The organism is Streptococcus sp. oral taxon 061 (genome assembly GCF_964211575.1).
GTDB lineage: Bacteria > Bacillota > Bacilli > Lactobacillales > Streptococcaceae > Streptococcus.
The window spans coordinates 173,015-230,685 of sequence record NZ_CAXOQQ010000003.1 but is presented as its reverse complement, the minus strand read 5'-3'; the positions used below and the strand labels follow the sequence as shown (position 1 = coordinate 230,685).

The window sequence follows — 57,671 nt, the reverse complement described above, 5'->3', positions numbered from 1 at the left end:
GATTCAGGATAGGTTTCTGAAGCGTTAACGTGGATACCCAGGTGGGCACCATATTTCTTAGCTTTTTCAATAAGAGCTTTAAAGTCTTTCGTACCACCGATACGTTTACCGATATCCGCGTAGTTTAAGTGACCTGAGTCATGTCCTTCACTACCGTAACCTTTAAGGAGGACACCCTGTCCAAGACCATCTGTGTGGAGGTTAATCTTCTTGATACCATCCAAGGTCATCAGGAATGGGTTTTGTGCCTGTGAACCAAAGTTCATGGCGATACGGTAGGCAGTGATATTTTTTACTTTTTCCCAACCTTGAGGGTTGTTCATGATGCTACGGTATGCAATCGCACCATCTTGCCAGTCTACTTTATTATCAGCATTGGCATCTTCTGTGATGACAACTTTAGCACTTGGAAGTTCCTTAGTATAAGCTGGGAAGACAATACCATTGTGTGCTTTTTCCCACTGCCATTCAGAACTATGGATTTCAACGTAGTTAGCATTACCAATAGTGTTCTTGTAGGCTGTCAAACGTGTCCAGTCATAAGAACCACCACCGTAACTATTTTGAGAATTACTCCATACACCAGCAGCTAGTTTATCTGTTGAAACAAATCCATACATGTAACCTTTGGCCAATTCTTTCATTGGATTGGTTACTTCGATATGGTCATCCCCACTTACGTGAGTATTGTTTGACATGGTTGCCCCATCAAACTTAGCTCCAGGTTGGTCACTTGAAACAGATACCAAGGCATTGCCTAGGAAGCTGATAGAAGAAAGTAATTTACGTTCATCATCAATCTTCTGTCCTGGTGTTACTTGGTTATGGTTGACAATCTTAGTCACATCAAAGTGAAGTTGATTGCCCACTACTTGTAAACGAACAGTCATATCTGCATTGATGAGATTTTCCTCATCACGGAGTTTCATTTCATACTCAGCAGTTGTTGCGTTTACTTTTTTATAGGTAACTTCAGGAGTTACGGCATGCTTATTGATAACAACTTGATTAATTGGTTGAAGTTGACCTGGAAGCTTGTTGCCGTTAAGGACATATTCTTTAATACGAGGGAAGGCTTGGTCAATAACTGCTTTCAAAACAGTAGACTCAATTGTGTCGTATTTCACGTTACGATCATCGACCTCATCGCCTTTTTCTTTTTCAGCAACTTCTTGGTCTGCTTTAACGCCTTCTTGGTCATCTGTTTTAATGTTTACAATTGTTCTTTCGCTACTATTGTATGTTCCAGCTTTAAGAACAATCTTCTTCTCATCTTTTAATTTGTCATTAACTGCAGAAGGTAAGGTAAGAGTATCGAATAACTTGACATCATTGTTGGTTGCGTTCAGTTGTCCGTCCGATTTGAGACTGATCGTCAAATGGTTAACAGAACCATTTACTGGTGCTGCGACACGTCCGCCTTGATACCAAAGTCCGCTACCATTTGTCTTGTATTCCCAGAACCATCCGCCTTGGTCATACCCTACAAAAACGTTATTATCCGTGTCTTTAAATTTCATGAAAACACCAAAGCGAGACTTGCCTGTTTCAGACTCTTCTTTGAAGGTCAAATCAACTGTAGCATTGCCGTTAGCGTCAACTGTCAAACCTTCTTTTTCGAACAAAGCTGGATTTTTTCCGTTATCATTTTGAGCTGTTGAAGCTAGTTGATTGTATCGAACACCTTTTTCTTCACGAATTGCTACTGTTCCTTGTTGTTCCTTCTTTTCAACAGTTTTCCATTCTGGTTTAACTTCTTTTCTTTCAGCCGGTTTGTTTTCCGCTGGTTTATTCTCAGCTGGTTTGTTCTCAGCTGGTTTGTTTTCAACTGGTTTTTCTTCCTGAGGTTTGTCCTCTTTTGGTTTTTCTTCTTTATCTTCAACTTGTTTATCAAGTGCATCTAGACCCGCTGGTTTCGTTGTTTCAATACCTTTGATATAGTTTTGAATCCATTCTAACTGTGCAGGTGAGAAGAGGATACCACCACTACGTTTACCAGATACACCGTTTTGGTGAATACCAATTAATTTTCCATTTTCATCAAAGATTCCGCCACCACTGGCACCAGGTTCACTTCCTTGGTAGCTAATGCCACGAACGCCTTCGCCATGATTGTTAATAGCTTCGACAGTGGTATTAAGGATTGGATCGAGCTTTCCTTTTGGATAGCCAAAGACGTGTACCTTATCTCCTACCTTAATGGTAGATGGTTTATCTAAAACTTCAACTGGAGCATTTGCAAGAGGTTTGCGAAGTTTGACAATGGCTAAGTCATTTTTATAACCTTTTAGAAAACCTTCACGATCCCAGTGTTTTACATCATTTTTACTAAACTTAACGTCTGGTGCACCTTCATAAGAAACTGTATACACATCCTTATCACTTTCGATGTTGTCTGCTACCTTACGATTGTTGCCATCTGGAACATCCTTGATAAAGTTATGAGATACGGATAAAACAAGATTTTCTCCGATAACAATCCCACTACCAGTCCCAGCATCGCTCTTAATTTCAACAGTTGCACCGTAATTCAATTCACCGTTTTTTGTTTTAGCGACATCTTCTGGAACTAAACTTTTATCTTCTTTTGCTAAGTCTTCTTTCGAAGCAGTATGGCCACTATCTTCAGCCTTATCAAGTTTTTCACGCAAATCTTTTGGAAGTTCATTTTCAGTTGTTGCAGCTTCTTTTTCTTTCGCTAGTAATTCTTCCTCAGTTTTTGGTCCTTCGGTAACTTCAGGAGAACCATGATCTTCTCCAGGTTTTGGTGCTTCAAAATCATGTCCATTATCATCTTTTGCATTTGCCAGAGCAGCTGCTAAATCGGCTGGCATATTTGCAGTAGAACCAGTTTGGGCTGTATCTGCCAAAACAGTACTTGTTCCAAAGAATGTAGCACCAATGACAACAGAAGCAACACCTAATGAAAATTTCCGAATACTATATTTACAACGTTTTTCAAATAATCTTTTATCCATTATTTTTTTATTCCTTTCCGCTTAAAAAGTAAGCGTTTGCATTTTGTCTTAAAAAAATAACCCCCTTCATTATTTTCGCTTATTTTTTAAACATATAAATATTTCTTATACCATTTTAATATATCAAAAACCGGTTTAAAAATCAATACTATATTAGTTAAAATTAGTAAAAGTAAAATCTAAATTCCGAACCAGACTGAAAGTCTTTTTACTACAAGAACACCTATAATCATAGGCATAAAAAAAGAAATCACCTTCGAAAAATTAGAGTAGATTATCCCCATTTTCGAAAGGTAATTTCTTGAATTTTTATTCTATTTTCAAACAATTATTGTTGTAAGACTTTTCGAGGTTTTGTCCCTTCAGCAGGACCAATAACTCCAGCCATCTCTAATTCTTCCATCAATCGAGTAGCTCGGTTAAAACCAACCGATAGACGGCGCTGAATCATGGATGCACTTGCTTTTTGTGTCTCGATGACAAGAGCCTTTGCTTCTTCAAAGAGAGGATCTCCAGCATCATCGCTAGAACCAAACTCACCTTCTGACTCAGATACTTCTCCTGGGTCAAAGCTTTCATCATAATCCGCATCAGCTTGAGCCTTAATGAAGTTTACGATGCGTTCCACATCATCATCTGAGATAAAGGATCCTTGGAGACGGACAGGATGGTTTTCATCAATTGGCTTAAAGAGCATATCCCCTCGGCCGAGTAATTTCTCAGCACCATTTTCATCCAAAATCGTGCGTGAATCTGTTCCTGAAGAAACTGCAAAAGCCACACGAGACGGCACATTTGCCTTAATCAAACCAGAAATAACATCCACTGAAGGACGCTGGGTTGCAAGAATCATGTGAATACCAGCTGCACGCGCCTTCTGTCCAAGTCGGATAATGGCATCTTCTACTTCCTTGCTAGCAACCATCATGAGGTCAGCCAACTCATCCACAATCACAACGATTAAAGGTAGAGGTACTTGTTTGTACTCTGATTGAGCGTTGAATTCCTCAACTTTAGCATTGAAACCAGCAATATTTCGAACTCCGACTTTGGCGAAAAGTTCATAGCGGTTTTCCATCTCGTCAACGACTTTTTGAAGGGCCTTGCTGGCCTTACGAGGGTTGGTCACAACTGGAATCAAGAGATGAGGGATATCGTTGTATACTGAAAGCTCAACCATCTTAGGGTCCACCATCATAAACTTAACCTGGTCAGGGCGGGCCTTCATCAAAATACTTGCGATGATTCCGTTAACTGCAACGGATTTACCAGAACCTGTAGAACCGGCCACTAGCAAGTGAGGCATTTTTGCCAAATCAAAACTACGAGCCGTACCATTGACTGCTTTCCCAAGAGGAATTTCTAGAAGGTTTTCAGGCTTAGTTTGAGATTGTTCCCAAAGCTCACGGAAGGATACAGTTGCAATTTCCGAGTTAGGAACTTCGATACCTACCAAGGATTTCCCAGGAATCGGTGCTTCGATACGGACATCTTTAGCAGCCAAGGCGAGAGCCAAGTCATCTGCTAGGTTTGAAATACGGTTGACACGGACACCAACTGCAGGTTTAACTTCATACTTGGTCACCGACGGACCGATTTCAGCACGCTCAACCGTTACCTTGATACCGAAACTTGCAAAGGTTTCTTCCAAAATTTTAATATTTTCTCGAACGATTTTCTTTTCTTTTGACTGATCTTTTGGTTTGTCTGGCGCAAAGAGTTGCAAGCTTGGAAGCTTATACTCCAAGGCCTTTTTAGCAGAAAAATCTACTTCAACCTCTTCGTCATCATCATCTTCTTCAGAGAAAACTTCTTCCTCTGGATAGTCTCCTTCTTCAGGGTAATCAAAATCAGCTTGCGGGAGAATAATCTCAGGTTCTACCCATTCCTCCTCTGGAAGTGGAGGAAATTCTTGCAGTGGTTGGTCTGATAAGATTTCTCCAGTTTCCATATTTACAGGCTGCATGTCAAGCAAAACCTGCTCTTCTCTTTCTTTTTCAAGTCTCGCTTGCTCTTCTGCTTCTCTTCGTACCTTTTCTTCTTCACGCTTGATAAAGCGCTCTTGCTTTTTCTGTTCACGGCGTTCCATCCAGATAGCAAATCGAGCTGAAAGAAAATCAGCAATATCATAGATAGACCATGGACTCATTAAAAGAGCTCCGATTAGGATTAAGATTGCCCCGATGAAATAGGTACCGATGTTTGAGAACAAAAAGGCTACCGGAATGTAGAGCCCTACCCCTAACAAGCCTCCCCCTGCAAAACCGCTTACTTGAAAACTGGTTAAATCTTTAAAGATTTGTCCAATTGTTCCTTGAAAAATAGCATTTGCCATACTAAGCTTCCAGACAAGATAAGCTTGAAAGATGAGGAGTAAGCCTGCAAAAATAAAGAAGAAACCTGCTAGCAAGCCTTCTTGTTTATGAATCCATTTAAAGAAGAATAGATAAATCAAGAGAGAGAAAATAGCTAAGTATGCTAAACTCCCTACGAGTAAGCGAATCAGGTTATAAACAGTGATTCCGACAGCTCCCCATTTGAGGGCTGCAAAAATTAAACAGATAGCCAAAGCTAAGGAAATCAACATTCGTTGAATCGCTTGTTTTCTTTCCAATTCTGCTTTAGACGGTCTGCGTCTTGTTTTAGTTGTATTCTTGTTTGCCATGCTTCTATTATATCATATTTCACCGCCATTTCTAAAAAGATCAATATCCTCCTTGAGTAGTTATGTATTAAGAGATTCAAAAAAAATTTTCTTATCCATAGTTTCCCTCTCTAAGCAATTTCAGAACATCTTTTTGATAGCCTTTATGATCCAGCTGACTGTTCATCAGAAAAAGAAGATATGCAAAATTTTAAAATTTTGATATAATAAAACTATCAAAAAGTAAAGGAATGATTGGTATGAACGCAATCACAGCTCACAGCTCACAGCTCACAGCTCACAGCTCACAGCTCACAGCTCACAGCTCACAGCTCACAGCTCACAGCTCACAGCTCACGCTGATTATGTAATCGGACGTGTTTTTTGTCAAGCACTAAAACAGGCTTTTTCACGTTTTTGTGGAGAAGTCTTTTCTGCTGTTCCTCAACTATATGGGTTGATTGTTGGAGGTGTAAAATGACGCCTCTAGCTATTGATAGAAGTTGGCAATCTGGAAATGAAAGAGCTGACAATTTATTTTTCTGGAGAAGTTTCGGTTTTGACGAAAAGGATATTTTAATCGAAAATACTGATGGTATCGTTAACGGAGCTCTGTTTGAATTTAAAAATAGCATTGCTGATCTTAATGCTGTGCTTACTCAAGCTATCCACTATCTGTCTAAATTAAGGATTAAAGGTGGTATTCCTATACCAAGCAAAATCGTTTTAGTTGATATAAATAAAAATCGTGCAAGTGTTTATGATGCAACTAAATATCGTTTAGAAATTTTACAAAATTATACGAATAGTGCATCAAAAAATGTAAATCAGAAGACTTTAAAAGATGCTACTAACCCTGAAAAAGTAATTGAATTTGACGTTCTTCAACCAAAAAGCCCTAAAAATCATGAATTGCTTGAATTATTCCAAATAGACGAGTATCAAAAATTTGAAATTGATTTTCCAAACATTTTAGGGTGGGCGAACTACATATACCGTCACGATAAAACAACAACTAAATCTCAAATGTTTGAGATGCTCAAACAACCATCTAATTCAATAGTCGAAAACTATATCTTACCTTGGTGTGGAGACGAAAGCGATTTTGACACCGTAATGGACGCATTAAATGACCCTGCAAATAGAAAAGATTTAGGAGCGTTTTATACACCACTACCCTATGTTAAAGAAGCAACTAAACTTGTTCATCAAGCTATTAGCAGTCTTCCTAAAGGTATGGACTATGTTATTTTGGATAGATGTGCTGGTACAGGAGCATTAGAGCATTATTTAACTGAAGAAGAGTTAAGCCATGTCATCTTGAATACTTATGAAATAAAAGAATGGCTTGTTTTGTATAACAAATATATTGGGAAGGTACGGGCTATCATACCACCACTTTCATTGGTACAAGCAAACAAAGGGAACTTAGTAACAGGTGGAGATGCTTTATCAGAAGAGTTTTTATCAATTCCAATGGAAACAGATGGAAAACATAATACATTACAAGAAGTCATAGATGACAAAAATGTTGCGATTATTGGTTTCGAAAATCCCCCTTATTCTAGCGAGTTAGCCCGTGCTCAAGAAGGAAATGTTAAATCTAAAGATAAATACAGCTATATAAGAAAATTGATGTCCGATGAATTTACTGGGGATAGTAGTCATGCAAAAGATTTACTCAATCAATTTGTTTGGTCGTTTGAGAAGTATTTTATGAGAAATGAACATGATTATTACATCCTATTTGCACCAGTAAAGTATTGGAAGTCTGTAGGATTGATGAAAAAAATTTTCGTTGATGGTTTTTTAGCAAATAGAGGGAATTTTAAAGCACAAGAAAGTTCTGTTTTAGTCGCACAATGGAAGAATGAAGTTGATACCATAACAGAAAGTTTAACTGTTCCAGCTAAAGAGATTTGGAAAGATGACAAAAAGTGGGGAACTGGGAAAGGGGCTGCAGTCATTGATGTACCTGAGGATGCTATTCTTAAAGATGTGAAGCATGTCACTATAAGAAAAGTATACAAAACGCTAGGAGAATTTTATTCTAAAAAGGTAAAAACAGATGTATTGTCTAAAATTGCTACTGGCTACGATGGTAGAGAAGTGCCACTGAAAAGCTATGGGAAACCTGTTTATAATGATAATATTTTAGCGGTTATAGAAGCCAGTGGTTTTGGTATTACTCCGCAGGACATACGAATGACTAGAATTGCTATATATCATGGACGAGGTAGTCAAGTTAGAACAACTAATTATGCAGAGCAGACAGTTTTGTTTGTTGCCAAGCAGTATCCTCAAAAAAACTGGTATGAAAGAGATATTTACTATACAACTGCCGACAAAGGAGATTTGTATAAAAAGGATATAGATTTTCTTAGAAAATCTACGTTATGGACTTGCATATCTCAAAAGAATCATTGTTTAAGCTTCCATGGTTCTGATGGGAAATTTTACAATAACGAGATGTGCTTAGATGAGAACTCTATAGTCCGTAAAGAATTGGTCGAACAAGAAAAGTATGGGAAGCTTGATAGAGCGGACTTAATGTTGTTAGGTGTCTTCGATGAATTACTTGAACTAGTCAAAGATACTCAAGAATACAATCCGGAATACAATTATGGCACTTATCAAATTGAATTAGAGATAAACACATCATACAAAGATAGTAATGATAAAAAGATATTCAACAATGAAAAAGTTAACACCAAACTAAAAGAGCTTAAAACAAGGCTAGCAGATTACTACGAAAATGAGCTTGAAAGTAAATTATTTGAATATGAACTATTGAAATAATGAGAAGACGATTTCCAAACGGAAATCGTCTTTTTCATATTATTGAAGTACTACATCTTGTTGTTGTAAACAGATATATAGTTCCCTAAATATATTTGACTTATTTCACTGCTTGTGGTTTACGAAGGTAACCGTAAACTACACCACTGACAATTGCTCCTACCAAGACAAAGACAAGGTAAAGAAGAGCATTTGAAGTAAGGGCGATAACGAAGATTCCTCCGTGAGGAGCCATGAGTTTGATATTTGCAAGACCAACGAGTCCACCTGCTACCGCTGAACCAAGGATGAAGCTTGGGATAGCACGAGCTGGGTCTGCTGCACCAAATGGAATCGCTCCTTCAGTGATGAATGACAAGCCCATAACGATGTTCGTCAAACCAGAGTTACGTTCTTCTTTGGTAAATTTATTCTTGAAGAGAAGTGTTGCCACAAAGATTGCAAGTGGTGGAACCATTCCTCCAGCCATAACTGCTGCCATGGCTACTGAACCACCTGTTGCAACTGTTGCTGCAAGAGTACCAGTACCAAAGACGTAGGCTGCTTTATTGACAGGTCCACCCATATCGACAGCCATCATTCCTCCAAGAACGACTCCAAGAAGGACAGCTGATCCACCTTCAAGACCACCAAGGAAGTTGTTCATACCAGTGTTGATTGCGGCCATTGGGATATTAACAGCTAGCATGACAAAGCCTGTCAAGATTGTTCCAAAAAGTGGCAAGAGAAGGATTGATTTAGCACCTTCAAGTGAGCGAGGAACCTTCACGTATTTCTTAACCAAGAGCACCAAGGCACCTGCGATAAATCCACCTACGAGGGCTCCAAGAAAACCTGATGATACTCCTGCAAGAGCTGAAGTTGCTTCACCACCCTGAGCGTAAGGGATTTTACCAAAGGCATAACCTTCTTTAGCGATAGCACCAGCTACGAAACCGGCTACCAAACCTGGTTTTTCAGCAATTGAGTAAGCAACATATCCTGCAAATACTGGCAACATCAAACCAAAGGCTGACCCACCGATTTTCATGAACATAGAAGCTAGCTCATGGTAAGAACCAAGATTTCCAAGACTCTCATTTGGAACACCCAAAGCACCATCAATCAAGAAGGCGAGGGCAATCATGATACCTCCACCGATAACGAATGGCAACATTTGTGATACACCACTCATCAAGTGTTTGTAGAAGGCACCACCTAGACTTTGTTTTTCATTAGATGCTGTTGCAGCTTGCACTCCATTAGCAGCACGATATACTTCAGCATTACCAGAAAGAGCCAAGTTGATCAACTCTTCTGTCTTACGAATACCATCTGCAACCGGACGGTTTACCAATGGTTTACCATCGAAACGATCCATCTCAACTGCTTTATCTGCAGCAATGATAACAGCTTTGGCATTGCGGATATCTTCTGCTGTTAATTTGTTGCCTACACCACTTGCACCGTTGGTCTCAACCTTGATACCAACACCCATTTCCGCAGCCACTTTTTGAAGAGCTTCTTGAGCCATGTATGTGTGGGCAATTCCTGTTGTACAAGCTGTAACTGCTACGATAAAGTCACCAGATTCATTTACAGGAGCTTGAACTGGTTCTTGAGCTTTTTCTGAAGCTTGGTCAAAGAGTTCAATGACTTGATCAGCTGATGTTACTTGACGAAGTTTATCAGCAAATCCGTCTTTCATCAAATATTGTGACAATTCTGCCAAGGCAGCCAAGTGAGTATCATTGGCACCTTCTGGAGCAGCAATCATAAAGAAGAGGTCAGTTGCTTGTCCATCCAAGCTTTCGTAATCAACACCCTTGTTCGACTTAGCAAAGAGAACAGTCGCTTCCTTAACAGCAGCATTTTTGCTGTGTGGCATTGCGATACCGTCACCCAAACCTGTAGAAGTCAAAGCTTCACGCGCTAAGATTCCTTCTTTGAAGGTTTCAAAATCCGTCACATATCCATGCTCTACTAGACTATGAATCATTCCTTCAATAGCTGCAGTTTTTTCAGTTGTTTGCAAATCAAGCAACATGACATCTTTTCTCAATAAATCTTGAATTTTCATCTTTTTTCTACCTCAACTTTTTCATAAGTTTCTTTAATAAATGCTGCAGTTGCTAAATCATCTGAGAAGGTAGTTGCTGTTCCACAAGCCACTCCCCACTTGAAGGCTTCTACTGCATCTTTTGATTTGACAAACTCACCCGTAAATCCAGCAACCATCGAGTCACCAGCCCCCACTGAGTTTTTCACTGTTCCCTTGATTGGTTTAGCAAAGTATGCTCCATCTGATGTTACCAGAAGGGCACCATCACCAGCCATAGAGATAATCACGTTTTGAGCACCCTTAGCCAGTAATTCTCGAGCGTATTTTTCTATTTCATCAAGGCTTTCAAGCTTGACTCCAAATATAGCTCCCAGTTCATGATTATTTGGTTTGACTAAAAGTGGTTGATAATCCAAACTATCAATCAAGGTTTGACCTTCAAAGTCACAGACTACTTGTGCGCCTGTCTGACGCGTCAAAGCAATTAATTCTTTGTAAACAACATTACCCAAGTTTTTAGCACTCGAACCCGCAAAGACAACTGTATCTTCTGCTGTCAGACTTGAAAGAATGGCTTTTAACTCTTCAAGTTGTTCGGGCTCAACATTAGGACCTGTCCCATTGATTTCAGTTTCTTGGTCGGCTTTAATCTTAACATTGATACGCGTATCTTCTGCCACTTGGACAAATTGCGTTTCTATTTGTTCTTCAGCTAAAGTATCTGTGATAAATTTTCCAGTAAAGCCTCCGATGAAACCTGTCGCTGTATTTGGAATATCCAAACGCTTCAAGACACGGCTAACATTGATACCTTTACCACCAGCAAACTTATCATCACTATCCATACGATTGACACTACCTACTTCCACTTTGTCCAAACGAACAATGTAGTCTATAGATGGATTGAGTGTGACTGTATAAATCATACTTCTATTACCTCCGTTTTCTCTTTGATAGCTGACAAGAGCTCGTGACCCTTGCTTGTAATGACAATAGCACGTTTTATAGGAGCCACCTTAGCAAAACAAGACTGACCAATCTTGGATGAATCTGCTAGAACATATGTCTGTTTAGCATTTTCTAAGATAGCACGCTTGACTGCGCCCTCCTCCATATCTGGAGTTGTAAAGTAACCTTCATCTACACCATTCATTCCAATAAAGGCACGATCAAAGTGCAGTTGGTTAATCTGATTGAGAGCTACTCCTCCGATACTGGCATCAGTTGTCATCTTGACTCCACCACCGATAATGACTGTTGGGATTTGCTTATCCACTAATTGAACCGCATGGTGAATGGAATTGGTTACCACTGTAATGTCTTTTCGCTCCAATTCCTTAATGAGAAAGGCTGTCGTACTTCCTGCATCCACAAAGATAACATCTTTTTCTTTGATGAGAGAAGATGCTTTTTGAGCAATCAACTTTTTCTCTTGAAGGTTTTTGACAGATTTTTCTTGAATGGTTTCTTCTTCTTGCAAGGAGTGAGGTAACTCTGCTCCTCCATGCACTCGACGAAGTTTATTTTCAGACTCCAATTCATCTAAATCACGTCTGACCGTTGATTCTGAAGTATCTAACAAACCTACTAATTTCTCAAGTGAGACGATTTTATGCTGTTTCAATTCTTCTAAAATCACCTGTTTTCGTTCACTTTTTAGCACTAGTTTACCTCCTGTTAACGATTACATTATTCATTCTATCATAAAAAATAACAAAGTCAAGCATTTTTTGTCAATTTCTTTCACTTTCTATCATTTTCTTTTTCTAAAAATTTATTTGCAAGAATGAATCCTTTATGATAGACTATTTTAGTAAGTGTGGAAGATTACTCAAGAGGCTTAAGAGGCCGTGTTGGAAACGCGGTAGGCGTGTTAAAGCGTGCGTGGGTTCGAATCCCATGTCTTCCGTTTATTTTCTAAAAAAGATACCCAAGAAATCTTGGGTATCTTTTTTCTTATATGTTTGTTTTATAACTCGGGTGAATTTCTTAGAAAATATCAAATAACAATTTCACATTGAGAATTGTTAAGATAATGGAAACAATATAACCAAGGATGGTATTCCATTTAGCATTGGTAAATTCGCCCATCAGTGATTTCTTAGAAGTTAGATAAATCAAAGGGAAGATTGAAAACGGAAGAGCGATTGAAAGAAAGACCTGCGAATAGACCAATAACTGATCCAAGGTTTTTTCCTGATGACCAAACACAACCGCTACAATCATGACAGGCAACAAGGCAAAGAGACGAGTTGCCAAACGAATGAACCACTGAGGCAATCGCATACGCAAGAAACCTTCCATAACGATTTGTCCAGTCAAGGTACCCGTAATTGTCGAATTTTGACCACTGGCTAATAAAGCCAAGGCAAACAAGGTTGATAAGGTTGAGCTAGCTATAGCTCCTGCAATGGTGGAATCCTGCAGGGCGTTATACATTTGAGAGAAGGCAGAAATCTCGGATGCATGGCCGAAAAAGAGGGCCGCCCCGAGGATTAATAGAAGGGAGTTAACGATAAAGGCCAAGGACAGTTGAAGATTTGAATCCCAGGTCATAAAGCGCACGGCTTTTCGAACATCATCCTTGTCCTTGTGATTGATTTTCCGAGTTTGAGATAAGGAAGAATGCAAATAGAGGTTATGGGGCATAACCGTCGCACCTACAATCCCCAAGGCTAATGTTAATTGACTTTCATGTCCTGGCAAAGGACTCTCAAATAAGGTTGCATTTGGCAGATAACCTTCAACGATTCCTTGGAAACTTGGATTTGATAAAGCTACCAGATAAGTAAAGATTGCTAAAATCGTTAAAATCAGTGTTGTCACAATAGCTTCTATCTTCTTAAAGCCAAATTTCATCAAAAGCAATAAGAGAAAGACATCTAGAACCGTCAAAAGGATGGCTATCATAATCGGAATCTTAAAGAGAAGATTGAGAGCAATGGCTGAACCTAGAACTTCTGCCAGGTCTGTCGCCATCAAGGCCAACTCCAAAATCACCCATAAACCATAACGCAACCACTTTGGTGAGTGACGAGCTGTTGCTTGAGCCAAGTCCATTTGAGTTACAATTCCAAGCTTTCCTGCCATCTGCTGAAGCTGCATAGCAATGAGTGATGAAATCAAGATGACAAATAAGAGACTGTACTTATAGGATGCACCTCCAACCACACTGGTTATCCAGTTTCCTGGATCCATATACCCTACAGCCACAAGGGCACCTGGACCCAAGAAGGCCTTTAAATTTTGCCAGAAATGATTGTTATTTGGAGTATCGATAGATTGATTAATCTCAGAGAGTGACACTTTTTTATGAGAAGGCATAGATACTCACCTCTTTCTAAACCTACTTTTTCATTATTTTCTATTAGAGAAAAATAAGATTGACTTTAAACTATTAAAACAATGAAAACTATATGAAAAACATTTAGTTTTTTCATTATTTTTCTTAAGGCACCTTAATTATAACACAAAATATGATAAAAACTTAAGAAAATTCAGGACTTGATTTGATATTTAGGATACAACGGAATGTTGTATCCTTTGTTGTATCCTTTTTGTGAAAAGGAATGCAAAGGAATACCAAAGAATAAAATAAAAAACGTTGTAAAAACAACGTTTTAGAAAGATTTACAAAAAAATGTAAATCATTAATGGAGCCGGTGGGAGTCGAACCCACGTCCAAACATCTGCTAACATATTTGTCTACAACCATAGGTTATGTATTGTTTTAACAGCTCCTCGACACATAACTCAAGCCTAGGAACTGCGAGTCTATCAATCTCTTATCAAACTGCTAGACAAAGTTTGATCGTATCTCGCTAATAATAAGACCTGTCATCAGACACGAGCAATCCGAATCGGGTCACGCCTGCTGGTTTTTAGGCAGCTAGAGCGTAAGAAGTGTTATTTTTTGCAGTTATATTTAACTGAGCGTTTACGTCGCCACACGAGTCGCAAAATATGCCTCATAATGCCTGTCGAATCCGTAACGACCCCAAAGACTATAAAGATATTATACCTTATCTAGGTAAAAAAATCAAAAATGCAAGTAGATGTTTAGAAAAGTCTAGTTTTCAAGGTTTCTGATAGAGCCTGATAGCCAGAAACGCTAAGGTGAAGCCCATCTGTTGTATAGTCTGATTTGAGTTGCCCTTCCTGATTGAGTAGCTCTTCAAAGACAGATACATATTCTACCTGCATGTAGGCAGAAGCTAGCTCTTGATAGGCTTGGTTCCATGCCTTGATTTTCTCATTTGTACGAATATAAACGGTCTGTTTGTACTCTTCCCCTTGATGAACTGGCAGAATAGAAACTAGCTTAATCTGTGACAGCGGATAGTCACGAGAAATACTTTGAATTACACTTTCGAGATTGGTTAGTGCTTGACTCATTGGAATATCTTTCCCAATGTCATTGGTCCCAATCAAAAGCACAATTTGATCCACTGCATCACCATAAAGATGGGCATCAAGGTTATCAAGTAAAAGTCCAGTTTGATAGCCTCGAATACCTCGATTCACAATAGTCTTTGTTGTCCCTAGTAATTCTTGCAAGGGATAATACTCCACAATAGAATCTCCAATAAAGATGATATCTGGTTCAATTACAGAAATCTGATTGAGTTCACGATACTTGGTTTGGATTTTCTCTTGCTCTTTTAAGAGCCAGTTTTCTAATAGCTGTACTGCCAAGTTATTCTCCTCTTTCTAGCCAGTTCTCTAAAACTTTGTAAACACCTGCCTGACTGTTGGCTGGAGCTACTTTTGTCGCAACTCTCTTAACAGCCTCTTCTGCATTTTCCATTGCGTAAGAAATACCCGCCAACTCTAACATTTCAATGTCATTTTCACTATCTCCAAAGGCCATGATTTGTTCAGGTTTCAAGCCCCAACGTTTGAGCAATTCCTCTAAGCCCCAAGCCTTATGAATTCCATCTTGCAAGATATCAATACAGCCATAACCGCTGGAAACAGCTCGCACATGCCCATCAAATAGGTCATTAATTTCCTGTAAAACCGATTCGGATCGCTCTTCACCAACTACCATGCTCATCTTGAGAACACCACCGAAGAGTTTAGAGTCAAATTCATCAACAAAGTTCGTTCGTTGATAGAGCTTCTCAATCATCTCTGGAGTCATAAATTTATCAAGTTCTGTAAAAACTGTACCTTCTTTGACAAAACCACCATTCATAGCAGTTACAACAAACTGATCCTGACATTCTCTACCTTTAAAGTGCCCCAAAGCCCTATCAACCATGGCATCATCCCAAGTTTGTGCTTGAATCAATTCATTGTTCTCGAATATCCGAGCGCCGTTAGCAACTACCAGAACCACTCTCTCTGCTAAATGTCCCAGTAATTGTCGCATACGATGAACTTCATTTCCCGTTGCAATGACAAAACGAATATCACATTGGTCCAGCTTGTCCAAAATTTTTTCTAGACGAGGTAGATCCAGTTGTCCCTTGGGGTCCAACAAGGTGCCATCCATATCCGTCGCAATTACTCTAATATCCATCTTTTTCTTCTCGCTCTCCATTGCTACCATTTCAAACCGACATGCTCATTCATTTCTGTATAAGCTGTGTCTATCCGTTCTTTGGTTTCATCATCTAACTGGCTACGATATTTCCCACCCTCAATGAAATCATCTAAGATATAGGTCTGGTATAGATAGAGTGGATAACCTTCTGGAGAATAAGTTCCTTTTGGTGTTCTATTAACCCAGCTAGGATGAGCTTTAGCAGTCTCAATCGTAGTCTTTCCTGCTTTTTTCTTAATGGTCACGTCCATGAGAACACCACGTTCTGTCCATTTGGCATTTTCCTCATCCTGCATAGTTTCAATTCGCTGATTTGAGAGGAAATTTCCCATAGAATAGATGATGAGTTTTTTATCTCCATCTTTATCGACTGTTTCAGCTGGTTCAACAACGTGAGGGTGTCCTCCGAAGATAATATCAGCCCCCCAATCAATCATTTTATGGTAGAGTTTCTTTTGCTCTTCTGTTGGTTCCAATTGATACTCAATTCCCATCTGAGGCATGACGACTGTTATATCTGCTTCTTTTTCAGCTCTTTCAATTTCGTCCTTCATTTTTTCTTCGTTGAGGTCAGAAAGATGATTGTTGTAGTCTTCTTTAGAAATGTATTCTTCAATACCGTTAAAACCATAAGAATAAGCTAGAAGAGCAACTTTTATGCCCTTGACTTCCTTGATGACGATAGGCGCCTTATCTCTTGGTTCGTGGGTGTAAACTCCGATTGGAGTCATTCCAGCTTTTTCGATAGCATCAGCAGTTGAAAAAACTCCCTCAATCTGAGAATCTAAGATATGATTGTGAGCCAAGTCTAACACTTGGTATCCAGCATCCTTTATAGCATCCATGACTTCTCCAGGTGCATTAAACAAAGGATAACCTGCAAGATAGTGGTCTTTATTTAAAGTTCCTTCAAAGTCACCGATGACTAGGTCTGCTTGTTTGAGCCAAGGTTTTACATACTCAAAGTTTTCATGGAAATCATAAGTACCATCTTCCTTTAGGGCAGTTCTATAGATCGGAATATGATAGAGGAGGTCACCATTTGCCATGATGCGCACACTTGTTTCTTCTTCCGTTACGGAATTCTTACCTTTAGAGTCTGAATTCTGACTCACTGCAGGTGCATTCCTATTCCACAATGGAACTCCCTTAATTCCTTGAGCTAATAAAGTCAAAGCCATCGAGAAAGCAACAACAATCAATAACACAACAACAAAGGTTTTATTACTCCACTGTTGATATTTTTTGAAAAATTGGATAGACTCTCTGACAACTGGTAATCCTGATTGCTTTTTTCTTCTACTACGTTTTTCCATATCTTTTCTCCTTGCTTTTTGATGCAAATCTCCTTACCTTATTATACCACAGACAAATAGCTATTTCCCTTTATTAGCAAATTCTGTGACTTTCTTTCTCAACTATTTTGTGTTATCATGGAATTGTAATGGAAGGAAGGAGAGAAGATGTCTGCTATAGAACGTATTACAAAAGCTTCACATTTAATCGATATGAAAGATATTATCCGCGAGGGTAATCCAACCCTACGTGCAGTTGCCGAGGAAGTCACTTTCCCATTAAATGATCAAGATATCATCCTTGGTGAGAAAATGATGCAATTTTTGAAACATTCACAAGACCCAGTTATGGCTGAAAAGTTAGGTCTACGTGGAGGAGTCGGACTTGCTGCACCACAATTAGATATCTCAAAACGCATCATTGCTGTTTTAGTTCCTAATATCACCGAGGAAGGTGAAACACCTCAAGAAGCCTATGACTTACAAGCTGTTATGTACAATCCTAAGATTGTCTCACACTCAGTCCAAGACGCTGCTCTAGGAGAGGGAGAAGGTTGCCTATCAGTCGATCGTACTGTCCCAGGTTATGTTATCCGCCATGCTCGAGTAACTGTCGACTACTTTGACAAAGATGGCGAAAAGCATCGCATCAAGCTAAAAGGCTACAACTCCATCGTTGTACAACATGAAATCGACCACTTAAATGGTGTTATGTTTTATGACCGTATCAATGAAAAGGATCCTTTCTCAGTCAAAGAAGGTTTACTCATTCTGGAATAAAGAAAATCCCGTTGAAAGACGGGGTTTTATGTTATAATAGAGCCATGAAAACAAATGATATTGTCTATGGCGTTCACGCCGTTACCGAAGCACTGTTAGCAAATACTGGAAACAAACTCTATCTCCAAGATGATTTAAGAGGTAAGAATGTAGAAAAAGTCAAGGAACTGGCAACTGAAAAGAAAGTATCCATTTCTTGGACTTCAAAAAAATCTCTTTCCGAAATGACTGAAGGAGCTGTCCACCAAGGTTTTGTCCTACGTGTTTCTGAATTTGCCTACACTGAACTTGAGCAGATTCTTGCTCAGACTCGTCAAGAAGAAAATCCACTACTATTGATCCTCGATGGACTAACTGACCCTCATAACCTAGGTTCTATCCTAAGAACAGCCGATGCAACCAATGTTTCAGGCGTTATTATTCCAAAACATCGAGCTGTTGGTGTGACACCCGTAGTTGCAAAAACAGCAACGGGTGCCATCGAGCATGTGCCTATCGCTCGCGTGACCAACCTCAGCCAAACCTTGGACAAACTTAAAGAAGAGGGCTTTTGGACCTTTGGAACTGATATGAATGGAACTCCTTGCCATAAATGGAACACCAGTGGAAAGGTCGCTCTCATTATCGGAAATGAAGGAAAAGGTATCTCAAGTAACATCAAAAAGCAAGTGGACGAGATGATCACTATTCCAATGAATGGACATGTACAGAGTCTCAATGCAAGCGTTGCTGCTGCTATTCTTATGTACGAAGTCTTCCGCAATCGATTATAAAAAAGTGAGGTTGGGACAAAAGATCCCGACCTCACTTTTTATTAGCAATCAAACTTTGACGCGGTAGCTGATTGAACTTTTTGTTCGTCTCTTAGACTCCAAAAAGCTCCTAATCATCCTCGCGGGGCTGGGACTACGAAATCGAGACTTTGTCTATCGATTTCTGTCCCACCGCCTTTTTAACTATGTTCAGTAATATATTTATAGGCTTCTTGACCTGCAATCGCACCATCTCCAACTGCTGTTGTAACTTGGCGAAGGTCTTTCTGACGAACATCTCCAACTGCAAAGACACCTGCAACACTTGTCTTCATGTGGTCATCTGTCACAATCCAACCTGACTCATCTTGGATTTGTAAATCTTTTGTAAAATCGCTAACTGGATCTAAACCAACATAAATGAAGACACCTCCAAAGGCATGTTCAGTCACTTGATTTGTTTTAACATTTTCAATGACAACTGACTCCACACGGTTTTCACCCTTGATTTCTTTTACGACAGAATCCCAAATGAAGTAGATTTTTTCATTGGCAAAGGCGCGGTCTTGCAAGACTTTTTGAGCACGAAGCTCATCACGACGGTGAACGATGGTTACAGATTTGGCGAACTGTGTTAAGAAGATTGCTTCTTCAACAGCCGAATCTCCTCCACCTACAACCAACAAATCTTGGTCACGGAAAAAGGCTCCATCACAAACCGCACAGTAAGAAACTCCACGACTATTCAGTTCTTCTTCACCTGGAACGCCTAAAAGTCGGTGCTTAGAACCAGTAGCCACAATAACTGTGCGTGTTTCAAATTCTTCATCGTCTGTGATGACTTTTTTAACATCACCATGGTTCTCAATATTTTTTACAAAGCCATAGAGATGTTCAACACCTAGATTTTCAAGAGGTTCAAACATCTTTTCTGCTAACTCAGGTCCACTAATGTTAGCATAACCTGGATAGTTTTCAATGTCAGAAGTATTGTTCATCTGACCTCCAGGAAGGCCACCTTCAATCAAAGCTACTTTGAGATTGCTGCGAGCTGCATACAAGGCTGCAGTCATCCCAGCAGGACCTGCACCAATAATAATCGTATCGTACATTCTATTTCCTTCTTTCTTGTTGTAACTATTCTTATTCTAACGGATGAAATCCTATTTGACAACTATTACGCCTTGAGAACCAACAAGATGCTCATGGTTGCAAAAGTCAATACTGGAATTGTTAGAACTCCAATCATAATCATATCATAGAGGTGAGCCTGACGCTCCTTAGCAGTTTTATCCACACCTGATAGAGCTCTTAAACCAATCCAGATCCCTAAGACAACCAAGACTAGTAAAATTGTCAACACCAAACTCTCTAAATACAAAGCAAATAGCTGAACTAGCATGCTCTCTCTCATTTCTATTATTTTTAAAGAGCAAACCCAGTTAGCTTAGCCAACTGAGTTTTTCTTATCTTCTATTATATCAGATATAGGTCCGTTTGTAACTAGCAAAGAACTCTTTTGTTCGTTCTTCTTTGGGATGGTTAATAATCTCATCCGGTGTTCCAGATTCAATAATCTTTCCTTTATCCAAGAATAAAACCTTATCAGCTACTTGAGCAACAAATGACATATCGTGACTAACCAAAACCATGGTTTGGCCTGATTTTGCAGCATTGGCAATCGATCTTTCTACCTCACCAACCAATTCTGGATCAAGTGCTGAAGTTGGTTCATCCAAGAGTAAGACGTCTGGTTTCATTGCTAGAGCACGCGCTATAGCTACCCGTTGTTTTTGCCCCCCTGACAAGTGACGCGGATAATGCTGTTCACGATCAGAAAGCCCAACCTTAGCTAGCTCTTCCTTAGCAATTTCAGTTGCTTCTTCGTCCGATAGTTTTTTAACGACCACCAAGCCTTCTTTAACATTGTCTAGCGCTGTTCTACGCTCAAATAAATTAAACTGTTGGAAAACCATCGATAGTTTGCGACGAAGAGTTAGAATTTCTTCTTGCGTAATTTGAGAAAAATCAACTTTGAAATCATCAATCTGAATACTTCCACTATCAGGAGTTTCTAGATAGTTTAGGCTACGAAGAAAAGTTGATTTCCCAGCTCCTGAAGAACCAATTAAGGCAACAACTTCCCCTTTTTGAATATCTAAGTTCAGATGATCCAGAACGGTTTGACCTGAAAAGGATTTGCTTAAATTTGAAATTTTAATCATTAGCGAAGCTCTCCTTTCACATCTGTCTCAACATTATCTGGTGCTGTAATAGCCATTTTTCTTTCAATGAAACGGCCAAGATTTTCAATAACGATATTTACCACCCAGTAGACGAGAGCTACTGAGATAAAACGTTCAAAGTAACGATAGTCTGCACCACCCAAAATCTGAGCTTGGGCAAAGACTTCTACAACACCTGCACTAAAGGCTAGGGAAGTCCCCTTGGTCAAGCCAATCAAGGAGTTTATCAAGGTTGGTGTTGCCACAACCGCCGCATTTGGAATGATTACTCGACGGTAAACTTGACCACGTGTCATACCAAGACTTCGAGCTGCTTCAATTTCCCCTGGATTTACAGAAAGAATGGCTGCACGGATAGTTTCACTAGCATAGGCTGCCTCGTTAAAAGCAAATGCCACAATCGCAAATGTCGCTGCTGGAATCGCATTAATGTTTAGAGAAGTTCCCCATTGTTGATTCAAGGCTTTCAAAGCTAATGGAATCCCATAATAAGTCAACATTAGTTGAACTAAAATTGGGGTTCCTTTTAGGAAACTAACAAAAAAGGCTTGTAATGGGTAAAGAAATCTAACTCTGTTGATTTTCACAATCGCAAAGACTAGGGCTAGCATGATACCAAAAAAGGCACCAAATACCGTTAACATCAATGTTGTAGGTAATTGCTGTACAATTCTTGGAATCCCATCAAAGACCGAACGCCAACTAAAGAGTTTGCCATCTGGGATATATTGCATCAAATTTTGATACCAATCAGATGCTAAAATCGTTGTAACATTCATAGAAACATCCTCTCAAGATAATGATTTATTCTATCATACTTATGCTCTAATTAAAAATATTTGCTACGAGCATATCAGATTTCATCTACCTTCTAGTTTATCATACTTTAAAAGTGGGAGGTTATATATTTTATCTATCAAGGAGATAGATAAAAACTAATTCAAATCCAAGTTATTGTATGTTTTACGATAGCCAATTTGTTTTACAAGACCATTTTCAACTAGTATCGGACGTTTTAACAGCATACCATCACTAGCTAAGAGTTTGGCTGCTTCTTTGTTTGACAATGTCCCAACCTTATCTTTCAATCCGAGTTCACGATATTTTATGCCACTAGTATTGAAAAATTGCTTCAATTCAAATCCCGAAGTTTCGAGCCAGTTTAAAATGACCTTTTCACTCGGAGTCTCTTCAACGATATGAACGTCTTTATATTCTAGTCCGAGTTGATCTAATTCTTTCTTAGCTTTTTTACAAGTTGTACATTTTGGATATTCGATAAATTCTAACATATTTTCTCTTTCTATTTTTTATTTTCTTGATAACTTGCACCTTCATGATTCAAGAGCCAAGCCTTCTTATCAAGTCCCCATGCATAGCCTGTCAGACGTCCTCCAGCACCTAGCACACGGTGACAGGGGACAAGAATAGACCAGGGATTGCGCCCTACTGCTCCTCCGATTGCTTGGGCAGAAGCTACTTGCAAGTCCTTAGCTATTTGTCCATAGGTAACAGTCTGTCCAAAAGGAATTCCACGCAAGTAGTTCCAGACTCTTTTTTCGAAGTCACTACCGACAGGAGCTAAAGGCATCTCAGATAAGTCTTGATCTTGCCCCTTAAAATAAGTCTCTAAATAGGAAGTAATTTGATTTAAAATGGGATGACTTTCAACAAGAGTTACATCATTTTCAGATAATCCCTTTTCAAAATCGCTCTCTTCTTCAATCCATATCCCAAACAGATAGTGATCATCTGCTATCAGAGATAGGGGACCAATCGGTGACTTGTACAGCATCTTTGCATACTTCTTAGGCATTTGATTTTAATTTTTGATAGGCCAAGCGTTCCCCGTCTACTGGAACTTTACCAACCTGTTTAAAGCCAAGTTTTTCAAAAATATGTTGCATAGCTTTGTTTTTAGCGTGCGTATCTGAACGAAAATCTAGGTAATCAAAGCCTTCAATCAAGCCTTCTAAAAAAGTCTGAGCAACACCTTGACCTTGCACATCACTAGCAACAGCAATACGGTGAAATACTAAGTATTCTGCTTCATTTCCCTCCCAGTTGCCATCATAAATTGCTTCATAAGCTTTTTCCGGGCTTTTAGTCACTGCTGCATAGGCTAAGAGTTCTCCTTCTTCCAGCGCTACGTAAGCCTGTCCAGAGATAATATCTTCAATAATGGTATCTGCATCTGGGTAGCCGTTTTGCCACTGAGTGCTACCAGCTTCTGCCAAACATTTCTTGGCTCCCTCAATCACTTGCATAATCTGATTTACTTCATTAGGAAAGGCTAAGCGAATCTCCATCATTTATCCTCTTTTCATACTATTTTCTCTCATCATAGCATAAATTATTTCTTTCTACAAGCACTTGAAACTTGACTTATTATTTCTAATATTTTATAATCTAGTTATCGAAACTAGATAAAAAGGAGTTGGAAATGAAAACCACTTTTTCCTATCCAAAATGGGAAGAAATTCCAAGTATCAATCTCTATCTGGACCAGGTGCTACTCTATGTCAATCAAATCTGTCCTCCAGCTTCTCCTGACAAGGAGAAAGGTTTGACAGCATCCATGGTGAACAACTATGTCAAACATGGTTATATCAGTAAACCTGAAAAGAAAAAATATCAACGCAAACAAATCGCACGATTGATTGCTATTACCACTCTCAAGTCTGTTTTTTCTATCCAAGAAATTGCTCAAACCCTTAATACCCTACACACAGACACTAATTCAGAAGAACTTTACAATGCTTTTGTGGACTATATGAATGAAGATATTGATCCAGCTAATCCCATTATCCAGGCAAGCTGCCAAACGGTCAAACTCTATCATCAAACACTAGCATTAGTCTATGCAGAAACCCAAGAGGAGGAAACAAATGAATACTAGTTTCAAACTTAGTAAACGGCTTAGTTTCGGAGAAGAAATTGCCAACAGTGTCACCCATGCTGTAGGAGCATTTATCATGCTCATCCTACTTCCTATTTCATCAACCTATAGTTATGAGGCACATGGTTTCTTATCGTCTATCGGTGTTTCCATCTTCGTCATCAGCCTCTTTCTCATGTTCCTTTCATCGACCATTTATCATTCTATGGCTTATGGTTCGACTCATAAGTATGTCTTGCGTATCATCGACCATTCTATGATTTATGTGGCAATCGCTGGATCTTATACTCCTGTGGTTTTAACTTTGATGAACAACTGGTTTGGTTATCTCATTATTGCTATCCAGTGGGGGACAACTATTTTCGGTATTCTTTATAAAATCTTTGCCAAAAAGGTCAATGAAAAATTCAGTCTCATTCTCTACCTCATCATGGGATGGCTTGTATTAGCTATCTTACCAGCCATCATCAGTCAGACAAGTCCAATGTTTTGGAGTCTTATGGTATCAGGTGGCCTTTGCTATACAGTTGGCGCTGGATTCTATGCTAAAAAGAAACCATACTTCCATATGATTTGGCATCTCTTCATTCTAGCAGCCTCTGCTCTCCAATATATTGCCATTGTTTATTATATGTAAAAAAAAGAAGTTGGGAAAATCCCAACCTCTTTTTTATTTGCACATATTGATAAAATACTGGTGCAAGCGAAGATCATTTGTCAATTCCGGATGAAATGAAGTTACTAGCATATTCTTTTCTTGAGCAGCAACGATTTGATGATTCACTACTGCCAGAACATCAACACCCTTACCAACTTCACTAATAATAGGTCCACGGATAAAGGTCATGGGAATTTTACCAACACCCTTACAGTCTGCCTCAGTATAAAAGCTTCCTAGCTGACGCCCATAGGCATTACGCTCTACTACTATATCCATAGTCGCCAGATGACTTTCCTCTTGGGAAGCTATTTGTCTCGCTAGCAAAATTAAACCAGCACAAGTTCCAAAGACTGGTAAGCCATTGAGAATAGCCTCTCTTAGAGGAAGTAGCATCTGCTGATCTCGTAAGAGCTTGCCCATGGCCGTTGACTCACCTCCTGGCAAAATCAAACCTGAAAGCTCACTTCGATGTTGCTGAAAATCTTCTAGGTTTCGCAGTTCAATACTTTCAACTCCTAGTTGAGCAAGCATTTTCTCGTGTTCTACAAAGGCACCTTGTAAGGCCAATATTCCGATTTTCATCTATTTTCCTCGCTCAGCCATGAGAATTTGGATCTCGTTCTCGTTGATACCTACCATGGCTTCTCCTAAATCTTCAGAGATTTCAGCTAGAATTTGAGGATTTTGATAATTCGTAACAGCCTTAACAATAGCAGCTGCACGTTTGACAGGATCACCTGACTTGAAAATCCCTGAGCCAACAAAGACGCCTTCCGCACCGAGTTGCATCATAAGAGCTGCATCTGCTGGTGTTGCCACACCACCGGCCGCAAAGTTGACAACTGGTAATTTCCCATGTTCGTGGACGTATTGAACTAATTCTACTGGAACTTGGAGTTCTTTTGCTGCGACATAGAGTTCATCTTCACGGAGATTTTGAATGCGACGGATTTCTTGATTCATCATACGCATATGACGGACTGCCTGAACGATGTCTCCTGTTCCCGGCTCCCCTTTTGTACGAATCATTGATGCTCCTTCAGCGATACGACGCAAGGCTTCTCCTAGGTCTTTAGCACCACAAACAAAAGGAACTTGAAATTCTTTCTTGTCCACATGGAAACGATCATCAGCTGGAGATAGAACTTCGCTCTCATCAATATAGTCAATCTCGATTGCTTCTAAAATTTGAGCTTCGACAAAATGTCCAATTCGAACCTTAGCCATAACTGGAATGCTGACCGCTTCTTGGATTTCCTTAATCATCTTTGGATCACTCATGCGAGAGACACCACCCGCTGCACGAATATCAGCTGGGATTCGCTCCAAAGCCATCACTGCTGCTGCACCTGCAGCCTCAGCAATTCTTGCCTGTTCAGGATTTTGAACATCCATGATGACACCACCTTTAAGCATCTGTGCCAAATTTTTGTTTAATTCATAACGATTTTCAGTCATTTTTTCTTCCTCAATAGTTGTATTGGTAGCTACAGTTTTATTGTACGGTAAAAAAGACTGCATAACAAGATAAAATAAATCAATTTGTCCGGGTACAATTGTCTCTATCACAAAAAAAGCACCCACATCGGGTACTTTTATTTCTTAGATTTTTTAATACTTTTCACAAGATAAAAGAGATATCCTGAAACCATATAAGCAACAAAGATAGTTGCTGCCCATTTAAAGACAAAGCCCCAACCATGTTTGGTAGCATTCAAAAAGAAATAAGGGAAGGGACTATCCTTAGCATTAGGGACATCCATCTTTAGGACAAAACCGTTTAAGAGGGCAAAAATCATATAAAGCAAAGGAAGACTAGTCCAAAGCATGGGATCAACCAACTTATATTGGCGACTCTTGTCAAAAATAATTGTATCTGCTAAAAACCAGAGAGGGACAATATAATGGCAAAGGAAATTTTCCAAACGGTAAAAATCCGTCGTCAAAGGAGCTAGCATGAAATGATAGATGACACAAGTAATCATAATACTCATAGTGACGCCACCTTTGAGACGTAGAATACCAGGACTCTGCCAACTATCACCACCACTACGCATCTTTAACAAAAGATAACCTGTAAAGAGTACAACCAAAAGGTTAGAAAGTACTGTGTAGTAAAGCAACATCCCTAAACCACCGCGTTTGGTAATCTCCAAGTATACACCGGTAAAGGCTGCTATAAATAAAAAGATACGACTATAAAATATTACTTTTTCATTTTTAATCATGATTAAATTTTCTTCACAAATTCTGATTTAAGTTTCATAGCGCCAAAACCATCAATTTTACAGTCGATGTTGTGGTCACCTTCTACAATACGGATGTTTTTAACACGAGTTCCTTGTTTGAGGTCTTTTGGAGCCCCTTTGACTTTAAGGTCCTTAATCAAAGTGACTGTATCTCCATCAGCTAGTTTATTTCCATTTGCATCGATGGCAACAACTCCTTCTTCAACTTCTGCTTGCTCAGCAGGATTCCACTCATAAGCACATTCTGGGCAAACAAGAAGTGTGCCATCTTCATATACGTATTCTGAATTACATTTTGGGCAATTTGGTAATTGACTCATGTTATCTCCTTAAAAATTTATGATTATTTGATTGTCAAATTTTCTTTAACAGCAACTATTATACCTTAAAACAGACTATTTGACAAATCATGATAAAAAAACGACAAACCGAAATTCAGTTCATCGTTTTTATAGTTCTTACAAATGTTTTTGGGCTTCTGATTTAATTTTTTCAACAACTTCTAAAATAGAGAGTCCAGTCGTATCCAAATAGATTGCATCCTCGGCTTGCTTGAGAGGTGAAGTTTCACGATGACTATCTTTATAATCACGCGCCGCAATCTCTTCTTTCAAAGTTTCCAAATCTGTTTCGATTCCCTTTGAAAGATTTTCTTTGTAACGACGTTCTGCACGTTCATCTACAGATGCTACAAGAAAAATCTTCAATTCAGCCTTAGGCAAGACTACTGTTCCAATATCGCGGCCATCCATAACGATACCACCTTGTTGGGCAATTTCTTGCTGAAGGGCTACCAATTTTTCACGAACAGCTGGAATCGCCGCAAAAGCAGAGACAGCGTTGGTTACCTCATTTTCTCGGATTGGATTTGTTACATCTACATCTCCAACGAAAACAAGTTGTTCTCCATTTTCAGCACGTCCAAAGCTAATTGGATATTGTTCCAATAATTCAAGAAGTTGAGATGGCTCATCTGGGCTAATTTGGTTTTTCAATGCGATGTAAGTCGCAGCACGATACATAGCGCCTGTATCGAGATAAGTATAGCCAAAGTCCTTAGCAATAATCTTAGCTACTGTACTCTTACCACTGGAAGCTGGCCCATCAATAGCAATCTGAATTGTTTTCATTGTCACTCCTATCTTGTCTTAAGGACATCACCAGGATTTGCAAACCAAGTTCCTGAAGACATATGACCAGGATTCAAGGCTTCAAGTTGAGCAATAGAGATTCCAGCGCGAGCCGCAATGGCTGCTTCTCCTTCTCCTGCCATGACTGTAATAGTTCCTTCAGAATCAGTATGTGCCTCTGTATGTTCTTGTTGAGTTTTCTCTGCTTCTGTTGACTCTGTTGACTGAGCAGTAGTAGCCACTGTTGTAACTTCTTCTACTTTTGGAGCTGAAGAATCATAAAAATCTTTCAAAGCTGAAGTGCGATCACTTCCGCCTGATGACAAGTAAACCAATACAACTACCATCCCAACAACAATGACAAAGAAGAGAATAGCTAGAACCGTTAAAATACGATTGGCCACGACACCTGAACCTTTTTTGTTTCGTTGACGGCGTTCTGTTCTTGATTCCTCTTCTTGGTTTTCATAAATATCTTCTTGCCACGGTTCCTTTTCCATACCTTACTCCTTGAGTTTTTTTTAGTTTCTTATTACAATATAAATATGAAGATTAGACTTATACCTGAACGTTGCATCGCTTGTGGGCTCTGCCAAACTTATTCAGAATTATTTGATTACCATGATAATGGTATAGTCCGTTTTTACGATGAATCTGAACAATTAGAGCGAGAAATTGCTTGCAACGACGACATTTTAGAAGCCGTTAAAAATTGCCCTACTCGTGCTCTGATTATAGATGAATCTTAAAATTTGGTGGAACATCGATCTCTAATTTCCACTCCCTCTAGTTTAGCATATTTTTCTAGAAAATTATAGTCTTTTGCTAGCTATTTTTATACAATTTTACTTTTATTTGTTCCAGCATTTCAATAATAAATAAACTGTTCTTTTAAGACATTTTTCTATCACTTAAGCACTAATCAAATTTTTTATTTCAACCACATATAAAGTTATAAAAAAAGAGGAATTACTTCCTCTTTTTTTGTTTAATCAAACGATTAGTCTTCAAATCCATCTGGATGCTTGCTTTGCCAACGCCATGCATCTTCACACATTTCTGTAATACCAAGTCCAGCTTCCCAACCTAGTTCTTCCTTAGCTTTTGCTGGGTCTGAGTAGCAAGCTGCGATATCACCTGGGCGACGTTCAACGATACGGTATGGAATTGGGCGTCCAACAGCTTTTTCCATATTTTGGATAATTTCAAGAACTGAGTAGCCTTTTCCAGTCCCAAGGTTATACACATTGAGTCCTGAGCCTTTTTGAAGCTTCTTAAGGGCGGCAACGTGTCCTTTGGCTAAGTCAACGACGTGAATATAGTCACGAACACCTGTTCCATCTTCAGTATCGTAGTCATCTCCGAAGACTTGAACTTGTTCTAACTTACCAACTGCGACTTGTGTTACATACGGCAAAAGGTTGTTTGGAATGCCGTTTGGATTTTCTCCTAGGTCACCACTCTCATGCGCCCCAATTGGGTTGAAGTAACGAAGTAAGACAACGTTCCACTCTGAATCTGCTTTATGGATATCTGTCAAAATTTCTTCAAGCATAAGCTTGGTACGGCCATAAGGGTTGGTAGCTGAAAGTGGGAAATCTTCTAGGATTGGAACAGTATGTGGATCTCCATAAACTGTTGCTGAAGAACTGAAGATAATGTTCTTACAGTTGTTTTCTTCCATTGCCTTCAAAAGGCTAACTGTACCGGCAATATTGTTATCATAGTAGGCAAGAGGGATACGAGTTGACTCACCAACTGCCTTCAAACCTGCAAAATGGATGACTCCTGTAGGTTCTTCCTGTTTGAAAATATCACGAAGCGTATCTGTGTCACGAATATCTGCTTCGTAGAAAGGAATTTCAACTCCTGTAATTCTTTCCACTACTTCTAAACTTTTACGGCTACTGTTGACCAAGTTATCCACTACAACAACCTGATGTCCAGCTTGGACCAGTTCGATGACCGTGTGAGTTCCGATAAAACCTGCTCCACCTGTTACCAAAATCTTTTCTTGCATCATTTTTCCTCAATTCTTGAATTATTTTTTTCATTTTACCATTTTTGATGGGGAATGTCATTTGCTACCCTAATCCTATCGTAAAAACTAGGTAAAAAGTTTACGATTATTTCTCTTTAATATATCTTTCAGTCGGATAATCCGCTGGATCCAAGACTCCTTTTCTCCCTTGAAGCATTTGGGCTAAGTGATAGCCTATAATGGGTCCAGTTGTCAATCCTGACGATCCTAATCCACTCGCAGCAAATACTCCTGACAAGTTTGGCACTTGTCCGAAAAACGGCGAAAAATCATTCGTATAAGCCCGAATTCCTACACGTTCACCACTTATCATTGCATCTTTTAAGCTAGGATAAAACGAACTTGCTGCTGCAGCCATTTGTTGGAGCAAATTCTCATCAACTGCTAGGTCAAATCCCATGTCATTTTCATGGGTAGCTCCTAGAGATAATTTACCTACCGGAAATGGTATCAAATCCCACTCACCTTCCGGCATAACTACAGGGTAAGTTCCCATGTCTTGTGGCACTTGGTAATCTCGGAGTTGCCCCTTTTGAGGCCGAACATCCACCTCATATCCTAATGGCTCTAAGATGTGGCCAAGCCAAGCTCCTGTGGATAAGATGACTTGGTCAAACATTTGATCGTCTATCTGATAGCCCGATGATAGAGGGGTTAGACTGACCTCTTTATTTATGACCTTCACTTGACTGGCTTCCAGTAAGCGACTCACTAGGAGTTGCCCATCTACTCGAGCTCCACCAGAAGCATAGAGTAAACGTTCAAATCCCTCAAGACCGGGAAATAAGTTACTAGCAGTTGCTTGGTCCAAAATGGCTAATTCTCCAATCAAGGGAGATTCATCTCTACGTTGCAGAGCCAGTTGATAGAGCTCTTCTAGCTTAGAGTCATCGTTTTTAAGAAGAAAGACACCAGAACCTTGGTAAAAATCAACATTTTGACCCGATTTTTCTAGGTCAGCTAATAAATCTACATAGAAATCAGCTCCTAGGCGCGCCATCTTATACCAAGCCTTATTGCGTCGTTTAGAAAACCAGGGACTAATAATTCCTGCCGCGGCCTTGGTTGCTTGGCCGTGTCCAAAATCAAAAACAGTTACTTCGATATCAGCTTCCTTAGAAAGATAGTAGGCAGCTGTGGCCCCTACAATTCCTGCACCTACAATGGCAACTTTTTTCATTGTCTTTACCTTCTAACTAGATATGATGGAATGGATTGGTGGACGCTTGACTCGCGATAACCTCTAGAGACCAAGCATTCTCTTCCTTCCATTCATTCAGGAACGCTGCAATTTTTTCAACAAAGAGAACTTCAATATAGTGGCCTGGATCCAGAGCCAACAAGCCGTCTGACAACATATCTTGGGCAGTGTGGTAATAGATGTCACCAGTAATGTAAACATCTGCTCCTTTTGCTAAAGCATCAGAGTAGAAAGACTGCCCACTGCCACCACAAATAGCTACTCTTGAGATTGTTTTTTGCAAATCAGTCTCTTTATAATACACCATACGAAGGCAATCTAGACCAAATACTTCCTTAACATGACTAGCAAATTCTTCAAACGTTTGAGGTTTAATATTGCCAATACGCCCGATGCCACGTTCAGGACCTGTCTCCTGTAGATAAGTTGTATCCTTAATATCCAATAGTTGGCAGAACCAGTCATTAAGGCCGTTTTCAACAATATCAATATTAGTATGGCTAACATAGACTGCAATATCATGCTTGATTAGATCAATATAAATCTGATTTTGAGGGCGACTAGCTACCAAGTCCTTTATCGGACGGAAGATGGGCGCGTGCTTAACAATAATTAAGTCGACTCCTTTTTCAATAGCTTCAGCTACAGTCTCTTCACGAATATCAAGGGCAACCATAACTTTTTGGATGTCCTTATCTAAAGTTCCGATCTGCAGTCCACGACTATCACCCTCCATAGAAAATTCTTGGGGGCAATAGGTTTCATAACGCTTAATCACTTCACTTGCTTGCATGGAGCACCTCCTTGATGGCTTGAATTTTATCTACTAAAACTTGACATTCTTCATGATTTTTTTCTGGGATTTGACTAAGGGCAAATTCGAGCTTACTTGCTTCTCTTTGCCACTTTTGGACAAATACGGGGCTAAGTTCTTTAGAGAGAAAAGGACCAAAACGGGTGTCACTTGCTGACAATTTCATTTCTCCAGCTTCCACTACTAGAATCTCGTAAAATTTTCCAGCTTCCTCTAAAATACTTTCAGCTACAATCTGAAATCCATGCTCTTGTAACCAAGTACGCAACTCATCTTCACGATTATTGGGTTGAAGAATCAATCGCTCAACATTGGCTAGTTTATCCAAGCCCTCTTCTAATATCGTAGCAATCAAACGACCACCCATTCCTGCAATAGTGATAACAGAGACCTGGTCACTTTCTTCGAAAGCTGCTAAACCATTGGCTAAACGAACCTGAATTTTCTCAGTCAAGCCATGACTTTCAACATTTCTAACTGCAGATTGATAGGGTCCCTCTACAACTTCACCCGCGATGGCAGCTTCAATATGACCTTTTTCAACTAATTCAATAGGTAAATAAGCATGGTCGCTCCCAACGTCCAGCAAAACAGCTCCTTGGGGAACAAAAGAAGCTACTGTTTCTAATCTCTTTGAAATCATCTTCTCTCACTTTCAAAAACTCTATTTCCCTTTATTATACCATATTTTATCTGGCTATCCTGCACCTAAAAAAGACCGCAATCATAGATTGCAGTCTTTCTTTATCTTTTAACTTGATAACGACTGGTTAGAATGAAAATCACTGTAAAGATCAGCATCATGGCCCCATAGACAGTCAACGTTTGTCCAGTCAAGGTTGAAATTTCAAGCAATTTTTGGATTCTTGGGAATAGAGCTGTTCCAAGAAAACCTCCAACTGACCAAATAATCAATAGCACACGCCACAAGCTAAATGGCAAGCAAGCTCTAACTACAGACATAAAACCAATCGATGCCAATAGATAATACAGAAGTGTCGAAATTTCAATGTCGGTCCAGCCTTGACTGGTTCCAAAAATTTTAACAAAGAGAACACTAAAGACTACCATCAAGGCACTTGGTAAAGCTCGAAGCATGGATTTTCTGAGGAAGTTTTGTTCCACAGGTTTGATATTTCGTTCAAAAGTTAATACAAACGGTGGGAATCCTTCCACGAACTGGTCAATCATAGTTATCTGAATCGGAATGAATGGGAAAATCAAAATCCATTCAGTACGTCCCAACAAAGCACTGGCAATACAGATAACTGCTAGCAAGAAGGAATAGATTGTCTTAATCAAGAAAATCGGAGCAATGTGGGCAATATTATTGACCACACGACGACCTTCGAAGAGAATCTCAGGAACATCATTGAAATCTGAATTCAAGAGAACCAGATTTGCAATCTGACGAGTTGCTGGGTCTCCCTCAGCCATAACAATGGAACAGTCTGCCTCACGCAGAGCTAGGATATCATTGACACCATCCCCTGTCATTGCTGTAGTATGTCCTGCTTTTTTCAGAGTTTGGATGATGAGTTTCTTTTGATGAGGTGAAACACGTCCGAAAATGGCTGTTCCTTCAGCCATGGCTATCAATTCTTCATCATTAATTTTCGAACAATCTACATAGCTGTGATAGTCTGCAAAACCAGCCTTCTGGGCAATACTTGAAACAGTGACTGGATTATCACCAGAGATAATTTTCAATCCCACTTCCTGAGAACGAAGATAGTCTAGCGTCTCAGCAGCACCTTCTCGAATCGGATCTAGAATCTCAAGCAAAGCCAAAGCCTGAATATCAGATGGCTTTTGTGGCTTGTGATGGTCAAGTTTTTCTTGACTGAGCGCTAACACCAAGACACGAGATCCTCGTTCAAGAGCTTCTCTAGCTTCAGGAACTTCAGCATCCAACAACATCTCCGGTGCGCCTAGGAAAACAGTTCCTAGACCTTCCAATTCCATCGCTCCCCATTTTCGATCACTAGAAAATGGAAGACTAGAAATCATCGGATAGGCTACTTGACCTTGGAAACGTTGACGAATAGCTTGAGCTGTTGGATTCTTATCCTCGCTGTGCGCTATATAGCTGGTTAGTATTTTTGCAATAGCATCCTTGTCATAAGCATGTGTCAGAGGAAGAACTGTTTCAACCTGCATTTTCCCTTGGGTGATTGTCCCTGTCTTATCCAAGCAGAGCATATCCACACGTGCCAAGGTCTCAACAGAATACATCTCCTGCACCAAAACCTTTTTCAAACCTAGCTTGATAACAGCAGTTAAGAGAGAGGTGATGGTCAAAAGGGCTATACCTTTAGGCAACATCCCCAAAAGAGCTGTAGATGAATTGACTACAGAAGACTTGAGTGGCAGACCTTTTAAGACCAAGGCTTCAAGCAAGAGAGCAATACCAAAAGGAATGATAATTTTCCCAGTAAAACCAGCTAACCGGTCTAGCGATTTCATGATACGAGAGTTAATTGGCTTCACTGTCTTAGCTTCAAGCATGAGTTTAGCAGCATAGTTATCCGCCCCAACATGATGTACCTGAGCGAGGACAGAACCACTTGCAAGAAAGCTACCCGACAACATTAAGTCTTCTACTTCTTTTTGCACCAAGTCGCTCTCACCCGTTAACATAGCTTCGTTGACTTCTGCAAAACCTTCTAATACAATGGCATCACTTGGAATCTGATCTCCTGCTGACAAGCGAATAACATCATCTAAAACAAGCTCTTCAGGGTCCAAAGCGATCTCTTGTCCATCACGAATAGTGATAATCTTTTCTTTATTCAAGAGATTGAGTTTATCAACCATATGTTTGGCACGTAGCTCGGTTACAATCCCAGAAAATGCATTAAAGCAGATAACCGCAAAGAAAACTAGGTTGCTCCAGGCTTGAACAAAGGCGAGCGCTAGGGCAATGGCAAAGTTTAAAGCATTGAATAAAGTAAAGACATTTCTCTTCACAATCTGCCATGTACTAGTACTAGCTGAAGCTTGGAAATCATTGACCTGTCCCTGTTTTTGACGTTCTTTGACTTCTGATTGGCTTAATCCCATAATTTTATTTTTATCCATAAATTCTATCATATCATTTTTTTTTGAATATTTCTAATTTCATATAAAAAGCTATTCCGCCTAAACAAAAAACATTTGCCTGTCCTAGTATGATAAGGTATAATAAAAGAAAGAAAACTGAAGGAGACATCATGTTTTATACTTATCTTCGTGGGCTGGTTATGTTGATTCTATGGTCAATTAATGGAAATGCTCACTTTCACAATACTGATAAAATTCCGAGTCAAGATGAAAACTATATCCTAGTCGCTCCCCATCGTACCTGGTGGGATCCCGTCTACATGGCATTTGCGACCAAACCGAAACAGTTTGTCTTTATGGCTAAAAAGGAACTTTTCTCCAACCGAATCTTTGGCTGGTGGATTCGTATGTGTGGTGCCTTCCCTATCGATCGTGAAAATCCAAGTTCTTCTGCTATCAAATACCCAATCAATGTACTTAAAAAGAGCAATCGCTCACTGATTATGTTTCCTAGTGGTAGTCGTCATTCTACCGATGTTAAGGGTGGTGTTGCCCTAATCGCGAAGATGGCAAAGGTTCGCATCATGCCAGTTACTTACACTGGTCCTATGACTCTACAAGGGCTTGTCAGCCGTGAACGTATTGATATGAACTTCGGAAATCCGATTGATATCTCAGATATTAAAAAGATGAATGATGAGGGAATTGAGATGGTTGCAGACCGCATCCAATCTGAATTTCAACGCCTGGATGAGGAAACAAAACAGTGGCACAACAATAAAAAGCCAAATCCACTGTGGTGGCTCATCCGTATACCTGCCTTGATTCTAGCAATTATAATAGGAATTCTGACAATTTTCTTTACTTTTGTTGCAAGTTTTGTTTGGAACCCAGATAAAAAGAGAGAGCAATTACAATAGTCTAATTTTCATAAGCCCAAGTTTATTACTTGGGCTTTTCCAATGAGTTAGCATACTAATTAGCATATTGACAAAAGCTTAAATCTATAGTATACTTTCAAAGTAAGCTGATTTAGCTCAGTAGGCAGAGCGCATCCATGGTAAGGATGAGGTCGCCGGTTCGATCCCGGCAATTAGCATCAATTCAGCAGTTCCTATCTGGGGAGCTTTTTTTTCTTGACAAAGTATTGGCTCTATAGTAAAATAAAATCTGCGATGAGTCGATATGTAGCGAGAGCTACAATTGCGCAAAGGAGGTCATTACGCAGGAGCGGACCTTGAGAAATTGTGTGAACCAGTTTCTCACATGGAGATGCCTCTCACACTCTCTGGTTTTTCCAGAGAGTTTTTTCTTTTCTTAAACAAATAGGGTTCTGGACCTTATGAAACAAAAAAAGACCTATCATACAAGCTGTAAAGCCTAGTATGATAGGTTTTTAATGTTAGATTAACGTACTGTACGGATACGCATTGTGTTTGTACGAACAGCTTCACCAAGTGGTACACCTGCAACGATAACGATATCGTCACCAGATTCTACAAGACCTGCTTCAACTGCTTTACGTTCAGCGATTTCGAACATATCATCAGTTGATGATGGAGCTTCAGTCAACATTGGGATAACACCCCAGTTCAACATCAATCCACGCTCTGTCAATTCGTCGAATGTCAATGCCAAGATATCAGCATTTGGACGGTATTTAGAAATCAAACGAGCTGTGTGACCAGTCTTAGTCAAAGTTACAACCAATTTGATATTCATTGAGTTAGTAGCGTCTTTAACAGCTGAAGCCATAACTTCTGTCTTAGAGTTACGTTCGAAAGTATCTGAGTTCAAACGTCCGTATTCGTTAAGAAGAGTTTGAGCGTTCTTGTCAATTGTAGCCATTGTTGTTACTGACTCAAGTGGGTATTTACCGTTTGCAGACTCACCTGAAAGCATTGTAGCATCAGTTCCGTCGATAACAGCGTTAAATACGTCTGATACTTCTGAACGAGTTGCACGTGGTTTTTCAGTCATTGTTTCAAGCATGTTTGTTGCTGTGATAACAACTTTACCTGCTGCGTTCACTTTAGTGATGATCATTTTTTGGTAAACTGGAACCATTTCGAATGGTACTTCGATACCCATGTCACCACGAGCGATCATAATACCGTCAGCAGCTTCAATGATTTCGTCCAAGTTATCGATACCTTGTTGGTTTTCGATCTTGGCGAACAATTGAACATGACCGTTACCAGTTTCTTCACAGATGGCACGAACTTCTTCAACGTCTTTTGCAGTACGTACAAATGAAATCGCGATGAAGTTAATACCTTGTTCCAAACCGAAACGGATATCAGCGTTATCGCGCTCAGCAAGTGCTGGGAAAGGAATTTTCGTGTTAGGGATGTTCACACCTTTCTGCTTAGCAATAATACCGTCATTTTCAACAACTACTTCAAATTCACGAGTTTCATCGTCTTTAGCGAAAATACGAAGACCCAATTTACCATCGTCAACCAAGACTTGATGACCAACTTCAACATCATCGTAGATATCAAGACCACCAGCAACGTTCAAAGCAATCACTTCACGAGTTGATTTGATTCCTTGTTTAGTAGCAACACGGATCTTTTCACCAGTTGTATAAGAGTACTCTTTAGCATCGCCTTCGAACAATTCAGTACGGATTTCTGGACCTTTAGTGTCAAGAAGGAAACCAACTTTTTTACCTGCAAGTTTTTCTGCAAGTTTAACAGTTGCCATACGGTCACCTTGTTCTTGGTGGTCACCGTGTGAGAAGTTGAAACGGAAAGTGTTAGCTCCAGCTTCGATCAATTGAGCAATGTTTTGTGCTGAAGCTTCAACGTCAAGTTTTTCACCCCAATACCCATCATCACCAAATTTTTTACCACCACGGATTTCTACCGCAGGACCTAAGGTTGCAACGATTTTTACACGTTTGTTCATGATTTTGTGACTCCTTTATATAATTCGACCTTTTATGGTCATTTTACCAGATTAGTTAAAGTTGATTATGACAAGCTCTTGTTCAAGTCAGAAAGTTCAAGGTCAGCTTTATGAGGATTGTTAACAACAATCTTACCATCAGCTGTTAAGCTAAACAAAGCTCCCTCTTCTGCTGTTCCAAGAATTGGATTTTCAACCATTTTCTCGTTACGAATACCGACAGCAACACCACCGATTCCTTGTTTAAGGAGTTTAACAGCGTGTGCGCCCATACGAGATGCCAATACACGGTCACGAGCAGTTGGTGAACCACCACGTTGGATGTGACCAAGTTCTGTGACACGAAGGTCACTTGTATCGCCAGCTTCTTTTAGTTTTTGACCAAATTCAGCTGCTGACATGACACCTTCTGCTAAAACGATAATGTTGTGTTTTTTACCGTGTTCATATCCAGCTTTGATGCTTGCTACGATATCTTCAAATTTGAAGCCTTCTTCAGGGATGATGATTTCGTCAGCACCTGTTGCAATACCTGCCCAAAGAGCGATATCACCTGCGTTACGTCCCATTACTTCAACAACGAAAGTACGACGGTGACTTGATGATGTATCACGAATCTTATCGATTGCATCCATTGCAGTTGTTACTGCAGTGTCAAATCCGATTGTAAAGTCAGTACCTACGATATCGTTATCGATTGTTCCAGGAAGTCCAATAGCAGGGAATCCATGCTCAGTCAGGCGCATAGCTCCATGATAAGAACCGTCACCACCGATAACCACGACACCTTCGATACCGTGTTTTTTCAATTGCTCAATCCCTTTAAGTTGACCTTCGAGTTTGGCAAACTCAGGGTAACGGGCTGAGTGAAGGAAAGTACCACCACGTGAAATGATGTCTCCTACTGAAGCAGCATCAAGTGGATAAATTTCACCAGCAACCATACCAGCGTATCCATCATAGATACCAAAAACTTCCATTCCTTCTGAGATTGCTTGACGAACAACTGCACGAATGGCAGCATTCATACCAGGGGCGTCCCCACCACTAGTCAAAACAGCAATACGTTTCATTTGGTTTTGCTCCTTTTTCTTTTAACATTCTAACTGATTATACCATATTTAAAGTTAAAATTCTTTTATTTTCATTGATTTTTAACGATAAATCGTTTTCATGACAATCTGTTTTAAAGATTCTTGTAAGCCAGCGTCTTTTGCAACTAAATAACCAGGCAAAAGAATATTTTTTTGTTCATTTTCATAACGAATGACAACAGGAATTTGTCCCTTGTACTGATCTAAAATATGATAAATTTCAGCATCGTGGTCATGATTGGGAACTTGAATCCAAAAACGCTCACTCACTGCCTCTTTTAAATTATTTAAAACTAATTGAAGTCGTCCGTCCCTAGCCTGAACTTTCCCATTTAGGTAATAGAAACTTCCTTCGTTCAAAAGATTTTTAAATTGGCGGTACTGTTCAGAAAAAACAGTGACCTCCAAACTTGTTTTACTATCAGTAACTTTCAAAAAGGCCATGTTTTCACCTTTTTTAGTTCGAATCACTCGGATAGACTGAATCTCAACGAGAACTGTAGCTGTCTGTCCCTCGGAAAGCTCAGATAAACTCACGATCGGATACAAAGGATTCTTCGCTAAAACCAGCAATGGGTGTTGGCTAATTCCAACTCCTAACCAATCCTGCTCTTTTTGGAATTTTTCAATATTTGAAAAGTCCTCTGTATCTGTCCAACTATAGCTAGAATCTGCAAAGAGGCTACCTAATTCTTCTACAAAGATAAATAGAGTTGGTAGATTGGTTAAGATTTTTTGACGATTTTTATCGAATCCATCAAAAAGACCTACTTCCACTAAAGGGGTTAAGAGGCTAATCTTTTTATAATTTTTGGGTAATCGTGTGATAAAATCTTCAACACTGCTAAATGGACGATGCTCGATAATCCAGTAGGCAAAATCACGAGGCATTCCCTTGATACTCTTAAGTCCTAGATGAATTGTCTTATCAGCTAACTTATCTTGATATGGAACCGTATTGATAGAAAGCGGAGCTAGTTCAAAGCCCATTTCAAGCGCATCTAGAATATAATCCCCGCTGGCATAATTAAGCATGACCTGATAGAAGATTGCTGGAAAATGTGTTTTAAAGTAGGCAAGCTGAAAAGCTAAGGCAGCATATGCATAAGCGTGCGAACGGTTAAAACCATAACCGGCAAATTTTTCCATTACAGCAAAAACTTCTTGAGCCTGTTTTTGTCCATGCCCTTTTTCGAGGGCGCCTTGGATAAAACTCTCCTCCATCCGATGCATCTCGGCCGCATTTTTTTTCCCCATAGCACGACGTAACATATCGGCTTTTCCAAGACTGAAACCTGCATAGCGTTGAGCTACTTGCATCACTTGCTCTTGATAAAGCATGATGCCATAGGTTGGAGCTAAAATATCTTCTAGCACAGGGTCCAGAACCGTAACCTTTTCTTTTCCATGTTTTCTGGCAACAAAGTTATCTATATAGTCGCTCGCACCTGGTCGGTTCAAGGAAGTCGTCGCCACTACTTCTTCAAAGTTTTCTGGTTTCACGCGCTTCAATAAGCGAATAGCCCCAGGTTGTTCAAACTGAAAGATTCCCTTTGTCTTACCAGCTGCAAAGAGGGCTAAGGTTGCCTTATCTTCAAGATCAATATCCTCAATTCTTAGTGAAATACCTTGAGTTTCATATAAGAGCTCCTGCATTTTTTGAGCGAAGGTTAAGTTTCGTAGACCCAAGAAATCCATCTTGAGCAGGCCATTTCCTTCAACTCCATGGGCATCATACTGGGTAATGAGCATATCCTCTCCATACTTGAGAGGGATATAATCTGTTAGATTTTTGTCACTGATAACGACACCAGCTGCATGGATAGAAGTCTGTCGTGGATAACCTTCAATCTTTTTGGCAATTTCAAAGGCCTTTTGGTACTCCATCTTACTCTGAATGAGTTGTCTAAAACCAAGATTTCCTTCATAGGCTGTCGTTAGAGTATCTTTAGATCCAATTTTTTTTGTAATAGCTGTCAACTCATACTCAGGGACACCATAACGCTTGAAGATATCTCGGATGGCTTGCTTAGCTCCAAAGGTCGAGTAAGTGACAATCTGCGCAGCATGGATACTACCATAGCGGTCACGAACATAACGAATAAACTCAGGGCGATAGATATCTGGAATATCAATATCAATATCTGGCATGGTGTAACGTTCACGATTCAAGAAACGCTCAAAGATAAGATTTTTAGCTACAGGATCAATCCCTGTAATATCTAAGGCATAGGCCACTAGACTTCCAACCGCAGAACCACGTCCCATCCCGATATAATAGCCTTGAGACCGACCAAAACGTAAAAGGTCCCAGACAACCAAGAAATAGTCATCGAATCCCATATCATGAATCACAGACAGTTCTTCTTCTAAACGTACCTGATAAACTGAATCTAGTAAACCTTTCTGTTCCAAGCCCTTGATAGCTCTTTCTCGAAGTTCCTCAACAGCAGGTCTCTCTGGATTGAAACGTGGAAGCTTGAGACTACTATCAATCTCGTAGGAAGTATCCTTGACCAATCTTGCAAGATTATCCAGTGCGATTGGGAACTTCTCTAGAAAAAACTGTTCAAGACGTTCAGCAGGCAAAAATAAGCCCTGTTGAGATTGAACATCAACCTCTCGCAAGGTCACGTTTTCCTTAATCGCCTTGAGCATTTGAAGTGTTTCTAAATCCTCAGCTTCAAAAGAATTAACACGATAAAGTGGGAGAATAGGGTGAGAAAAATTCGATTGAGCTGTATCTGGAAACACTCCGATATAGTATTCATGCCCTAAGTCCAAGTCATTCATTCCAGAATAATAAGGAACAATGATACCAATATCTTCAAGGTAGGAAGAGTAGTCAGCCCATTCTCTTTTACCTGTCATCTTCAGAGACGACAGCTTCATCAGGTTTTGATAACCTCGGTTTGATAGGGCTAAAAAACGTAGATTGATCCATTCATCTTTATGATGAACAGTCATTTCAAGACCTAATAAAGGCTGAATCCCCTGTTTTTGGCATTCTTTGATGAAATAATAGGCTCCATAGAGATTATCTTCATCCATGATTCCAAGTGATGAATAGCCATATTCTTTTCCAAGGCTGACATATCTCTTGATTGAAACCATACTCTCCATGAAACTATAGACAGTTTTCGTATCCAGTTGGGCAATCATTCTTTCTCACCTCCCTATTTCTTTTTCTATTATACCATTTTAAAAAATAGAAGCACAATTTCTTTCTAATCATGAAACTAAAAAACCACAGCTGTTGCTGTGATCTTTTAGTTTAGTTTTTTTCACGAATCACTTCTACCTTGTATCCATCTGGATCTTTAACAAAGTAATAGTTTGGTTGTGTTCCTGGAAGTCCATTTGGATTTGTCACTTCGTAGCCTTTGTCGCTATGTTCTTTATGAAGACCCTCAAGGTCAGGTGTGCTTAGAGCGATGTGAGCAAAACCGTCACCTACAACATAAGGTCCATGATCGTAGTTGTAAGTCAACTCCAATTCATAATCATCGCCATCAAGACCTAGATAAACAATGGTAAAAGCGTGTTCTGGGAAGTCCAGACGACGCAATTCCTTAAATCCAAAAGCATCTTGATAAAAAGCAATTGATTTTTCAAGATTTTCTACTCGCAAGCAAGTGTGTAACATTTTTGAAGCCATATCATTACCTCTTTTATTTTACTAATCCCATTATACCCTTAATGGACAAAATTTGCTAGAAACACGTACTATAGACCTTTAGTCTATGTTTCAATGCTATCCAATATCTTCACGATTATCCTTACGAATATTTCGTACAAGTAAGAGTAAGATAAGGACAAAGAGCCATTCTAAGAAATAGAAAGCAAATTCATTGTTCATCAAGAGAACATTAACATCAATCTTTTTAGCAAGTAAATCAGTTACCGGACCAAATAAAATGATAAATAAGCGTCGGAGAAAAATAAGAATCTGGACACCATACAACATATGAATTTTCATTACCGCAGCGCTTGAATTTTGTTCCTTGGTGAAATAAGACAAGGCAATTGCATTTAAGAATACTATCAGTGTTATTTTAAACGTATCCATACTAAGGATAACAGCATCAAAGAAAGCTAACCGAACATGAACATAGGGAATGAGGTAAAACACAAGGATACCTAACAAGGCTGGAAGAAACACTTTTATAATTGAAGATGGAAAACCTGACTTCAGTTTTGTATAGAAAACTACTGCAATAACAGGAATGAGAATATAAAGATAGTTAAAAACCAAACTAAAACTCAGTTCATTTTCGGTAGCCAAAGCAACTAAAAAACCAGCTGATAGAAACAGCCCCAGTGGAATTAACTTGTTCAAAGAATAGGTCACTCTCAACCCATAACGAACATGGAAACCATCGATAATAGAAAAAATGCTTATAAATAATAGACAAGAGATGAGTCCAAGTGGAATAACTGGAACAAAGGAAAGCAGTATTACTGTTAAAACCCAAAGATTTCTATTATAATAAAATTTTATTTTTTGCCCTCGGGTATTGAGTCCTTCTTTGATTGGTTGGTCAAGTCTCCTATGCATGTAATAATTATAGAGAGAAATCATTCCTATGTATAGCCATCTATTTAAACCAGGTTCATCATAGACGCTTAGAATAAAACTGACAATGGTTAAAGTCGCAAAGGTAAAAGTTAAGAGCCTATTTTTAAGAACATCTCTTTTAATCCGAGAAAGATAAGATACTTTAGGATTCGGATGACAGAGTTGATAGGCATAATTGGTCATTTCTTCTAATTTCTGGTCTGTCTCTTCTGTCATAAAACGTGGAGCCATACTAGAGGTGTGAAATTGACCCAATATAAACTGCAATAGTTCTCCGTCTGTAAAACGTTTATACCCCTTATAAACTTGTTGAAAAAAGATAGGATAAATGCGAGGCTTCTTTTTAAAAACTTGTTGAAAAAAGATAGGATAAATGCGAGGCTTCTTTTTAAAAACTTGTTTCCAAATCGTCCAATCATTGATGAGTTTATCATCTTTTAACAATTTATCGACAAAGAGATAACCCTCATAATACCAGTAATCAAATTTCTCTTTTTTATTGAACTCATATTTCTTGATAGCCCAAGGATAGGAATAAATATCATTCCAAAAATTGAATTTCTTTAGATAAGGATTTTCTTCATCCTTGATGTTATTTTTTACAAATCGAAAAACAAGATTCAAAACCTTCTTATTTGTAAATGGATAAACATCAATTTCCTCTAATAATTGAAGTAAGAGAGATTTATCCTGAGTCTTTTCTAGAAGGTGTTTCCAAGAGTCTACAAGTATAGCTTCGTCTTGATATGGCGTATAGACTAAGAGATACAGGGCTTCCTCAAGCTCTGAAGGATTTAGCAAATTATAAGAATGGATATCGAATGGTTCTTCTGAATCTGCTTGTAATTCCTCAAAGTAAGCTAGAAGTTCATCATAGGCTTTTTGGTCCTCTTTAGTCTTTACTTGGCCTATCATATCAAGAATATAAGCCAATACTGGAATGCTCTTAATATTGTACCCTTCTTCATTCAACTGAAATAGTACCATTTTAGACCAATAAGAATGTCTGAAAAATTCTATCCAGGATCTGATTTGATTGGCTGTTTGAAAATCGTCAAGAATCTCTTGACACATCAGATAAGAAGCATAAAACTGCTCTGTTTCCTTCCTAGCATTTTCAAGGGAAACTTCATACTTTTCGGTTTCCTTTATTTTTTCTCTCCAGAACTCAAGTTTATAGTAGTAACCCCAATACTTAAAGTCTGGTACATAGTCTTCCAGTAAGGGAATGATGATAGAGAATTGCTCAGGTTTGTTAAAAATATAAACATCCATTTCCTCTAGGACATTTTTAACAAAATACAAACTGTCTTGATAGTTATTAAAGAGCTGTTTCCAAAGATTTTCTTGTTCTTCTATGGTATAGTCAGGATTCCCTACAATACTTTCAATTGCATTTCGAATCAAATACTCTGACTCTAGATAATCACTAAAATCTAAGACATTTCTAGATGCAGCTACCTCTTGAGAACTTGTATCTTCGTTGACCGTTTCAAAATTTAGTCGAGGAGCGACTGGTTCCTTGTAGCTTTCATTTGAAGCAGCAGTCTCATGAACATCACCGAAGTCAAGAGAAGACTTTGTAGATTCTTCCTTCTCTGTTTTCTCCTCAGACTCAAGAGATTCAAAATCAAGTGAATTGGTAGCTGAGTTTGTCGTTCTGTTTTCTTGTTCATTGAGCTACTGAGTTGAGCTAGCTGCACTTCTACCACTTTCTTGTCCGGTCTTTTTAGACCGTGCTTCTCTCAAAGCAGACTGGTAGGCTTCCACAATTTGTTGGTAGATTTCTGGTTGGTCCTCTGGGTGATAGAGTCGAACCAGCTCTGCATAACGTCTTCTAATAAGCTTAACATCATGAGTTGGCTCAATTCCTAAGATTTCCCATTTGTTCATACAATCCCCTCTCATAGACCTCGTTCTAGAAATTCTAGATAGTTAGAAAATGATTGATAAAGTTTTGGTAAATGATACATAGATGCTTGTTTGACTTCCTCTTCAAAGCGTCTAGTTTCTGCCATCAACTCATCTCTCCTTCTCCCTAAGAGCATGCTATACACACGATTGGCTTTTTCAATCAAGAAACGGTAAACCTCAGTTTCCTGGGCATTAATCTTATAGCGAGTTAGCTCGGCTTGTTTTTCTTTGATTTCATCTTCAGTCAGAGTAATACTCTCTTGAAGAATAACATGGTTAAAGACTTCCTGTGTTGAGTCGATGGTTACTTCTACATCTAAAATCCCATTTAAGTCGTAGGTGAATCGTATAGTGAGACCTTCGTTAGCTTCATGGTTTACAGGCACAGGAACTTCCAATTCTCCTAGAAATAAGTTTTGTGAAGCCTTCATCATTTCTCCTTGATAGACTTTTACTCTCACTTGACTTTGTCCTAGTTCTGCAGTGTAATAATGTTCTGTTCGTGAAGCAGGTAAAGGAGAATTGCGTTCGATAATCGGAGAAAAACGATCACCCACTACTGAAGTTCCAAGCGTAAAAGGACAAATATCCGACAATAATAAGTCGCGAACCTCTCCCTGACGCCCCTTTATTCCCGCTAGAAGAGCACAACCTTTTGCAATCATTTTATCAGGATCATCAGTTAATTGAACCGCTTGGTCAATACAGTAAGATAGAAAATCTTGAACTAAACGAAGTTTTGAAGTCCCGCCGACAAGAACAAAGTTGTCAGAGGATACATAACTATAGCGCGCATCCATCAAGGCTCTATCTAGTACGGATTTTAGTCGAGCAAGCAAAGGCTGGCAAAGCTCATAAAATCGCTGATAAGTTAGGTCTAAAGAGTACTCCTTTTCCTGATCCATTACTAGCATCTGCACTTCTTCATTGATATTCAGATTCAACTTTGCCTTCTCAGCTTGAACCAGTATTTTACTGTAAAATTCCCGAGAAATAGATTTCTTAGACAATTGATTCGACTCTAAAAATTCCTCAGCAATTACTGCAGTAAAATCCTCACCTCCCAATCGATTATCACCCGCGATAGACACAATCTCTACAACGTTATCAAACAACTCAACAACCGAGATATCTAGCGTACCACCACCAAAATCGACAACCACAAAAGACTGGTCTTCTTGATTGCTCATAGATTTTTTAGCAAGGGCAGCTGCGGAAGGCTCATTGATAATACGCTCTATTTTAACCCCTGCAAATTGCCCTGCCAATTTTGTAGCATAGCGTTGAGCATCGTTAAAATATGCTGGTACACTGACAATGACTTCCTCAACTTTTTCACCAAGGTAAGTCTCTGCATCATCCACTAATTTTCGAATGACAAAAGAACTTAGTTCCTCTGCTTTATAGGTTCTATTTCCAAGGACTAATTCATGTTTGGTTCCCATAAATCGTTTGAATTGGGAAAGAGTTCTGTCAGGATGTGTCACCAAGCGTTCCTTTGCAATTTTTCCTACAATGATCTGGTCATTATCGTCCAATGCAACAACAGATGGTGTTAAATATTCTCCAAAAGCATTTGGAATCAGTTTTACTTGACCATCTTGATAAACTCCAACTAAAGAGTTAGTCGTTCCTAAATCAATACCTACAATCATTTTTTAACTCCATATCTTTTAACATACTACTATTATACAGGAAAAGTCCTATTTCCTTAAACAAAAGATGGTACTCCTTGTTTATACCATGAAAATAAAAAAAGCTTCATTACACTCCTGTAGCTTAAACCACTAGAGTAGAAATGAAACTTTTTAAACATTATTTACCAAGTTTTGCTTTAGCTGCATCTGCAAGAGCTGTGAAAGCTGCTGCATCGTTAACAGCCAAGTCAGCAAGCATTTTACGGTTAACTTCAATCTCAGCCAATTTCAAACCATGCATCAATTGTGAGTATGAAAGTCCGTTCATACGAGCTGCCGCATTGATACGTGTGATCCACAATTTACGGAAGTCACGTTTCTTTTGACGACGGTCACGGTATGCATAGTAGTAAGAGTTCATTACTTGTTCTTTCGCAGTACGGAACAAGATGTGTTTAGCTCCATAGTAACCTTTTGCTAATTTTAAAATACGTTTACGACGTTTGCGTGATACAACGCCACCTTTAACACGTGCCATTTATATTTCCTCCAATATTTCCTAGAATTGTTAACTTACAAATACGCGATTATTTCAAGCGAGTAAGCATTGCTTTGATACGTTTGAAATCTCCTGAATGCACCATAGATGCTTTACGAAGATGACGACGTTGTTTCTTAGTTTTTCCGTGGAAACGGTGAGAAGTGTAAGCACGGAAACGTTTAAGTCCACCAGAACCTGTACGTTTGAAACGTTTAGCTGATGCGCGGTGTGTTTTTTGTTTTGGCATGATATTTTCTCCTTTTTTTAACTTTCTGACAGATTATTTCTTGTCAGTTGCTGGGGCCAACTGCATGAACATTTGACGACCATCCATTTTAGCACGTTGTTCGATGATAGCAATATCTTGAGTTGCTTCAGCGAAATCGGCTAAAACTTTTGCTCCAATCTCTTTATGGGTAATCATACGACCCTTAAAGCGAATGGAAACCTTCACTTTGTTCCCTTTTTCAAGGAACTTGCGAGCACTGCGAAGTTTCGTATCGAAATCACCCTTATCAATAACTGGGCTCAATCGAACTTCTTTCACGGTCACAACGCTTTGTTTTTTGCGTTGTTCTTTTTGTTTCTTCTGGTACTCAAATTTGAACTTACCGTAGTCCATAATTTTCGCAACAGGAGGTTTAGCTTGAGGTTGAATGAGAACCAAGTCCACATTAGCGTCGTCCGCAAGTGCTTGCGCTTCACCAAGTGGTTTGATACCCAATTGTTCGCCCTCAAGACCGATTAAGCGAACTTCACGTACACGAATTTCATCATTGATGAATAAGTCTTGCTTTGCTATGGTTTTCACCTCTTTTTTAATTTTAGAGAAAAACAAGAGCGGACTTGCTAACGCAAATCCGCTCTACATGATTATAGTTCATTTCTGAAACTTGATCTGTAGGGGCCAGACAACGTTAGTCGCAAGGCGAGAAGTTCTCACTTCTGCTTTTCTCATCTTGTATATGATATCAAGTTTTTTCCTACTTGTCAAGATAAAAATAATCTTTTTTAGTTTTTTTCTAATATTTGAATTTAATTTCAACTATTGGTTACGAGAATAGTATATCTCATGTGGTTTTACATGATTCCCTAGTAACTCAGAGACTGTAACAAAGCTGTACCCTTGTCCCTGCAAATATTCAATAACTTTTGGCAATGAGTTAACAGATGTTTGATGGATATCGTGCATAAGGATAATAGAACCATCAGTCGTTTGACGTTGAATTTCTGTTAAAATAGCAGCTTCGTTTTTACTCTTCCAGTCTAAGCTATCTACATCCCACATGATAAAGCTCAAATCGAGACTATTACGAATATCATCCGAAATAGCACCATATGGTGGACGCATCAATTTTGTACTCTTCCCGAGAACACTAGTAATTGCTGATTCTGTATCCGTAATTTGTTTCTTAGCATCTTCTAATGAGAGTTGTGTTAAAACTGGATGGTTCCAACTATGATTTCCAACTTCATGGCCCTCAGCCTGCATACGTTTGAGGATAGCTTCATTACCTGCAATATTTTTCCCTTGGACAAAGAAGGTAGCTTTGATTTTGTACTTAGCTAAGATATCCAAGGCTTGTGGTGTTGTATTGCCATCGGGACCATCATCAAAGGTAAGAGCTACCACTTTTTTATGTTTTTCCGCTTGAACTTTTTTATAAAGTTCAGCATCTTTTTCTGTTAGATAGGATGTTTGAATATAATCAAAGAAATCTGAAATAGGCATTGCTATTTCTTCTACATTAGTCATTGCTTTGACTGAATATAGAACCAATTGACTATCTTTGTAAGCAAACTTCCAGCTTGACAATTCTGCAGCTGAGAAATCAGCTAAAACTTGGTCAACAACTGATTGATCTATTTTTTTATCTTGTAGAGTTGACTTAACTCCCTCAAGGATTTTTTCTTTGGCTGTGGATGGGTCTGTAAAGAATTGATCCAAGGTAAAGATAGAGCCATCCTCTTTCAGATACAGCTGGTCTAAAGTAGTATTTTCCAATTCGACTACATTAGAATTTGCCAAGTCATAGGCCTGTTTTTTTATCAAACGATTTTCAACCCCAGTTAAAGAGGAATCCCCTTTTTCTGAGTAATAAAAAATTAACTGTTCTTTACCTTCTACTTTGTCAGTGATGTCTTTTACGATGATATCTTTGACAGAGGAGATAAGGTTGTCCCCGACTAGTGGATAATAGGTGATGATTTCAGATTTCTCTTTGCGGAAATGCTCTTTTTGACTTCCTTGGGAGTAGGCGTCATCTTTTTCCTTCTTGAGGTTCTCAATCTTCTGTTCAAAGGCTTGCTTGTTCAACACTTTATAGGTAATCACACTACCGAGTGCTAACATTGTTAGAAACAAAAGCAAGACAAAAGTGCCAAGCTTTTTATTGTTTTTCTTCTTTACTTTATTCTGGGGTAATCTCTTTTTTGTCATAGTCTTATCATATCAAATATGAACTATAATTTCAATGAAAACATGGAATAAAAATATTTAAAATAGGTAAAGAAAAGTAAAAGAACCCTAGAAAAATCTAGGATTCTTTTATAAATTAGAAACGAATACTTTCTCTTGTTTTTTCATAAGAAGTAACGAAGCGATTGGTAACACCAGGCTCAGCAACTTCTAATGCTTGAGAGATTTTTTCGAAAGATGCTTGATAATCAAATGTTGTTTCAAAGATATTCAAAGCTTCTTGGAAAGCTTGTTGAATACGATCATCAAATGATCTGTAACGGTTCGAATATTGAAGCAATTGTTCTGTCAATGTTGCATTTTGAACGATACTGTATGTTTCTTCTTCCAACATATTCATATCATTTGTCGCAATCTCAAGGATGCGATTAACAGATTCGATATTCACTTGAGCTTGTTCTAACTCAGCCATCAAGTCTTCTGTACTGTGACTTGCATCAAAGAAGAGCTTCAAGAATTTTTGTGGAATTCCTGGAAGATTTCTCTTCTCCATGTAGCGTTTAATCGTATGCAGACGGTTGACATATACATTTGCTTTTTGACGAGCATTGATGTCATCTTTTTCAATCTGAACAAGACGCTCACTAACACCGATTTGGTCATCTTCAATATCTTTTAATGTAGATTGGAGATTTTCCAAACGTTCTTGTAAGACAGAATATGCTTCTGAAACTTCTGACTCTGCATTATTCATTTCTTCAATAGTAGCATTCAAGGCTGAGATATCAGCTTGAAGACGACGAACTCGATTCACATCGCTTTCTGAAATCAAATAGGTTTTCCCAAGACGTTCGATATCTTTAACTAGTACCTGATTGTTTTCTTTCAAGTGTTTAAGATAGGTAGGAAGGGTAGTTACCAATTTCTCAAAAGCTTTATGGGCTGCAATTTCACGAGTGAAAATATCATAAAGTGCATTGATTTCTTCTTGGATTTGAGTGTTTTCATACTCTGCATTATCCAACTCCAATGTACGGATATTTTCGTGATTATTCTTCAAGGCTTCATAGAGAAGTTGAAGACGAGATTCGATATCAGTTTCTACAAAATGGTAGTTTTCATCTAAAAGCTTGCGGTAACCAGCTTCTAAATCTTCAAGTTGTTCTGGCAATTCAATAGTAAGCTTAGTGACAATCGCTGGAATTCTTTCAACGATATGTGTCAAAGCTAAAATATGATTTTCAGCGTTATCTAAAATGCCTGCTGCTTCAACCGGATCTCCCGAAGAATTCAAGGTTACAAATTGAGAAAACTCAGATTGGATGTTCTCCAATTGTTTTTCAATTTCTGGAAGAGCTTGACCATATTTTTCAGGATCTTCAGCTACAGTGTTTTGTAGTTTCTCAAATAAATCTAGGGCATGCAGAACACGTCCACTATTTTTTGATTCTTGTTTTTCCAACTCAGATAAGGCATTACGAATTGCTGCAATATCTTCTTCAACAAGTTGGATTTGACTTTCAATTTGATCAATCTGGTGCTTAGCTTTCAAGAAACGGAATGAGTTATTGTATCCTTCAGCTTCAAAGAGGTTATTCTCGATATCTGCAAAAGAGTTAAGAGACAAATCTACCCATTTTTGGTTCCATTCTCTAAAAGCAACCTGACTTTGACCAATCAGATGCATGTTTTTTACAACCTCTACCTCATCATTAACAGGAAGGTTATATAGTTCTTCTTTTCTTTCTTCTAAAGCTACAAGTCTACTCTCATTTCGTTTACGTAGCAAAATTGCTACTGCAAAAGCAATAAGAAGCAGGACTGCAATTCCAATCAAAGTAATAATCAACTGATTATTTGACATATCAAACTCCTTTTATACATGACACAATTGTAATGATTATATCATATTTTTCAAACCTTGGGAACTATTTCCCAATATTTTTATACGTCAAGAGTACTGTAAACAGCGTTTTCTTCGATAAATTCTCGACGTGGTTCTACTCGATCACCCATGAGCATATCAAAAATCTTATCTGCTTCTGCAGCGTCATCTACTGATACACGAGCCATGAGACGATGTTCAGGATTCATAGTAGTTTCCCAAAGTTGGTGGTCATCCATCTCTCCAAGACCTTTATAACGTTGAATGGTTGGTTTAGAACGACCTTCGCTATAGCGAGCTAGGGCTTCTTGTAGGCGGATTTCTTGGTCTGCTCCAGGTTGAATATATTCTTTAATCTCACTACCAACTTTGACACCGTAAATTGGTGGTTGAGCGATATAAACATAACCAGCCTCTAGAACAGGTTTCATATAACGATAAATCAGAGTTAACAAGAGAGTACGAATATGGGCTCCATCGACATCAGCATCTGTCATGATAACCAGTTTTTGATAGCGAGCTTTGCTAACATCGAACTCAGCGCCAAATCCTGTTCCCATAGCTGTGAAAAGACTGCGAATCTCCTCATTAGCAAGGATTTTATCCATAGTTGCCTTTTCAACGTTAAGGATTTTACCACGAATTGGTAAGATGGCTTGGAACTCACGATTACGTCCTGATTTTGCAGAACCTCCTGCAGAGTCTCCTTCGACGATGAAAAGTTCAGTTTCAGCTGGATTGTTTGATGAACAGTCCGCTAATTTTCCTGGAAGATTTGAAATTTCTAAACCAGATTTCTTACGTGTAACTTCACGCGCACGCTTGGCAGCAACACGCGCTTTGGCAGCCAAAATCCCTTTTTCAACGATGCGCTTAGCAATCTGTGGATTTTCCAAAAGGAAGTCTGAAAATGCATCGCTGAAGAGGCGATTGGTAATCTTCACAACTTCACTATTTCCAAGTTTTGTCTTAGTTTGTCCTTCAAACTGAGGGTTTGGATGCTTCACAGAGATAACGGCTGTCAATCCTTCACGGACATCCTCACCTGTTAGGTTATCTTCGTTATCTTTTAGAAGTTTGTTTTTACGAGCATAGTCATTGATAACACGAGTTAAGGCTGTACGGAAACCTTGCTCATGTGTTCCACCTTCATGGGTATGAATATTGTTGGCGAAACTCATGACATTCTCGTGGTAACCCGTTGTGTACTGCATCGCAACTTCGACTGTAATATCATCCATTTCACCATCTGTGTAAATTGGTGTATCAAAGATAACATCCTTGTTTTCGTTGATGTACTCAACGTAGCTCGCAATCCCGCCTTCGTAGTGATAATGCTTGGTTTGTTCAAGTCCTTCACGTTTGTCAGTGATAGAGATTTGAAGCCCGCGGTTCAAAAAGGCTAACTCTTGAATCCGTTTATTTAATTTATCAAAATCAAATGTCGTTGTCTCAGTAAAAATTTCTGGGTCTGGAGTAAAGTGAACGATTGTTCCTGTTTTATCCGTATCCCCAATCACCTCAAGGTCTGCAACAACATGTCCACGACGGTATTCTTGGTAGTGAATCTTTCCATTTTTATGAACGCGAACATCCAACTGAGTAGAAAGAGCATTTACAACTGATGATCCTACACCATGGAGTCCACCAGATACCTTGTATCCGCCACCGCCGAATTTACCTCCGGCGTGAAGAACAGTAAAGACTGTTTCAACGGCAGGACGTCCTGTTTTTTCTTGGATATCAACTGGAATTCCACGACCATCATCGATAACTGTAATTGAATCATCCGGTTCAATAAAGACCTCGATATGACTAGCGAATCCCGCCAAAGCTTCGTCGATAGAGTTATCTACGATTTCCCAGACTAGGTGGTGAAGACCCTCTTTCGAAGTTGAACCGATGTACATCCCTGGACGCATACGAACTGCTTCCAGACCTTCCAAAACTTGAATTTGACTGGCATCATAATCTTGTGCCTGTTGGTTTTTAATATCTTCTGTCATTTTTCCCCTTTTTCTTACATGTCTATTGCTTGTTTTAAGGACACAACATCCTCAAAGAGATAGGCATCTAAGCCTGCAGCATGTCCTGCTTCTACATCAATGGCACGGTCACCAATGACTAGACCTGACCTTATATGATACTTATCACGTAAATAAATCATCGATTCAGGATCAGGCTTGCGTTTAAAACCTGAACTAGCCGTCACTACTTCTGTAAAGTAAAGAGCTATCTCAGTTTTCGCTAAAATCTCCAATACTTGATCGTTTCGATGAGAAACCAAGAAGTTACGGCCACCTTGGTCCGAAATATTTTCTAAAAGAGTAGGAATCCCATCAAACAAAACTGGATGTTCAAGCTCTCGGGCTTCATTTTCCTTATATTTTTCAAGAAAGTTTTCAATACCTGGAGCATACTTTTCGATGGCAAAGGCAGTCGAAACCTTCAAAGCCTCGTAAACACTATCGTGTTCCTGCTCAATCCCGAACTCTGCTAATGTTTCTACAAAAGCTGCTGTAGAAGTTTCATAATTATCAAGCAGGGTTCCACCTAAATCCCAGATGTAATCGTGATATTTCATACCCTTCATTATACCATTTTTTATAAAAAAAAGCGATGTTTACCTTGGTTTTTGCCATTAAAAAAGAGAAGAATCTTCTCCATCAAGAAAGATTCTCCTCAGTTTGTTCATTATTTTTCAAATAGGTCTGTGTAGAGCATGCCATTTCTTAGAGACTCAGCATCTCCGCCCAATGTTTCAACCAAGTGGTAAGCAAAGGCTAAAGCTGTTGCTGGCCCACGGCTAGTGATAACATTTCCATCCACTACGACTGTTTCTTTGTGGTAGTGACCGTCAGCAATTTGTTCTTGGACTCCATCATAGCAGGTGAAGTTTCTTCCTTCTAGGAGACCAGCTCGATTCAAAGCAATTGGAGCAGCACAGATAGCTGCTACTTTTTTACCGGTTTCCTCAAATCTTTGAAGCTCAGAGATTAATTGTTCATTGTCCCTCAAGTGGGCAGCACCAGGCATACCTCCTGGAAGGACAATCATGTCATACTCTGATAAATTACCATCAAACACCCGATCAGCTTGAACTTGAATAGCATGTGAACCTGTCACTTTATCTTCAAATCCTACCATATGGCAGGTGATATTTGCGCGGCGCATGACATCTACGACCGTCAAGGCTTCGATTTCTTCGAAGCCGTTTGCTAGGATAACTGCAACTTTAGGCATAGCGACCTCCTTATTTCACTTTTTTCAACACAACTTTTTTACGTTTGAATCTTGTTCGACCACTCTTTTCATCAGCTAAATGAGTTTGGTAGCTCATTGATAACAGCAAACCGACACCAATTAGATTACTGATAATAGCGGATCCCCCTTGGGAAATAAAGGGCAAAGGAATCCCTGTCAGAGGAAGAAGACCAGTAACCGCACCAATATTTTCAAAGATATGGAACAAGAGCATCATGATAAATCCAGTTGAGATATAGGTATAAAATTGATTATTGGATTTTAGGGTAATCTTTAACATGCGATAGATGAGCAGTAGATAGAGCGCAACCACAACAACTGAACCAATAAATCCAAAATCTTCCGCAATTACTGTGAAAATCATGTCACTCTCGCGGACTGGAATAAGGAGATTAGACACATTAAAGCCTTGGCCAAAAATTCCACCGCTACCAATCGCAATTTGCCCCTGCGCCTGTTGATAGGTAGTCGTTTGGGCATAATCAAAGGGATTGAGCCAAGCTAGGATACGATTTATCTGATAAGTTGGCATCCCAATCTGATGCATAAACGCACGCCCGTCTTTTGTGATAAAGATTGTTAGGAAGCCTGCAATCGCGGACACAACTGCTACAAAAATTGGAATAATAATCTTCCAAGAAACACCAGACAATAAGACAAGTCCTGCAAAGATTGCAACAAAAACCATAGCTGTTCCAAGGTCACTTTGCAAGGCTAGTAAAACCATAACTGGCATCGTGAAAACGATCATCCACAAAATCAATAGAAAATCTAGGCCAATCGTTCGTTCTTTGTCTTTATGTTTCTTGGTAAAGGTTACGATAAGGTATGCCAGCATCAAAATATAGGATATCTTCATGAATTCGGAAGGTTGAAAGAGTGTATAACCACCGATTGACACCCAGTTTTTCGCACCAGTTGCAGCTACTAAACTTGGGTTGTAGAAGACTAAAGGCAAGACCATCAAGGCTAGACCGAGTCCATATAAATAAGGCGTGGACTGCCAGAGAAATTTTGTGTTAAAAAACATGACTATGAAGCTAAAAACAATCCCTAGCGAAATCCAAGCCAGTTGTTGTCCAAGTATGGGCCAAACATTGTTTGGGTAGTCATGACTAACTGCTATATAAATAGCTACGACTCCAATCACCAACAAACAAAATACTGGTAATATTAAACTATAATCGACCCTAGAGTCGAGAGAACGTTTCATAAAAGGCCTCCTTCGTTCTTTCAGGTATTCATTTCATTATTTATTTAAAAATTCTTGAACATTGATATAAATTTGCTCTCGGCTAATGACTCTAACGCGATTGCTTCGAGCTAAAGACTTGCTGATTTGCTTACCATAGCGTTTACTTGCCATGCGGCTATCTAGAATCAGAACTGCAGAGCGTTGCCCCACTCGACGCATGGTTCTTCCAATCGCTTGCTTGAGGCGAATAATGGCCATAGGAAGCTGATAATCGTAAAAAGGATTTTTCCCTTCAAGACGGAGCTCTTGGTTCATCTTTTTAGTAAAAGGATCTTCTGGGTTTTGGAAAGGTAAACGAGTCACCACTTCAATAACCCGAGGATGTCTTGAAAAATCGACACCTTCCCAGAAACTCCCCGCACCAAGTAAGAGCTCACGATCTCCTTTTTCAAAGCGTTTTTTCAATTGTGCTGGTTCCCCATGCTTATATTGGGCTAAATGGGGAATTCTTAAAGTATCAGATACCTGCAACAATAAATCTTTTGCAGTAAACAAGACTAGAATGGGTTCTTTAAACTGGAATAATTCTTCTAGAACTTCTACAATTGCTTGTGCATATTCCTCAGATGAAATTTCTGTCACCAACGGAAAATCATTCACTAATAAAATTTCCTGATTTTCTTGAAACTGTTCGTCTAGACAATAAAAGGTTGCTTGAGGGAAACCCAAAAGTTCCGGCAAGGAAACACGACCACTAATTTCTAAAGTTGCGGAGATTGCTAAGAGCTGACAGGAGTCTGGAAAGATTTCAGAAAAGAGCAAACGCTGATTGCGACTAGAAGTTATTTCAACCTTCTTACTAGACACATCTGAAGTCGATAACCAAAATTCTCCCTCAGATGCAAAAAACTTCTGATAATCTTTAAATTCTGGTAAATTCAACTCAGAAAAATCTTGTCGGAGTTTGTCAATGCTACTAGCTGGGCACATCTTACGTTTGCCAGATAGAAACTGCTCCAGCAGATAAGAAAGCTCAAAACGAATACTCTCTAGCAAGCGTCTTTGAAGCATACCTTCTTCCCTCGATATAGCTTGGTCAAGTTGCTCTAG

At 39.1% G+C, this 57,671-nt stretch carries 48 protein-coding genes, 2 tRNA genes, 1 other RNA gene, 2 pseudogenes and 1 other annotated feature (2 of these 54 running past the window's edge); of the genes and pseudogenes, 9 read left to right on the top strand and 44 right to left on the bottom strand.

Translation table 11 applies throughout. From position 1 onward, the window contains the following. Together AB8E63_RS03825 and AB8E63_RS03820 are read right to left on the bottom strand one after the other, a co-directional pair. Positions 1 to 2,978, bottom strand: part of the annotated coding region (locus AB8E63_RS03825; protein ID WP_368910015.1) for a SpGH101 family endo-alpha-N-acetylgalactosaminidase (this coding region is incomplete at its 3' end). Its footprint begins 2,983 nt before the window's first position; 2,978 of its 5,961 annotated nt are in view. A gap of 328 nt (positions 2,979 to 3,306) precedes the next feature. After that, positions 3,307 to 5,592 (bottom strand): DNA translocase FtsK, encoded by a 2,286-nt coding sequence (locus AB8E63_RS03820; protein ID WP_368910021.1) that lies wholly within the window; start codon positions 5,590 to 5,592, stop codon positions 3,307 to 3,309. Between the two features lie 507 nt (positions 5,593 to 6,099). Between AB8E63_RS03820 and AB8E63_RS03815 the strand changes: the two genes are divergently transcribed. Next, positions 6,100 to 8,421 (top strand): hypothetical protein, encoded by a 2,322-nt coding sequence (locus tag AB8E63_RS03815; RefSeq protein WP_223332782.1) that lies wholly within the window; start codon positions 6,100 to 6,102, stop codon positions 8,419 to 8,421. A 100-nt stretch (positions 8,422 to 8,521) separates the two neighbouring features. Here the strand turns inward: AB8E63_RS03815 and AB8E63_RS03810 are convergent, their stop codons facing one another. From AB8E63_RS03810 to AB8E63_RS03800, 3 genes are read right to left on the bottom strand one after another with little or no spacing between them, the layout of a single operon-like run. After that, the gene (locus AB8E63_RS03810; protein WP_368910014.1) at positions 8,522 to 10,480 is read right to left on the bottom strand and encodes a fructose-specific PTS transporter subunit EIIC; all 1,959 of its coding nucleotides are present in this window, start codon (positions 10,478 to 10,480) and stop codon (positions 8,522 to 8,524) included. Continuing rightward, positions 10,477 to 11,388 carry a 1-phosphofructokinase gene (gene pfkB, locus AB8E63_RS03805; RefSeq protein WP_006148803.1) on the bottom strand — a complete coding sequence of 304 codons (912 nt, stop codon included), beginning with the start codon at positions 11,386 to 11,388 and terminating at the stop codon, positions 10,477 to 10,479. Before pfkB ends, AB8E63_RS03810 begins: the two co-directional genes overlap by 4 nt. Then, positions 11,385 to 12,125: a DeoR/GlpR family DNA-binding transcription regulator gene (locus AB8E63_RS03800; RefSeq protein WP_368910013.1), complete on the bottom strand. Its 741-nt coding sequence runs from the start codon at positions 12,123 to 12,125 to the stop codon at positions 11,385 to 11,387. Before AB8E63_RS03800 ends, pfkB begins: the two co-directional genes overlap by 4 nt. A gap of 158 nt (positions 12,126 to 12,283) precedes the next feature. Between AB8E63_RS03800 and AB8E63_RS03795 the strand changes: the two genes are divergently transcribed. Further along, a tRNA-Ser gene (locus AB8E63_RS03795) sits at positions 12,284 to 12,371 on the top strand. An 80-nt stretch (positions 12,372 to 12,451) separates the two neighbouring features. Here AB8E63_RS03795 and AB8E63_RS03790 read toward each other — a convergent pair. From AB8E63_RS03790 to AB8E63_RS03770, 5 genes are all read right to left on the bottom strand, one after another. Then, positions 12,452 to 13,786: an Nramp family divalent metal transporter gene (locus tag AB8E63_RS03790; protein ID WP_368910012.1), complete on the bottom strand. Its 1,335-nt coding sequence runs from the start codon at positions 13,784 to 13,786 to the stop codon at positions 12,452 to 12,454. A gap of 327 nt (positions 13,787 to 14,113) precedes the next feature. Continuing rightward, positions 14,114 to 14,461, bottom strand: a transfer-messenger RNA (tmRNA) gene (gene ssrA / locus AB8E63_RS03785). A gap of 60 nt (positions 14,462 to 14,521) precedes the next feature. Continuing rightward, positions 14,522 to 15,157 (bottom strand): SGNH/GDSL hydrolase family protein, encoded by a 636-nt coding sequence (locus tag AB8E63_RS03780; RefSeq protein WP_368910011.1) that lies wholly within the window; start codon positions 15,155 to 15,157, stop codon positions 14,522 to 14,524. A gap of 1 nt (position 15,158) precedes the next feature. Next, positions 15,159 to 15,986 (bottom strand): Cof-type HAD-IIB family hydrolase, encoded by an 828-nt coding sequence (locus AB8E63_RS03775; protein ID WP_368910010.1) that lies wholly within the window; start codon positions 15,984 to 15,986, stop codon positions 15,159 to 15,161. Between the two features lie 23 nt (positions 15,987 to 16,009). Then, complete coding sequence (locus AB8E63_RS03770) at positions 16,010 to 17,326, bottom strand: CapA family protein (RefSeq protein WP_368910008.1); 1,317 nt, start codon at positions 17,324 to 17,326, stop codon at positions 16,010 to 16,012. A gap of 147 nt (positions 17,327 to 17,473) precedes the next feature. Between AB8E63_RS03770 and def the strand changes: the two genes are divergently transcribed. Next, entirely contained in the window at positions 17,474 to 18,085 is a 612-nt protein-coding gene (gene def, locus AB8E63_RS03765) for a peptide deformylase (RefSeq protein ID WP_368910007.1), read from the top strand. Between the two features lie 44 nt (positions 18,086 to 18,129). Further along, positions 18,130 to 18,858 (top strand): 23S rRNA (guanosine(2251)-2'-O)-methyltransferase RlmB, encoded by a 729-nt coding sequence (rlmB, locus tag AB8E63_RS03760; protein WP_006148811.1) that lies wholly within the window; start codon positions 18,130 to 18,132, stop codon positions 18,856 to 18,858. 179 nt (positions 18,859 to 19,037) lie between these two features. Here the strand turns inward: rlmB and trxB are convergent, their stop codons facing one another. The 7 genes from trxB to AB8E63_RS03725 all read right to left on the bottom strand — a co-directional run bounded on the left by trxB (position 19,038) and on the right by AB8E63_RS03725 (position 23,392). Further along, positions 19,038 to 19,949: a thioredoxin-disulfide reductase gene (gene trxB, locus AB8E63_RS03755; protein WP_368910006.1), complete on the bottom strand. Its 912-nt coding sequence runs from the start codon at positions 19,947 to 19,949 to the stop codon at positions 19,038 to 19,040. Between the two features lie 65 nt (positions 19,950 to 20,014). Further along, positions 20,015 to 20,239 carry a DUF4059 family protein gene (locus AB8E63_RS03750; protein WP_368910005.1) on the bottom strand — a complete coding sequence of 75 codons (225 nt, stop codon included), beginning with the start codon at positions 20,237 to 20,239 and terminating at the stop codon, positions 20,015 to 20,017. Positions 20,240 to 20,318: 79 nt separating this feature from the next. Continuing rightward, positions 20,319 to 21,062 (bottom strand): amino acid ABC transporter ATP-binding protein, encoded by a 744-nt coding sequence (locus AB8E63_RS03745; protein WP_004253930.1) that lies wholly within the window; start codon positions 21,060 to 21,062, stop codon positions 20,319 to 20,321. Then, complete coding sequence (locus AB8E63_RS03740) at positions 21,062 to 21,862, bottom strand: amino acid ABC transporter permease (RefSeq protein ID WP_368910003.1); 801 nt, start codon at positions 21,860 to 21,862, stop codon at positions 21,062 to 21,064. The genes AB8E63_RS03745 and AB8E63_RS03740 overlap by 1 nt, the downstream gene beginning before the upstream one ends. Before the next feature lie 156 nt (positions 21,863 to 22,018). Further along, a complete protein-coding gene (locus AB8E63_RS03735) occupies positions 22,019 to 22,375 on the bottom strand; it encodes a Spx/MgsR family RNA polymerase-binding regulatory protein (RefSeq protein ID WP_036757721.1) in 357 nt (118 codons plus the stop codon). Between the two features lie 11 nt (positions 22,376 to 22,386). Next, positions 22,387 to 22,878 (bottom strand): methylated-DNA--[protein]-cysteine S-methyltransferase, encoded by a 492-nt coding sequence (locus AB8E63_RS03730; protein WP_368910001.1) that lies wholly within the window; start codon positions 22,876 to 22,878, stop codon positions 22,387 to 22,389. Between the two features lie 13 nt (positions 22,879 to 22,891). Further along, positions 22,892 to 23,392, bottom strand: coding sequence for an N-acetyltransferase family protein (locus AB8E63_RS03725; protein WP_368910020.1), 501 nt, complete (start codon positions 23,390 to 23,392; stop codon positions 22,892 to 22,894). A gap of 134 nt (positions 23,393 to 23,526) precedes the next feature. Here AB8E63_RS03725 and AB8E63_RS03720 point away from each other — a divergent pair, with 134 nt between their 5' ends. Next, positions 23,527 to 23,982, top strand: coding sequence for a DUF1836 domain-containing protein (locus AB8E63_RS03720; RefSeq protein ID WP_368910000.1), 456 nt, complete (start codon positions 23,527 to 23,529; stop codon positions 23,980 to 23,982). Beyond that, a complete protein-coding gene (locus tag AB8E63_RS03715; protein ID WP_004253913.1) occupies positions 23,972 to 24,619 on the top strand; it encodes a hemolysin III family protein in 648 nt (215 codons plus the stop codon). Before AB8E63_RS03720 ends, AB8E63_RS03715 begins: the two co-directional genes overlap by 11 nt. Positions 24,620 to 24,655: 36 nt before the next feature. On the opposite strand, the pseudogene pdxT reads toward AB8E63_RS03715, so the two are convergent. The 6 genes and pseudogenes from pdxT to AB8E63_RS03685 form a co-directional block, all read right to left on the bottom strand. After that, positions 24,656 to 25,225 (bottom strand): annotated as a pseudogene (gene pdxT, locus AB8E63_RS03710) (pyridoxal 5'-phosphate synthase glutaminase subunit PdxT); the annotation flags it as partial. After that, positions 25,226 to 26,101 (bottom strand): pyridoxal 5'-phosphate synthase lyase subunit PdxS, encoded by an 876-nt coding sequence (pdxS, locus tag AB8E63_RS03705; protein ID WP_045615501.1) that lies wholly within the window; start codon positions 26,099 to 26,101, stop codon positions 25,226 to 25,228. 137 nt (positions 26,102 to 26,238) lie between these two features. Beyond that, positions 26,239 to 26,871 (bottom strand): Pr6Pr family membrane protein, encoded by a 633-nt coding sequence (locus AB8E63_RS03700; RefSeq protein ID WP_049494849.1) that lies wholly within the window; start codon positions 26,869 to 26,871, stop codon positions 26,239 to 26,241. 2 nt (positions 26,872 to 26,873) lie between these two features. Continuing rightward, positions 26,874 to 27,212 carry a zinc ribbon domain-containing protein YjdM gene (locus AB8E63_RS03695; RefSeq protein WP_006149888.1) on the bottom strand — a complete coding sequence of 113 codons (339 nt, stop codon included), beginning with the start codon at positions 27,210 to 27,212 and terminating at the stop codon, positions 26,874 to 26,876. Positions 27,213 to 27,350: 138 nt separating this feature from the next. Continuing rightward, positions 27,351 to 28,022, bottom strand: coding sequence for a (d)CMP kinase (cmk, locus tag AB8E63_RS03690; RefSeq protein WP_368909999.1), 672 nt, complete (start codon positions 28,020 to 28,022; stop codon positions 27,351 to 27,353). A gap of 8 nt (positions 28,023 to 28,030) precedes the next feature. After that, positions 28,031 to 28,522 (bottom strand): SAG1386/EF1546 family surface-associated protein, encoded by a 492-nt coding sequence (locus AB8E63_RS03685; protein WP_254724011.1) that lies wholly within the window; start codon positions 28,520 to 28,522, stop codon positions 28,031 to 28,033. 45 nt (positions 28,523 to 28,567) lie between these two features. Between AB8E63_RS03685 and AB8E63_RS03680 the strand changes: the two genes are divergently transcribed. After that, positions 28,568 to 28,771 carry a ferredoxin gene (locus AB8E63_RS03680; RefSeq protein ID WP_006148835.1) on the top strand — a complete coding sequence of 68 codons (204 nt, stop codon included), beginning with the start codon at positions 28,568 to 28,570 and terminating at the stop codon, positions 28,769 to 28,771. 251 nt (positions 28,772 to 29,022) lie between these two features. On the opposite strand, the gene galE is transcribed toward AB8E63_RS03680, so the two are convergent. The 5 genes from galE to AB8E63_RS03655 all read right to left on the bottom strand — a co-directional run bounded on the left by galE (position 29,023) and on the right by AB8E63_RS03655 (position 35,159). Then, entirely contained in the window at positions 29,023 to 30,042 is a 1,020-nt protein-coding gene (galE, locus tag AB8E63_RS03675; protein WP_368909998.1) for a UDP-glucose 4-epimerase GalE, read from the bottom strand. A gap of 106 nt (positions 30,043 to 30,148) precedes the next feature. Continuing rightward, a complete protein-coding gene (locus AB8E63_RS03670) occupies positions 30,149 to 31,243 on the bottom strand; it encodes an NAD(P)/FAD-dependent oxidoreductase (RefSeq protein ID WP_368909996.1) in 1,095 nt (364 codons plus the stop codon). A gap of 16 nt (positions 31,244 to 31,259) precedes the next feature. After that, positions 31,260 to 32,057, bottom strand: coding sequence for a Nif3-like dinuclear metal center hexameric protein (locus AB8E63_RS03665; RefSeq protein ID WP_368909994.1), 798 nt, complete (start codon positions 32,055 to 32,057; stop codon positions 31,260 to 31,262). Beyond that, positions 32,044 to 32,721: a tRNA (adenine(22)-N(1))-methyltransferase TrmK gene (locus tag AB8E63_RS03660; protein WP_368909992.1), complete on the bottom strand. Its 678-nt coding sequence runs from the start codon at positions 32,719 to 32,721 to the stop codon at positions 32,044 to 32,046. Before AB8E63_RS03660 ends, AB8E63_RS03665 begins: the two co-directional genes overlap by 14 nt. A gap of 101 nt (positions 32,722 to 32,822) precedes the next feature. After that, positions 32,823 to 35,159: a cation-translocating P-type ATPase gene (locus AB8E63_RS03655; protein ID WP_368909991.1), complete on the bottom strand. Its 2,337-nt coding sequence runs from the start codon at positions 35,157 to 35,159 to the stop codon at positions 32,823 to 32,825. A gap of 131 nt (positions 35,160 to 35,290) precedes the next feature. On the opposite strand from AB8E63_RS03655, the gene AB8E63_RS03650 reads away from it, so the two are divergent. After that, entirely contained in the window at positions 35,291 to 36,040 is a 750-nt protein-coding gene (locus AB8E63_RS03650) for a 1-acyl-sn-glycerol-3-phosphate acyltransferase (RefSeq protein WP_317627979.1), read from the top strand. 106 nt (positions 36,041 to 36,146) lie between these two features. Then, positions 36,147 to 36,219 (top strand) — tRNA-Thr (locus AB8E63_RS03645). Positions 36,220 to 36,527: 308 nt separating this feature from the next. Here the strand turns inward: AB8E63_RS03645 and pyk are convergent. The 16 genes and pseudogenes from pyk to AB8E63_RS03565 all read right to left on the bottom strand — a co-directional run. Continuing rightward, on the bottom strand, positions 36,528 to 38,033 hold the full coding sequence (gene pyk, locus AB8E63_RS03640) for a pyruvate kinase (RefSeq protein WP_281137392.1): 1,506 nt from the start codon (positions 38,031 to 38,033) through the stop codon (positions 36,528 to 36,530). Between the two features lie 65 nt (positions 38,034 to 38,098). Further along, positions 38,099 to 39,106 (bottom strand): 6-phosphofructokinase, encoded by a 1,008-nt coding sequence (gene pfkA / locus AB8E63_RS03635; RefSeq protein WP_004253883.1) that lies wholly within the window; start codon positions 39,104 to 39,106, stop codon positions 38,099 to 38,101. 81 nt (positions 39,107 to 39,187) lie between these two features. Beyond that, on the bottom strand, positions 39,188 to 42,289 hold the full coding sequence (locus AB8E63_RS03630; RefSeq protein ID WP_368909989.1) for a DNA polymerase III subunit alpha: 3,102 nt from the start codon (positions 42,287 to 42,289) through the stop codon (positions 39,188 to 39,190). Positions 42,290 to 42,401: 112 nt separating this feature from the next. Beyond that, a complete protein-coding gene (locus tag AB8E63_RS03625; RefSeq protein ID WP_368909987.1) occupies positions 42,402 to 42,785 on the bottom strand; it encodes a VOC family protein in 384 nt (127 codons plus the stop codon). A gap of 96 nt (positions 42,786 to 42,881) precedes the next feature. Further along, positions 42,882 to 45,599: pseudogene (locus AB8E63_RS03620) on the bottom strand (J domain-containing protein). Positions 45,600 to 45,610: 11 nt separating this feature from the next. Then, entirely contained in the window at positions 45,611 to 47,275 is a 1,665-nt protein-coding gene (locus AB8E63_RS03615) for an Hsp70 family protein (protein ID WP_368909985.1), read from the bottom strand. Between the two features lie 160 nt (positions 47,276 to 47,435). After that, positions 47,436 to 47,795, bottom strand: a complete 360-nt coding sequence (rplT, locus tag AB8E63_RS03610; protein WP_000124834.1) for a 50S ribosomal protein L20 — start codon at positions 47,793 to 47,795, stop codon at positions 47,436 to 47,438. 49 nt (positions 47,796 to 47,844) lie between these two features. After that, positions 47,845 to 48,045, bottom strand: a complete 201-nt coding sequence (gene rpmI, locus AB8E63_RS03605; protein ID WP_001125942.1) for a 50S ribosomal protein L35 — start codon at positions 48,043 to 48,045, stop codon at positions 47,845 to 47,847. A 33-nt stretch (positions 48,046 to 48,078) separates the two neighbouring features. Next, positions 48,079 to 48,609 carry a translation initiation factor IF-3 gene (gene infC, locus AB8E63_RS03600; RefSeq protein WP_004253871.1) on the bottom strand — a complete coding sequence of 177 codons (531 nt, stop codon included), beginning with the start codon at positions 48,607 to 48,609 and terminating at the stop codon, positions 48,079 to 48,081. 15 nt (positions 48,610 to 48,624) lie between these two features. Beyond that, positions 48,625 to 48,755 (bottom strand) — a sequence feature (ribosomal protein L20 leader region). 88 nt (positions 48,756 to 48,843) lie between these two features. Next, complete coding sequence (pgdA, locus tag AB8E63_RS03595) at positions 48,844 to 50,238, bottom strand: peptidoglycan-N-acetylglucosamine deacetylase PgdA (protein ID WP_368909982.1); 1,395 nt, start codon at positions 50,236 to 50,238, stop codon at positions 48,844 to 48,846. 115 nt (positions 50,239 to 50,353) lie between these two features. Beyond that, positions 50,354 to 52,081: a septation ring formation regulator EzrA gene (gene ezrA / locus AB8E63_RS03590; RefSeq protein WP_368909980.1), complete on the bottom strand. Its 1,728-nt coding sequence runs from the start codon at positions 52,079 to 52,081 to the stop codon at positions 50,354 to 50,356. An 80-nt stretch (positions 52,082 to 52,161) separates the two neighbouring features. Next, positions 52,162 to 54,108: a DNA topoisomerase (ATP-hydrolyzing) subunit B gene (gene gyrB / locus AB8E63_RS03585; protein WP_368909978.1), complete on the bottom strand. Its 1,947-nt coding sequence runs from the start codon at positions 54,106 to 54,108 to the stop codon at positions 52,162 to 52,164. Between the two features lie 14 nt (positions 54,109 to 54,122). Next, positions 54,123 to 54,686 carry an HAD family hydrolase gene (locus AB8E63_RS03580; protein WP_368909976.1) on the bottom strand — a complete coding sequence of 188 codons (564 nt, stop codon included), beginning with the start codon at positions 54,684 to 54,686 and terminating at the stop codon, positions 54,123 to 54,125. 110 nt (positions 54,687 to 54,796) lie between these two features. Further along, a complete protein-coding gene (locus tag AB8E63_RS03575) occupies positions 54,797 to 55,345 on the bottom strand; it encodes a DJ-1 family glyoxalase III (RefSeq protein WP_247912986.1) in 549 nt (182 codons plus the stop codon). 10 nt (positions 55,346 to 55,355) lie between these two features. Further along, positions 55,356 to 56,579, bottom strand: a complete 1,224-nt coding sequence (locus tag AB8E63_RS03570; RefSeq protein ID WP_368909974.1) for an FtsW/RodA/SpoVE family cell cycle protein — start codon at positions 56,577 to 56,579, stop codon at positions 55,356 to 55,358. 36 nt (positions 56,580 to 56,615) lie between these two features. After that, positions 56,616 to 57,671, bottom strand: the end of a protein-coding gene (locus tag AB8E63_RS03565; RefSeq protein WP_368909972.1) for a bifunctional DnaQ family exonuclease/ATP-dependent helicase. It continues 1,392 nt past the right edge of the window; 1,056 of the gene's 2,448 nt are visible here — the last part of the coding sequence; the start codon falls outside the window, past its right edge — the gene reads right to left on this strand; it ends in the stop codon at positions 56,616 to 56,618.

Bases quoted from the DNA above. Each gene is read 5' to 3' on its own strand.
- AB8E63_RS03815 (WP_223332782.1), top strand. From the start codon at position 6,100: ATGACGCCTCTAGCTATTGATAGAAGTTGGCAATCTGGAAATGAAAGA.
- AB8E63_RS03810 (WP_368910014.1), bottom strand. From the start codon at position 10,480: ATGAAAATTCAAGATTTATTGAGAAAAGATGTCATGTTGCTTGATTTG.
- pfkB (WP_006148803.1), bottom strand. From the start codon at position 11,388: ATGATTTATACAGTCACACTCAATCCATCTATAGACTACATTGTTCGT.
- AB8E63_RS03790 (WP_368910012.1), bottom strand. From the start codon at position 13,786: ATGCCTTCTCATAAAAAAGTGTCACTCTCTGAGATTAATCAATCTATC.
- AB8E63_RS03775 (WP_368910010.1), bottom strand. From the start codon at position 15,986: ATGGATATTAGAGTAATTGCGACGGATATGGATGGCACCTTGTTGGAC.
- AB8E63_RS03770 (WP_368910008.1), bottom strand. From the start codon at position 17,326: ATGGAAAAACGTAGTAGAAGAAAAAAGCAATCAGGATTACCAGTTGTC.
- def (WP_368910007.1), top strand. From the start codon at position 17,474: ATGTCTGCTATAGAACGTATTACAAAAGCTTCACATTTAATCGATATG.
- rlmB (WP_006148811.1), top strand. From the start codon at position 18,130: ATGAAAACAAATGATATTGTCTATGGCGTTCACGCCGTTACCGAAGCA.
- trxB (WP_368910006.1), bottom strand. From the start codon at position 19,949: ATGTACGATACGATTATTATTGGTGCAGGTCCTGCTGGGATGACTGCA.
- AB8E63_RS03750 (WP_368910005.1), bottom strand. From the start codon at position 20,239: ATGCTAGTTCAGCTATTTGCTTTGTATTTAGAGAGTTTGGTGTTGACA.
- AB8E63_RS03745 (WP_004253930.1), bottom strand. From the start codon at position 21,062: ATGATTAAAATTTCAAATTTAAGCAAATCCTTTTCAGGTCAAACCGTT.
- AB8E63_RS03740 (WP_368910003.1), bottom strand. From the start codon at position 21,862: ATGAATGTTACAACGATTTTAGCATCTGATTGGTATCAAAATTTGATG.
- AB8E63_RS03735 (WP_036757721.1), bottom strand. From the start codon at position 22,375: ATGTTAGAATTTATCGAATATCCAAAATGTACAACTTGTAAAAAAGCT.
- AB8E63_RS03730 (WP_368910001.1), bottom strand. From the start codon at position 22,878: ATGCTGTACAAGTCACCGATTGGTCCCCTATCTCTGATAGCAGATGAT.
- AB8E63_RS03725 (WP_368910020.1), bottom strand. From the start codon at position 23,392: ATGGAGATTCGCTTAGCCTTTCCTAATGAAGTAAATCAGATTATGCAA.
- AB8E63_RS03720 (WP_368910000.1), top strand. From the start codon at position 23,527: ATGAAAACCACTTTTTCCTATCCAAAATGGGAAGAAATTCCAAGTATC.
- AB8E63_RS03715 (WP_004253913.1), top strand. From the start codon at position 23,972: ATGAATACTAGTTTCAAACTTAGTAAACGGCTTAGTTTCGGAGAAGAA.
- pdxS (WP_045615501.1), bottom strand. From the start codon at position 26,101: ATGACTGAAAATCGTTATGAATTAAACAAAAATTTGGCACAGATGCTT.
- AB8E63_RS03700 (WP_049494849.1), bottom strand. From the start codon at position 26,871: ATGATTAAAAATGAAAAAGTAATATTTTATAGTCGTATCTTTTTATTT.
- AB8E63_RS03695 (WP_006149888.1), bottom strand. From the start codon at position 27,212: ATGAGTCAATTACCAAATTGCCCAAAATGTAATTCAGAATACGTATAT.
- cmk (WP_368909999.1), bottom strand. From the start codon at position 28,022: ATGAAAACAATTCAGATTGCTATTGATGGGCCAGCTTCCAGTGGTAAG.
- AB8E63_RS03685 (WP_254724011.1), bottom strand. From the start codon at position 28,522: ATGGAAAAGGAACCGTGGCAAGAAGATATTTATGAAAACCAAGAAGAG.
- AB8E63_RS03680 (WP_006148835.1), top strand. From the start codon at position 28,568: ATGAAGATTAGACTTATACCTGAACGTTGCATCGCTTGTGGGCTCTGC.
- galE (WP_368909998.1), bottom strand. From the start codon at position 30,042: ATGCAAGAAAAGATTTTGGTAACAGGTGGAGCAGGTTTTATCGGAACT.
- AB8E63_RS03670 (WP_368909996.1), bottom strand. From the start codon at position 31,243: ATGAAAAAAGTTGCCATTGTAGGTGCAGGAATTGTAGGGGCCACAGCT.
- AB8E63_RS03665 (WP_368909994.1), bottom strand. From the start codon at position 32,057: ATGCAAGCAAGTGAAGTGATTAAGCGTTATGAAACCTATTGCCCCCAA.
- AB8E63_RS03660 (WP_368909992.1), bottom strand. From the start codon at position 32,721: ATGATTTCAAAGAGATTAGAAACAGTAGCTTCTTTTGTTCCCCAAGGA.
- AB8E63_RS03655 (WP_368909991.1), bottom strand. From the start codon at position 35,159: ATGGATAAAAATAAAATTATGGGATTAAGCCAATCAGAAGTCAAAGAA.
- AB8E63_RS03650 (WP_317627979.1), top strand. From the start codon at position 35,291: ATGTTTTATACTTATCTTCGTGGGCTGGTTATGTTGATTCTATGGTCA.
- pyk (WP_281137392.1), bottom strand. From the start codon at position 38,033: ATGAACAAACGTGTAAAAATCGTTGCAACCTTAGGTCCTGCGGTAGAA.
- pfkA (WP_004253883.1), bottom strand. From the start codon at position 39,106: ATGAAACGTATTGCTGTTTTGACTAGTGGTGGGGACGCCCCTGGTATG.
- AB8E63_RS03630 (WP_368909989.1), bottom strand. From the start codon at position 42,289: ATGATTGCCCAACTGGATACGAAAACTGTCTATAGTTTCATGGAGAGT.
- AB8E63_RS03625 (WP_368909987.1), bottom strand. From the start codon at position 42,785: ATGGCTTCAAAAATGTTACACACTTGCTTGCGAGTAGAAAATCTTGAA.
- AB8E63_RS03615 (WP_368909985.1), bottom strand. From the start codon at position 47,275: ATGATTGTAGGTATTGATTTAGGAACGACTAACTCTTTAGTTGGAGTT.
- rplT (WP_000124834.1), bottom strand. From the start codon at position 47,795: ATGGCACGTGTTAAAGGTGGCGTTGTATCACGCAAACGTCGTAAACGT.
- rpmI (WP_001125942.1), bottom strand. From the start codon at position 48,045: ATGCCAAAACAAAAAACACACCGCGCATCAGCTAAACGTTTCAAACGT.
- pgdA (WP_368909982.1), bottom strand. From the start codon at position 50,238: ATGACAAAAAAGAGATTACCCCAGAATAAAGTAAAGAAGAAAAACAAT.
- ezrA (WP_368909980.1), bottom strand. From the start codon at position 52,081: ATGTCAAATAATCAGTTGATTATTACTTTGATTGGAATTGCAGTCCTG.
- gyrB (WP_368909978.1), bottom strand. From the start codon at position 54,108: ATGACAGAAGATATTAAAAACCAACAGGCACAAGATTATGATGCCAGT.
- AB8E63_RS03580 (WP_368909976.1), bottom strand. From the start codon at position 54,686: ATGAAATATCACGATTACATCTGGGATTTAGGTGGAACCCTGCTTGAT.
- AB8E63_RS03575 (WP_247912986.1), bottom strand. From the start codon at position 55,345: ATGCCTAAAGTTGCAGTTATCCTAGCAAACGGCTTCGAAGAAATCGAA.
- AB8E63_RS03570 (WP_368909974.1), bottom strand. From the start codon at position 56,579: ATGAAACGTTCTCTCGACTCTAGGGTCGATTATAGTTTAATATTACCA.